The following is a 57,671-nucleotide window of genomic DNA, read 5'->3' as shown; positions in this document are numbered from 1 at the left end:
GTCGCCGTGTTCGTCGTACCAGACGCGCCAGTCGGGGGCCTCGAGATCCGCGAGCGTCGAGAGGTTGATGTGTCCGAGGTTACAGGCCTCGTACTCTTCCAGTGGCTGTTCGCCACAGGGGTTGGTCGCGAGGATCCGGTGGTCGGGATGTTTCTCGACGTCGAAGGAGTGTTGCTTGTTCACTCGCTCGAGGTAGATCACGCCGGGTTCGCCGTTCTCGTGGGCGCCCTCGACGATGTCGTCCCAGAGTTCCTCGGCCGGGATCGACAGCTCTTCGCCGACCTCGACGTGCTCGCCGAGGCCGAACATCTCGTACAGTTCCTTGGTCTCCTCGGTGGCGATGTGGGGTTCGCCCGTGCGCGGGTTCGTGAAGGTAAACTCCTCGCCGGTTTGCAGGGCTTCCATGAAGTCGTCGGTGATGCCGACGGAGATGTTGAAATTCGAGAGGTGGCCCTCGACGGCGTTGCGGAGGTGTTTGGGGACGCGTCCCTCGTCGTCGATGAGCTCGCGAGCCTCTTCGAGGGCTTCCTGGAAGGAGTTGTGCGTGAAGTCGTCGGGGTCGTTCAGGCGCAGCGTCTCGGCCAGCGAGACGTCCTTGTTCTTGGCGTGGATGAACTGGATGACGTCCGGGTGCGAGACGCGCATGACGCCCATCTGCGCGCCTCGTCGAGCGCCGCCCTGGGCGATCGTCTCGCACATCTGGTCGTACGTGCGCATGAACGTGATCGGTCCCGACGCGATGCCGCCGGTCGAGCCGACCGCGTCGCCGTAGGGACGGAGCCGCCAGAAGGCATAGCCCATGCCGCCGCCGCTCTGGAAGACCTGCGCGGCCTCTTTAGCGGTCTGGTGGATGTCGTCGATATCGTCCTCGGGGGAGTCGACGAAACACGCCGAGAGCTGCTGGAGCTCGTCGCCCGCGTTCATCAGGGTCGGCGAGTTCGGCATGAAGTCGAGGTTCGCCATCATGCTCTGGAACTCGTCGGCGACGTCCTCGACGTGTGTGCGGATCTCGTCGGGGAGTTCGGGGACGACGGTGTCGTAGGCAAACTTGTTGACGTTGTAGATAGAGAGCGTCGTCTCGGCGTTCTGCGGCTCCGCCGCAGAGCCAGCGGAACTTCGTTCCTCGCTGTCGTCGTCCGCGGTGGTGCCGGCTCCGAACACTTCTTCGGCGAGTTCGTCGCGCCGTGGATGGTCCGGCTTGAGCTGATCGGGCGTGACCGTGATTTCGACGTCCTGCTTTCGCGCCTCGAAGACGGCCTCCGCGAGCGCGATGTTCTTGCCGACGCGCTCGAAGAGATCCTCCTGATCCTCGATCAGCTCTCCGTCCGCGTCTTTGCGGAGATAGCGGGCGGGGAGGATGTTGTGGTATGCGTTCCCTGTCAGGCGCTCCTCGAGCGTGTCGCCTTCGGTGCGCTTGATCGGGAGGGTCAACTCTTCGGCAGTGAGCTCGCTCATGCGCGGCTCACCTCGTCAGTATCCCGTCGCGGGGTGGCGATTCTGGCGTGGTTCTGGATCCTGAATTTCATGGTTCGTGACGAAGGTTCGGTATTCATCCATTCCTCTTAAAACCGGGTGTTGTTGTTCTACTTTTCTTGTATTAGGACAACTGTAGTTGTATAGATATCTCTGTACTCTCTCGGGTTCGAGACAATCACGGTCCTCGAGATGGCCGCGATTGGTGGTATCCGGACCTACAGCGCCGACGGCCTTAACGATTTTCAGACCGGACTGAAAGTGGCCAGAGACGACGAAATTCCCGTCGCCGTCCGGCGATTTTCGTTCCGATACGGCCGACTGTTCGTCTTCGTAACTAGTTCCGACTCGAGTCTGTCAGGACTTCCAGAAAGATTACGTCCTTGCAGTGCTGGGGTTCGTGTATGTTCGAACCATTGACTTCGGGATCGGTGATCCTTCTCGCTCTGGCAGCGCTTGCTGCCTTTGCGGTCGTTATCATCGCAGTCCGCATTGCGATCAAACTCGCTGTTCGCGTCGGGATCGTCGCTGCGGTCGTTCTGGCGGCGCTTTATGCGACCGGCATGCTCGAGTTGCTCCCGGGAGTCTAAAGAACCTGTGAGGGCGAGTTCCCCGACCCACCGGGGTCGAGGGTGAAGCCCGACACCCGGCCTAGTGTTCTGTCTTCTCGATATACGGTTCAGCAACTTCCTCAGACACTGCACCCGTCGTTCCAACGTAGTACCCACTCTTCCAAAATCCGCCACCCCAGAAAGACGATTCTCGAATCTCTGGATACCGTTCCAGTAAGTGCTTGCCCGAGTACGACTTGAACTGTCGAGCAATATCCGACGGACTGTGTCTCGGGTCGCACTGGGCGAACAAGTGTACGTGGTCGTCCGCGATTTCCAACGCCAGAATTTCGTGTCCGAAGTGGTCGGCAGTCTCCGCAAACAACTCTCGAACGTCGTCCTCCACCACACCGAGAACCGGGTGTCGATACTTCGGACACCATACGAAATGATACTTGCAGGAACCAACCGAATGTGCATGACTGCGGTGTTCTTCCATCTCTAATCCTAGAATTTATGACTGTTTGGAACGATTGTTAAAGCATGGGTGAAGAAGCCACGAAGACGATCCAGACGCGCCTCCACATAGCGTCTGGTGAACGATCGTGGCTTCACGACGCCCGCCTCGCATCACGCGAGATATTCACCCGAACCATCCGCCTCAAACAACAAGGGTACACTCGCACTGAGATACAGCAGGAGGTCGACCGCGACGACTTCTTGCGGAACAACAAGTGCGCGGTCGTCGGCAAAGCCCTCCAAACGTGGAACTCCTATCAGTCACTCCTCGACTGGTGGCGCGACCAAGATGACCCTGATGGCGGCAAGCCGACGCCGCCGAGTACGGACAAATCTGGTGCGTACCCGCTCGTGATGGCACACACGGAAGGTTACCGCCTTACCGTGGACGACGACACGAACCGCGTCCAGTTCCGCATCAGCCCGAAACCCTACAAGAAGGTGAAAGGTCACCTGCGCGGCGAACCGGACGCGATGGACGAACTCCGAGCCGCCATCACGTCGGATGAGGTGGATGTTGGGCAGGCCGAACTCCTGTACCGCGATGGCGTGTACTACCTACACGTCACGGTCACACGCGAGTTCGACGTGCCCGAACCCGATACCGCTGATACTGTAGTTGGCGTGGACATCAACGAGCGCAACGTCGCTCTCACTGCTCTCGACCGCGAGACGATGCGGACGAAGGGCACGCTCGTCCTCGACTACGGACGAGTCAAACAGGAACGCCAACGCTACCACACGATCACCACTCGCTGTCAGGAACACGGCAAGACGAGCATCCACCAGAAACTCGGTGACAAGGAGCAGCGATTCACCGAGTGGGTGTTGCATCGTCTTTTCCGTGCTGTCGTGGAGTTTGCAGAGCAGTTTTCAAATCCGGTCATCGTGTTCGAGGATATGAGCGGTATTCGCGACGAAATCAAGTATGGGACGTATATGAACCGCCGGTTGCACAAACTCCCGTTCCACAAGTTCGAGACGTTCGTCTCGTACAAGGCGACGTGGCGAGAGATTCCCACGGACACGGTGGCCGCCTACCACAACTCGAAGACGTGTTCGTGCTGTGGTGAGCGTGGGGATCGGCAGGGACGGCGGTTCCGGTGTCCGAACGACGAGTGTGACGTGGTGCAAGACCACGCTGATCGGAATGCGTCAGTGAACATCGCGTGGCGCGAGACGGCGAAACTCGACGGCAACGAATCGAATTACCGGACTCACGAAACCCAACCACAGGTCAGGTTGGTGCGTCTGTCCGGGTCGGGGCGCGTAAGCCGCCCAACCTCATCCCGCTCGCTTGCCGAGCAGGGAGTGCTAGCACACGGCTGAGGGAACTAGAAAAGCCTCGGGTCACCGCGCCCGAGGCTGTTTACGGGTTTTGGAACCGCGGTTTTCGCCGGCTGTTTCTGTGGACTGTGCTTACGGGATCGCAAGGAAGTTCTCGATCACGTCGTGGCCGACCGCCGTGAGCACGCTCTCGGGGTGGAACTGAACGGCTTCGATGGGGTACTCGCGGTGACGAACGCCCATCACGAGCGGTTCTCCGTCGTGGTCGGCCGTCGCCGACACCACAAGCGAGTCGGGAACCGTCGTCGCGATCAGCGAGTGATATCGCCCGGCGCGGAACCCCTGCTCGAGTCCCTCGAAGACGCCCTCGCCGTCGTGTTCGACCGTACAGGCTTTGCCGTGTACGGGCTCCGGCGCTCGGCCCACGGTGCCGCCGAACTCGTAGACGGCTGTCTCGAGTCCGAGACAGACGCCGAGGGTCGGCACGTCGGGGCTGATCTCCCGGAGGACTGCGGGCGTGACGCCGACGTCGCGGTCGTTTTTCGGATGTCCGGGGCCGGGGCTGATAACGATCGCGTCGGGGTCGACGGCCCGCACGTCCGCGAGCGAGGCGGTGTTTTTCAGGACCGCGGTTTCCGTCCCCGCCTGCTGGCTGACGTACTCTACGAGGTTGTAGGTGAACGAATCGTAGTTGTCGACGAACAGCACCGTCAGCGGGTCCGCGTGCTGGTTCTCGTCAGTCGTTGCCCTCATCGGCTCACCTCCGGTCCGGGCTCGAGATCGCCCGCGTGTCGTTCGCCATCGGCGTCCGTGGTCGACTCCGTGATCTCCTCGAGCGCCGCGAGCACGCCGCCCATCTTCTTCTCGGTCTCTTCGTACTCGTTTTCGGGATCGCTGTCGGCGACCAGCCCCGCGCCGGCGCGGATCGTAATCCGGTCGCGGTCGTCTTCGGCCTCGACCGTCGCCGTCCGGATCACGATCGCGAAGTCGGCGTCGCCACACCAGGAGAAGTAGCCGACGCCACCGCCGTAAAGTCCGCGCGGTTCCGACTCGAGGGCGTCGATGATCTCCATCGCGCGGATCTTCGGGGCTCCCGAGAGCGTCCCGGCCGGGAACGCGGCCCGCGTCGCGTCGAACGCGTCCGAATCGGCGGCCAGTTCGCCCGTGACCGTCGACTCGATGTGCTGGACGTGGCTGTACTTCAGGACGTTCATGAACTCCTCGACGCGGACGGACCCCGCCTCGGAGACGCGGCGAACGTCGTTTCGGGCGAGGTCGACCAGCATCGTATGTTCGGCGCGTTCTTTCTCGTCAGCCAGCATTTCGCCGGCCAGCCGGCGATCCTCGACGGGACTCGAACCGCGGTCGCAGGTCCCTGCGATCGGATTCGACAGTACTTCGCGCCCGCGCACGGAGACCAGCGTCTCCGGACTCGCACCGACGACCGTCAGATCGTCGTGATCGAGCAGATACATGTACGGCGACGGGTTGACCTCACGCATCGCCGCGTAGAACCCGAGCGGATCGATCTCGCCGTACAGTTCCCGCGTCCGGGAGATGACGCCCTGATAGATATCGCCGTCGAGGACGCGCTCTTTGGCCCGGCGGACGCTCTCCTCGTAGTCGACTTTCGCGCCAGCCACCTCGTCCTCGCGGACGAAACCGCCGGTCGTTGGAGTCCCGGACTCGGCTACCGTCTCCGCGACCGTAGCGGCCTCCGAACTGAGTTCGTCGTAGACGACGTCGGGGTCGTCGTCGGGGCCGAGGATCGGCGTGAAGACGATCGACACCGTCCCTTCGCGTTCGTCGAACGCGAGCGTCTTCGTCGTCAGGACGAACTGTGCGTCCGGAAACCGGGACGCCGGCCGCTCGAGGCCGACCTCCTCGAGCCAGAGATCGTAGACGGCGTCGTAGGCGAGAAAGCCGACGAACCCGCCTTCGAGGTGTTGCCGGTCGTGATCGGGGAAGTTCGCGAGTCGAACGTCCGGCAGAGCCGCCCTGAGGGCGTCGATGGTGTCCCCGTCGTTTTCGGGATCGGCGTCGATGAACTCGAGCGGGGCGTCCGGGGAGAGGGCGTCGACGGCCGCGTCGCCGGACTCGACGGTGATTACGGCCTCGGGATCGTAGCCGACGTACGAGTACCGGGCATGGCGTTCCGCGTCGGCCGAGCTGGGCCGGAACGCGCCGTCCGGATCGCTCGAGGCCGTCTTCTCGGCGCTCTCGAGCAGGAACGCGTACGTCGAACGGTCCCGATCGCTCGCGGCTGTGCGACCGGTGAGGGCGGCGTAGGCTGCCAGCGGCGTCGTCTCGACGTCCAGCGTCGTGCCCGCACGGACGACGACCGGCCGGTCGTCGCGGCCGCCAGCGTGCTCGCGGAACGTTTCCCGATCGATGTCGAGCGCCGCCGGGTCGGCAGCCGACCGATCGGGTTCGGAGTCGGACATGGTTACGGCTCCGCTTTCCGCATGGCGTTCTTGGCGCGCTCGACGAACGACCGCACGGCGGCCGCATCCTTGACGCCGCCGTCCGACTCCACGCCGCTTGCGACGTCGACGGCGAAGGGGTCGACCGTCCGGACCGCATCCGCGACGTTGGCGGGCGTGAGTCCGCCCGCGAGGATCAACGGCGACTCGAGGCCGGCAACGGCCAGCCGGGTCCGCTCCCAGTCGTGCGTTCGTCCGGTTCCGCCACCGCCGTCCTCGTCCGGCGTGTCGACGACGAGCCCGTCGACGACATCGTCGTAGGCTTCGGCGGCCGACACGTCGTCGGCCGCGACCGCGAGCAACAGCGTGGCGTCGACGTTCGAACGCAGGTACGCGAGGTCACCCGGCTGGATACCGCCGTGGAACTGGACCGCATCCGGTTCGATCGCTTCGACCAGTTCGATCGCGCGCTCGAGGTCCGACGGCATCGTCACGAGAACGGTCGTCACGAACGGCGGGGCCGCGTCCACGAGGGAAGCGGCCCGCTCGAGCGCTACCTCGCGAGGCGTGTCGACTGAGACGTCACAGATGATCCCCACCGCATCGGCCCCGGCGTCGGCCGCCGTCTCGAGGTCGGCCGCGTTCGTTACGCCGCAGATCTTTACCCGCGTCATCGTCCCCGTTCCGGCTTCGGCTCCGCCGCCGACCGGAGCCGGTCGAGCTTCGTCGCCGCGTCGCCGGCGTCGATTGCTTCGCGTGCGACCGCGACACCGTCCGCGAGCGAGTCGGCCTCGCCCGCGACGTAGATCGCAGCGCCCGCGTTCGCGAGGATCACGTCGCGTTTCGCCCCCGTCACGTCGCCGGTGACGATCCCGCGGAGATCGCGCGCGTTCTCCGCGGGGCTGCCGCCCGCGATGTCGTCGATTGCGTGCTTCTCGAGGCCCAGATCGGACGGCTCGAGCGTGTACTCCTCGACCGACGTGCCGTCGACTTCGGCGGCGATCGTTTCGCCGTGGATCGCGATCTCGTCGGTCCCGGAACCGTGGACGACCAGCGCGCGTTCGACGTCCATGCGTGCAAGCGAGTCGCCGAGCACGGGAACGAGATCGGGGTCGTAGACGCCGACGACCTGTGCGTCCGCGCCCGCGGGGTTCGTGAGGGGGCCGAGCACGTTGAAGATCGTTCGCATCCCGAGTTCCTTTCGGGGGCCGATGACGGCTTTCATCGCTGGGTGAAACACCGGCGCGAGCATGAACCCGATACCGTCGTCCTCGATCGCCGCTTCGACGGCCGGCGGCTCGGCCTCGACGTCGACGCCGACCTCCTCGAGGACGTCCGCGCTTCCCGACGACGATGAGACGGAGTAGTTTCCGTGTTTGGCGATCGGCACGCCCGCCCCGGCGGCGACGATCGCGCTCGTCGTCGAGACGTTGATCGTGTCGTAGTCGTCGCCACCCGTTCCGCAGGTGTCGACCAGTGGCTCCCGGTCCGGCGTGATCGTTCGCGCCGCCTCGCGCATCCCCTCGGCAAAGCCCGCGATCTCCGCCTCCGTTTCACCTTTCGCGCGCAGCCCCGCCAGCAGCGCGCCGATCTGTGCATCGGTCGCATCCTCGAAAACCGCCGCCGAAGCGGCTCGAGCATCCGACTGCGTGAGGTCTTGACCCTCGGTCACCCGTTCGACGTACTCCTTCATACTGATCACCAATGTACGTAGTTGTCTTACAATGATCAAATAAGTACATCGACTTAAGCGTGTCGGAGGTGCCCGTGTGGGTCAACCGCGTACGGCGGCCGATTCGAAACCTTCAATTATGGTGGCCGGCAACGAACGAGTGCAGAGGAAAACGAAGCCAGGCGGGTTGGTGGTCTAGTCTGGTTATGACACCTCCTTGACATGGAGGAGGCCGGCAGTTCAAATCTGCCCCAACCCATTTCTGACGGAATAACCGACGAGCGAAGCGGGGCGATCGTTACGACAGTTCGAACCGGACGAGTCACAGTCCGAGACGGATCGCTTCAGCGTCCAACTCGTCCGTAGATAGCGTTTCCGTGACTGTTCAGTTTACTATGGCCACAAGTGTAACTGGCTAAAATCCCGAAAAAACATACGACTACCACCTCCGGGAGAGAGTTTGGGAGAGAGTATGCAGACAGTGGCTAAGATTTTTGGTAACTGTGAAGAACATCAATGTATGAGTGATAAAAGCGACTCAGAATCGTCCGAAAACCGGTCTGATTCGTCTTCTAGCGAATATTCAAAGAGTAAACGGAAAACTCACGAAGTACAGGGGTCCAAGAAAAAGACGACCGACGATTCATCGGAAGTCACCACCAGTGGCTGGTCGCCGGACGACGGCGCTGGATACATTCCCAGCGAAGAAGGAGGAAAAAACCGGTCATCGGGGAACTCCGATCAGAAATCGTCGGACGAATAGTGACGAATGCCGTTTAATTCCCTTAGCATCGGTGCATTAGCTGCATTCGTCGCACCGGGGTTCGTTTCCGTGATGCTTGCCATCAGCATCGGTGTCGTCGAGCGGAACCCCTCGCGTTTCAAAATACTGATCGCTAGTTTGATCTCCAGTCTGGTAACCAACGCGATATTCATCTGGCTATATCAGGTCCTCTATGGGCCGATAACGGAGCTTTCCCAACTCGAGAACGTGTTTTTCGATCCGGAGTTCCAGCCACAGCTGGTTTTGATTTATGCGGTGATTACGCTTTTACTCGGCGCTGTTTATTCGTTAGAACTGATTTATGAGACACGAGGATGGCTCCGTGATCGTTTCTGGAGCCGTCAAGACGTGCAGCGACATAGACGCCAACCATGGGAAGGGGCGATGGATAACGCGAAACGGGTTCGGGTCAAAACACCGAGCAACGCCCGTATCATTGGCCGGGTAGTCGAGTACAGTCGGATCGAAAAGCCTCGTCAGTTGTGGCTCGACGACGTGTATTGGGTGGACGAAGAAACGGAACAGCCGTTTCAAGACGGTGTTACCGACTCGATCGTTCTCTTTGAGGACGATATCGAACGGATCGCTGTAATTGAAACGGAGTAGATGGATAACCGAGCGGTCCAATCAGGAAGATCGACGTCCGGTACGTCCTCAGCTAACAACTCCATGTGAGAAGCGACGAGCACGCCACTCAACGGCAAAAGAACCGAGTGTCCTCGAGCAGCGCTCGCTCGAATACGGGTCGTCCGTGTCGGTCGGCGCTATTCGCGCGATCGGTTGCGAACGCCACTCGAGTTTTCGAGCACGGTCAGGACGTTCCGGTATCGTTGACCGTAACCGAACCGTAAAAGCGGACGAATCGACTGGCCCGTCACCGCGAGAAGAACCGTTTGATCCGCCCCAGCAGTCCCGTTTCGTCCTCGTCGTCCGCATTCGAGTCGTCCGGCTCCGAATCCGTCTCGACCGATCCGGCAAGCGGTCCCGCGTCGTCGGGAACGCCGTCGGGATCGGCCGCGGATTCCGTGGTCTCGAGGTCGTCCATCGAGAGGTCGATCTCGTCGACTTCGGGCGTCGGATCGCGCCCGTCGCCGGCTTCGGCCGCTCGGACGTCCGCCCCGGTGACGTCGCCGCGTTCGACGCGGGCCGCGAGCGCGTCCGGGTCCGGGTCGGAGGCGGTGCCGTCGTCCGCGGACTCGGTCTCGACCGGCGCTCCGGCGTTTTCCGTGCCCTCGGTCTCGTCCTCGTCGGCCGCAGTTGTGACGGCCGTTCCGGCACCTGCCGCCGTCCCGCCGGCTGTGTCGGAAGACGGCGTCGCCCCGTCTGCGCCCCCGGATTTGGTTTCGGCCAGCGAGTCGAGGATGTCGTCGACGCTCTCCTCGGAGACGACGCGCTGGGGACCGCCGCCCGGCTCGATATCCGTGGAGCCGTCGGCCGACCCGTTCCCATCGACGGGCGGAGACTGTGATCGCTCGTCGCTCATCGTGAGAGGCTGTCGGTCCCGAGACCATAACCTTTCCCCACCGCGGCCGTCCGAGAAACGAACCGGCCGACCGGGGGGATGTCCGAAGATCCGATTCCTTCGGCTCGAGTCGGTCGATGACGCGGACTACGGGGACTCAGTCGGCCGCAAGCGCCGGTCTCGAGAGGACGACGTTGACCACTGCGCCGAGCAACACGAGGATGCCGGCGAAGTACAGCCAGGTGACGAACAGAAGTACCGCACCGACGGCTCCGTAGGCCCGGTAGCGACCGGCGTTTGCCGCGTATAGCTGAAACCCGATCTGGAGGACCGTCCAGCCGACGGCGGCGAAGACCGCACCCGGGAGGATCTCCCCGAGAGCGACCCGAACGGGCGGTAACACGTAGTAGATCGGCAGGAAGACGAGCACGAGTCCGACCAGTAGCGTCAGCCAACTCAACACGCCGGAGAACGGGACCATATCCGCGGCAACTCGGAGTACTGCTCCGATCACGAGCATCAGAGAGAGCGCTCCCGCCCCCGCGACGATCACGGTGAGTCCGTCCCGGATCTGGTCGAGCAGCGTCTCCTCCGTGACCTCGTCGTAAACCCTGTCGAACGCGAGGCTGAGGCCGCGAAACACCTTGAGTGCGCCCCATGCGGCGACGGCGAGCGCGACGACGGTCGCCTCCGCTCGCCCGGATTCGGTCGTCAGCGCGTCGGAGACCAGCGTTTTCCCCGCCTCCGGCAGGAAGTCCCCGGCGACCAGTATCAGCCGTTCGGCCGCGTCTTCGCCGCCGAGTAACGACCCGACGACCAGCGCCAGCAGGACCAGCGGAATCAACGAGACGAACGCGTAGTAGGCGAACCCGGCCGCGAGGAACGTGATGTCCCGGTCGCTTGCTGTCCGATAGATCGCGACGAGCGTCTCCGAGACGTCCATAGCGGGGCTACGGTGGGCAGTCCCAAGAATATGCAAGTCGTCGCGGCCGATCACCACTCGTGACAGAAGTTCTGTGACGCATAGACCTGCCCCTCATCGGTGATGTAGACGCCGACGCCGGCACGGTCCCACCCGGGTGTGTCGTGGTTCTCGAGGATCGCGTCGCGATGATCGGTCGAGTTCATCCACTGGTTGACGAGGCCGGTAGCGACGGCCTCGGCCGTCCGATACGTGACGATCCCGTTGCCGCCGGGTTCTTCGACGGACCTGTCGACCCACGTCAGGGCGATGTTTTCGCCGTAGCCCTGACAGTAATCGTCGACGGCGGTAAACCGGTCGTACGGCCCGTCGCCGTCGGGGTTCGTGTGGCCGAAGTACTCCCGGTCGGCCATGTCGTAGCTGTGGGCGCGGGCGACCGAGCCGACGGTTCCGTCCCACTCGAGGGGGCCGAGGCCGTGTTCGGCTCGTCGGTCGTTGACCTCGGCGTGGACGAAGTCCTCGACGGTTTCGGAGGAGACCGCCTCGATGTCGGTCTCGTAGCTCGATTCACCCGGATCGTTGGGGTCCGTAACTTCCGGATCGCGTTCGCCGGCCGGCGGGGGGTCGGAGCTGGGCGACGGCCGATCCCCGAAGCGGATGTCGTCGACGGTTCCGAGATCGTCGAGGCTCTCGAGCGCGTACGGGGAAAGAACCATAGTCCCGAAAACGAGGCCGCACAGGAGGGCGGCGGCGACGCACAACCGAACCAGCGAGCGAAGGACGCCCCGATTCCGTTGCTCGCGGGACTCCCGTCGGTGCTCCGGACGACGTCCTACCATTACGTCGAATGTCTATGGCATGAAATAAAATGCCCCCGATCGCTCTCACGAACTGATACCGTCCCGCGTCCCGGTCGAACCGGCGGCTATTCCCGTCCGCCGAAAATCGTCTCGTGGACTCCGACGACGAGTCCGGGGACGACGGCCATAAACAGGTGTTCCTCGAGCGGGATGCCGGCGACGTCGATGCCGGTCCGGAGTTTGATATCGAAGACGCCGACGGCGAGCGTGTAGCGGTCCCAGACGTAGGCGATCGGGTACAGCGCGAGGATCGTTACCGCTGCCTTCCGAAGCGCGTTCGCGCGACGAAGCAACAGGGCCGCGACGGCACCCCAGAACAGTTCGGTTGCGAGGTACGTGTATCGGCCGAGGACAGTGATATCGAGCGGCATGGGGGACCGTTCACCGGTGAGGCCCAAGAGCGTTCCCGTGGCCCAGACGAAGGCCGCGTGGATGTGGGAACAGGCAGTATCTTCAAAACCCCTGCGCCAGTATATCACGGTAGAAGGATGAATATCGCTGATATCGCCACCCAGGATTACATCGAGGTCGACGTCGGGACACGGATGGGGAAGATCCGTTCTACCTTCGAGGACGGCAACCCCAAGGGCATCATCGTCACCAACGATGGGGAGTACGAGGGCGTCATCAGCGAGCGGGAAGTCCTCCAGTCCCACGTTGAGGACGACGCGAAGGTGGCGGCACTCACCAAACCCAGCCGCAACTCGCCGGCCCCGAAGGTCGCCCGGAACGAAGACGTCCGGGAGACCGCACGCGTGCTCGTCGAGAGCAACGAGAAGGTCGCGCCGGTCTTCGAAAACGGCGAACTCTGGGGGGTCATCACCGACGACGCCATTCTCGAGGCGGTGCTTGACAACCTCGATACGCTCACCGTCGAGGACATCTACACGGCCGATCCGGTTACGATTCAGGAGGATGAGGGGATCGGCAAGGCGATCAACCACCTGCGCGAACACGGCATCTCCCGGCTGCCGGTGGTAAACGAAAACGGGTTCCTCGCGGGCGTCGTGACCACCCACGACATCGCCGACTTCGTCATCCGCAAGAGCAATTCGACGACGACCGGCGACCGGGTCGGGGATACCCAGCGGATGCTCGACGTGCCGGTCTACGACATCATGACCAGTCCCGTGGAGACGACGACGCTCGACGCGACCGCCAAGGACGCCGTCGAGACGATGCTCGAGAACGATTTCGCCGGCCTGATGGTCACGCCGGAGGACGACGACCGCGTCGTCATCGGCGTCATCACCAAGACCGACGTCCTGCGTGCGCTGACGTTCACCGAGGAGGAACGCATGGACGTCCAGATCACGAACATCTCGATGCTCGATACGATCACCCGGGAATCGATCGTCGAGAGCATCGAGGACGTCGCCGACAAGTACGCCGACATGCAGGTCGTTCACGCGCACGTCCGCTTCAAGGAGCACAAAGAGAAGCTCCGGGGGACGCCGCTGGTCCACTGTCAGGTCCGTCTCCGGACGAACAAGGGGCAGGTCGCCGGCACCGGCGAGGGCTACGGCGCGGAGAACGCCTTCCGGGTCGCGCTGGATAAACTCGAGCGCAACGTCCTCGAACTCAAGGGCGTCACGAGCGACGAGGAGTACCGCGGCCAGCTCCTGCGGAAACTGAACGAGCTGTAGGCCTTCGGAGTCCCGTTTTTTCGAGGGCCGTTCTAGAGTCGCTGTCGACCCTCTCCACCTTCGACGCCCTCGTCCGTGATGCGGAACTGGGCGGACTCGCCGGCCGGCTTCGATCGGTGTTTCTCGAGGGTCGCACGTCGGTTCCCGCCGCGAAAGCGCTCGAGTCGGAGGACGACGCCGGTCCAGTGCTCGAGCGTGTTTCCGCCGAGCGCGCGCGTGCGATCCGAGTCGGGGTCGGCGAACACCTGATTCGTGAGCACGACCGCCAGATCGTGTTTGCGAGCCAGCGAGAGGAGGTGTGTCACCTGTCGGGTGACGCGTCGCAACGCGTCGCCTTCGTCGCTGTCGCCGATGCGCTCGAGCCGGTAGAAGCCGGTCGCACTGTCGAGGACGATCAGATCAGCTCGTTCGGCGAATTCCCCGGCATCGCGGACGGCCTCGGCCTGTTCCTCGAAATCGAGGGCGTCCTCGATGACGATCCGCGAGGCGACGGCTTCGACGTCCGCGGCGTCGCCGACGCGGGCGGACAGCAGTTGCTCGAAGCGGTCGGCCGAGACGCCTTCGGTGTCGATGTAGACGACGGTGCCGTCGGCGACGGCCGCCTCGACCGCGGCCGACAGCGCGAGATTCGTCTTTCCCGCGGCCGGCGGCCCGTACAGCTGTGTTACGGTCCCGCGCTCGAACCCCCCTCCCAGTAGCTCGTCGACCGGCCCACAGCCGGTCGGGATCGCCTCGTCGTTCACGGTTCGAGTTCGGGACTGGCGCGCAAAAAGTCCCCGAAACCCGCTGGGATCGTGGCTCGAGGGAAGGCGGACACGTTTATTCGGACCGGGAACGAAACGCCGAGCGTGATCGTCGTCGCCACGGCGGACTTCGAGGTGTACCACGGCGTCGTCAACGAGTTGCGCGACCGCGGGACCGGATTCACGACTATCGAACCGGACGAGGAACTGCCGGATCGAACCGCCGTCGTCGTCACCGACGACGGCCACGCCGACGACTTCGAGGACGTCACCACGATCGTCGCCGAACCGGACGATCCTCGACGCGCAGTCGATCAGGCCCTGACCGCAGTCCGGGGCGACGGTGGCCGGACGATCGTCGGGGTCGATCCGGGTCGGAAACCCGGGATCGCCGTCCTCGCAGGGGAGATGGTCGTCGCCGCGTTTCAGGTGCCACTGGCCGACGCCGTCGACGTGATCCAACGCGAGGTCAGCGAGGCGACCGATCCGGTCGTCCGGATCGGCGACGGCTCCCGGCTCCAGAGCGCGAAACTCGTCAACGATCTCGAGGACGTACGGGTCGAACTCGTCGACGAAACCGGAACGACGCCGTATCTCGGAACCGGGACCCGTGGCATGGACGACGTCCTCGCCGCGGTGAACATCGCCCGCCTCGAGGGCGACGTCGTCGACGCCCGTGAGATCGAGCCGACCGACGGCGAACTCCAGGTTATCAAGGATCGGTCGCGCGAACGAAGCGAGACGAACCGGGCGATCGACGAAGTGCTGGCTCGACGCGTCGCGGCCGGCGAGTTGACGATCGACGAAGCGCTCGACGAGCACCGTGACGGCGACGAATAACGCCCGCTATCGGCCCGTCGAGCGCCAGCCGTCCCGGACGACCGACCGTGTGACGGCCCACCATCCGGCCCCACCGCCGAGACAGCCGCCGAACGCGAGCCAGCCGTCTGTCGTGCCGCCGGTCACGAGGACCGCCAGAACGCCGAGCAGCGTCGCCCCGGTAAACGCCTTCGACGGATCGCGGTCGGTTACCCGTTCCGCGAGGAGGAGATAGCTCACGCCGAACCCGACCGAAGCCACGACGTCGACGAGGTAGTGGACGCCGAGTGCAAGCCGTGAGAATCCGACGAGTCCGATCAGAGCCGACGCGGCGAGAAGCCGTCGGCGAAGCGACCATCGATCGCCCCACAGGGCCAGTGCCGTCCACAGGACCGTCGCCGCCATCGTGTGCCCGCTGGGAAAGCCGCCGCTCTCGCGGGGAATCGCCTGTATCGACGCCGGCGGCCGGGAAAGCCCGAACGTCGTTTTCAGGACGAGCGTGAGCGCGAGTCCACCGAGCACGACCGCACCGATAAACGCCGTCCTGTCCGAGACGAGTCGGTCGGAGCCGCGTTCGACCGAGCAGTACGCGTCCGCGCCGACGACCAGCAGTACGACGCCGCCGACGACGAACTCGTCACCGAGCATCGCGGTGAGTTCGAACAGTTCCACGGTCCACTCCGGGAGGGCGGCGCGTATCAGTTCGGTAATCCCGAGACTGCGATTCATAACGGGGGCCGACGACGGCGGCGACGGTTCGGCGTCGTCGTCTCGGGTTCCCGTATTCCAGCCTGAAAGTTAATTCTTTCACCGATCGTCGGGACACGGGTATCCGGACTCGACGGGCGCGGCTCCGGGTTTTGTTTCTCCGAGGACACCGGGTCACTGCGACGGCTCACTCGGAACAGACCGTTTCGGCGGTCACAGTCGCGGTCCCCGTCTGGATGCGCGTTGTCCTCGAACTCCGCTCTCCATCGTCCCGTTAGGTTGACCGTTTCGCGATAACAGGGAACTGAACGCCTCGCGGCGAGTGTGTAGGAGGCTGCAAACAATACCCGTTCGGCTGAAACGCCCGCTGAGAGTATATGGCCGACGAACCGGACCCCGCTGCGATCGCAGACGCGGCGGCCGCCTTCCGTGACGACTACGACGACGGCGACTTCGCACTCGAGTCGGTTCTCGCCGTCGATGCCGAACACGAAACCTGGACGTTCGACGATATCCCGCTCGATTCCGGCACGTTCGGCGAACTCGTTTCCCGCGGGATCGTCACGAAATCCGACGGCGAATACCGGATCGTGAGCCGCGAGGGCGTCCGGGCAGGACTCGAGGGCAGGGAACTGTCGCTCGAGGGGGGATCGAACCGAGAAGCGGAAACCGGACGGGCGGTTCCGATCTCGGTCGACGGCCGCACGGCCGTGGCGGTGGTCGGCGCACTCGTCGTTCTGTTTGGCATGCGAGCGCTGAACTACCGGGCCGTGTTTCGCGGTGACCGCGTCGTCTCTCCGGCGAACGACCCGTATTACTACCGATACTGGATGGAGCAGCTGCTCGCGGAGTCAAACGGACCGACGGACTGGAGCGTGGTCACGGCGATGCCCGACGGAGCGGCCGAGACGCGACCGCTGACTCACGCCGGCAACTGGTTCCTCGCCGAACTCCTCGGCGGCGATCAGTGGGCGGCGGACATGGTCGCGGCGTGGCTGCCGGTCGCCGCCACGGTCTGTCTCGGGGTCGTCATCTACTGGCTCGCTGTCGTCGTCACCGACGACGTTCGCGTCGGCGTGGCGTCGGTCCTTCTCTTTGCGTTGACGCCCGTCCACGCCGTCTACACGGGACTCGGGTTCCTCGAGCATCGGCTCTACCAGTATTTCTGGATCGGCGTGACGCTTTTGACCCTCGCCTGGTTGGCCGTCGACCTCCGGCGACGGGAACGCGAGTCGACGCCGCGGGAGACGGTCCGGGGACATCTCCGACGTCCGTGGACGTGGCTGGCGGCGATCGCGCTCGCCATTGCGATCGGGCTGTCGATGCACACGTGGGGCGGGTCGGTTTTGTTACTCGTTCCCGTCGCCGTCTACGCCGGATTGAAGGTCGCCGTCGACGTGCGCGAGGGACTGCCCGTCTTGGCAAACGTCCCGATTCTCGTCGGACTGGCCGGCGGCTGGCTCCTCGCGGCGTTCCTGCATGTTCGCTGGGGGTGGCACCAGCCGTTCGTCGCCGTCGTCCCTCTGCTCGTGGCGGTCGGCGCTGGCGTCGTGATCGCGCTCGGGAAACTGTGGCGACGCACCGAGTGGCCCGTCGGCGGACTGGTCGGACTCGAGGGTGGCCTCGCTGTCCTCGGGTTGCTCGCGGTTCGTCAGTTGCGCCCGGCGGAGTGGGCGAGACTCACCGAACGGGCCGGTGACCTGTTTCTCAGGACGGGGATCGCGGAGACGGTGTCGTTGTTCAGCATCGACGACGCGGTGGTTTTCGGGCCGATCATTCAGCTCGGAGTCGAGTTCTACGTCGCGCTTTTGGTGCTTGGCTGGGCGTGCTGGGTCGCGTCTCGACGCTACGAACCGGGATGGTTGTTGCTCGCCGTCTACGCGGTCTTCTGGCTCGCCCTGGCGACGATTCAGGGCCGCTTTGCCGCACAGTTGGCGGTCCCGCTGTCGATATTCGGCGGCGTGGGACTCGTCTACCTGTTGGCGTGGGCCGATCTCGCGCGCGTTCCGAAACCGTTTCGACGCCGGTCGTCCCGTGACCGGCAGGCCGGACACACGGCGGATCGAGGCACCGTCGCCGACGGCGGCGAACACGAGCCGAGTATCGTCGTTCCGCGCGACCCAAAAACACTCGTTGCGCTGCTCTGGATCGGGCTGTTGATCTGCGGGCTCAGCCTGATTTTCGTCCCGTCGTTGAGCGCCCAGACGACCCACGACGACGCGAAACTCGAGGCCGCGACGGCTATCGACGAACACGCCGAGGACGTCGGCCGCGAGTATCCCGAGAACTTCGTGTTGAGCAAGTGGGGTGACAACCGGTTCTACAACTATTTCGTCAGCGGCGAGGCCGAGCGATACACGTACGCGTTCAACACGTTCGAGGAGTTCCGGACGGACGAGGATCCGGACGACTGGTACGCGACGTTCGACGAAAGCGACGTCGGATACGTCGTCATGACCGACGCGAGTGGCGGCTACGCGGTGGAGAGTTCACGGGCACGACTTCACGACGAACTCGGCACCGGCGGGGACGGGAGGGAACCGCTCGCCCACTATCAGGCGGTCTATCTCCACGACAACGTGACGGCGTTCGCCGTCGTCCCCGGTGCGACGATCGTGGCGGATGCAGAGCCCGGTGAGACGGTAACGGTCGAAACCGACGTAACCGTCTCGGGGGAGACGATCCAGTACGAGCGAGAGGTCACGGCCGACGAGAACGGTCGAGTGACGGCGCGAGTCCCCTACCCCGGCGAATACACCGTCGACGGGCGGAGCGTCGACGTCTCGACGGCGGCCGTCGAAAGCGGCGAGAGCGTCCGACTCGAGTAACGTCTTCGTTCGGGGTTCCGAGTCGATTGTGCCGGACTCGGTTCCGTCGGCCGCCGTCCGGGAGAATCACACCCCTTACACGTTACCGAAATGAATCCGTGATCGGTCGGTGGGGATCCGCTATTAGTAACGTCACCTGATAGTTCGAGTGTTCCTTCACCGTTCGTTTTTGTTCTCTGGAAAACATACAGACGTGCTGGATGGTAATTGATGTCAAAAGGATTAATTTTCGGCAGCGAACGCACACGAGAAAATATCAAATAAGTTATACTATGTGCCGGTGTGTCATCGAATGAATGGTTACGGGATGGCAGTACCGCGTGGTGAGCGCTCTCGGCGTGATCTTGCTGACCGCCGGGTCGGTGCTGATCGCGAATCACCCGCTGTTCCAGTCGTTGCTTACGACGTACGTGCCACCGTTCGATCGACTCGACGGGACCGTGTTGACCGGCGCGTCGCTGTACTGGGCGCTCGTGTTGAGCGTCCTCGCCGTTGCGGGGAGCCTCATCCCGTTGTACAAACCACAGCCCCGCCGCATCCTCGATACGATATTTCTCGCCCAAAAACGCGTCCTCGCCGGTGGCCTCGTTCTCGCGGCGGTTGGCTACTTCAAGTGGTCCTACCGGCTGCCGCGAGCGACGCTTGCGATGACGATCGGTTCGTTGCTGGTGGCCGTCCCCGCGTGGTTCGTTTTGATCCGTCGGCCGACGAGCGAGCCCGAACGAATGCTGATCGTCGGCGATGACCCCGCACAGATCGAGCGGATCGCCCCGGCGATTCCGGTTCCAGTTCTCGGGTATCTCTGTCCGTCCGTCGTCGACATCGATGGCGAGTCAAGGGCCGTCGGTACCGCCACCGACGGCGGCACGATCGCCGAAATCGACGTTCCAGCGACCGCCACCGAACCGAACGGACGACTGGACTCGCTTTCCCGTCTCGGCGGCTTATCGAGGCTCGAAAACGTTCTTCTGGAGTACGACATCGATACCGTCGTACTGGCGTTTCGTCACGCCGATCGGGCGGAGTTCTTCGGCGCACTCGACACCTGTCACGAGCACGGCGTCAACGCGAAAGTCCACTGGGAGTACACCGACAGCGTGCTGGTCTCGGACGGGGACGTCGGGGAACTCGTCGACGTCGACCTCGAGCCGTGGGATCCGCTCGATCACCTGTTCAAGCGACTCTTCGACGTCGGGTTCGCGGCGGCCGGGTTGATCGTCGCCGCGCCGGTGATGATCGGAATCGCCGTCGCGATCAAACTCGACAGCCCCGGGCCGGTGTTGTACAGCCAGAACCGGACGACCGGGTTCGGCGAAACCTTCCCCGTGTACAAGTTCCGGACGATGGTCCCGGAGGGGGAATCCGCGACGCCGTCGGTGGACGAGGAGAACGATCGAATCACGCGGGTGGGTCGTGTGCTGCGGAAAACGCATTTCGACGAACTCCCGCAGCTCTGGTCGATCCTGACCGGCGATATGAGCGTCGTCGGGCCGCGAGCCGCCTGGACCGAAGAGGAAGTCTTGCTCGAAGAGGACACCCCGGCGTGGCGAAAACGCTGGTTCGTCAAACCCGGTCTGACCGGGCTGGCGCAAGTAAACGGAGCCAAGAGCACCGATCCGGGCGCGAAATTACGCTACGATCTCGAGTACATCCGCAAACAGTCGTTCTGGTTCGACGTGAAGATCGTGATCCGACAGCTCTGGGAAGTGTGTACGGACCTCCGAGAGACCGTCTAAGGACCTCCCCACCATCCGCACGGGACCATGAACGTCGCTACTGCACCGGTAACACGCGAATACCCATCGATCAACCCGGCCGTTTTCCGACGGCGTCGGCCCGTCGTTTCGGGACCGGAAATACGGCCGCTTCCGCCTCGCGTGCCGCCATACTGCTCGAACGTAAGCTTCCCCCACTGCCGTTTGAGACGGGGTGCAGCGACTGAAACGGTCCGATTACTAAGTGCGTTCTCGCCGACGCTCCGGCCAGAAGGCCAACGACGCGGTACCCGACTCGAGGGTTCGAGGTGGCTGATGAACGGTTAGAACTCGTTACGATGTCCGCTCCAACCGACGTTGACGCTGATCTCGACTGGCGCAAAAAGGCAACGGCACTCTATCGTGTCGCACGGTTTCGACCGCGGTTTGCGGTCGCAGTCATCGGACTGAGCGTCGTCGCCGCCGCGCTCGAGGGGTTCGGTCTCAGCTTTATTATGCCGATCGTCGAACTCGCGCAGGCCGATTCCCCGGCCGAGGGTGCGGACGGGTTGTTAGGGGTGTTTCTCGGGATCTATCAAACGCTGGGGATTCCGTTCACGCTGGGCTATCTCGTAACCGGTGTCGTGGCGGTGATGACGGTGCGGTTTACCACCTCGTTCGTGGTCGGCTGGTTCAAGGCGGCGATCGAGACGACCTACGTCAGACACCTCCAGCAAACGGCGTTCGACCGCGCACTCGACGCCGAAATCGCGTACTTCGACGAGGAGGGGTCGGACGACATCATGAACGCGATCGTCACGCAAGCCGAGTACGCCGGTCGAGTGATCAAGTATACCCTGAACTGCATCGAACAGGGACTGCTGGCGCTGATGTACGTCGCGCTCGCGCTTTTCATTTCGCCGCTGTTGACCCTCTTTACCGCCGTCTTCCTCGGCGGAACGACCCTTCTGTTCAGATACGTCCTCGACGCCGGCTACACGCTCGGGGACGAAGTCGCCGCGGCCAAGGAAGGGATTCAGTCGCGGGCACAGGCCGGCACTCAGGGCGTCAGGGAGGTGAAACTGTTCGGCATGGCCGATGAACTCCGCTCCGGGTTCGCCGACGCGGTGTCGCAGTTCGAGCAGTATCGCATCACCCTGCAGCGAAACAGCGAAGCGATCCGGAACTTCTACCAGCTGACGACGGCGGTGACGGTGTTCGTGCTCATCTATCTCGGACTCACGTTCTCCTCGATGACGCTCGCGGAGCTGGGTGTCTTCCTGTTTGCGATGTTTCGGCTCGGACCGAAGGTGAGCAATCTCAACAAGTCCGTCTATCAACTCGAGGGGGAACTCCCACATCTCGTTCGAACGCAGGCGTTCATCGACGAACTCGAGCGAAACCGCGAACCGAGCGCCGGATCGCGGTCGGTGCCGTCACCGATCGATCGAACCGAGTTCCACGACGTTCGGTTCGGCTACGACTCGAGCGAGGAGCCGGTGCTTCGTGACGTTTCGTTTTCCGTCGACCGCGGGGAGTTCGTGGCGTTCGTCGGTCCCTCCGGAGCCGGCAAATCGACGATCGCATCCCTGCTCGCCCGCATGTACGAACCCGATAGCGGCGAGATCCGAGCCGACGGAACGTCGATCTCGGCGTTCGATATCGACGCGTGGCGCTCGAAAGTATCGATCGTCAGACAGGATCCGCACGTCTTCAACGACACGCTCCGACGGAACCTGACGATCGGCAACCGCGAGGCGACGCAGGACGAGATCGATCGGGTCTGTGAAATCGCACAGGTGACCGAATTTATCGGGGAGTTGCCCGACGGGTACGAGACGGTGCTCGGGGATCAGGGGGTGAAACTGTCCGGCGGTCAGCGACAGCGGGTCGCGATCGCGCGAGCGCTCCTGAAAGACGCGGACATCCTGATCCTCGACGAGGCCACGAGCGATCTGGACACCTCCCTCGAGCGGCAGGTCCACGATGGCATCGAGTCGATGGATCGGGATTACGCCATGCTGGTGATCGCACACCGCCTGTCGACGGTCACGAACGCCGACCGGATCTACACGATGGAAAACGGCGAAATCGTCGAGTTCGGCCGCCACGACGAACTCGTCGACCGGGACGGCAAGTACTCGCGCCTGTACGCGTTGCAGTCGACGTGACTGGTGACATCCCATGAACGTATTCCACGGTCCCGTCGAGATTTCCGGCCAAGTGTACAATTATGCGAAAGCCATCCGGCAGTGTGGTCACGATGCGACGGCAGCGGTGTTCCACCCACATCAGTACGGGTACCCCTACGACGAACTGATTTACCCGAACGGACACCCCGGCCGCTGGCGCGGACGACTCCGCCGGATGAGGTATACGGCGACCGCCTTGCGTCGGTTCGACGTCTTCAACTACTGGTTCGGGCGAACGATCCTCGGTGGCCTCGACCTTCGAGCGGCAACTGCGCTCGGCAAGCCGGTCGTGATGACGTTTTGCGGGAGCGAAATCCGATCGGTGGGAAACGCAGCGGCACAAAGCCCGTATCTGGACGCGGATTCGTGGCCGAGAACGGGTCCCGACGAGGAGTATCTGGAACGGCTGAACGAGGCGATCGACGTAGCCATCGTTCGCTACTACGAACTCGAACCGTACGTCGAGCAGTACTTCGACCGTGTCGAATACGTTCCTCGAGCCGTCGACTGTGACCGGATTCAGCCGTCCGACTCCGAGGAGACGACCGATACGATTCGAATCGCGCATGCGCCGAGTAACCGTGAGATGAAAGGGACGGCGACGATCGAGGCTGCCGTCGAAGCGCTTCAGGCCGACGGGCTAAACGTCGAACTTGCCGTTATCGAGGGGACACACGACGACGTCATCGCGGAACTGCAACGCGCGGCTCTCGTCGTCGACCAACTCAAACTCGGCACTTTCGGCAATCTGGCACTCGAGGGAATGGCGACGGCGACGCCGGTCGTTTGTTTCCTCCGTGACGACATCGCGGAGCGATACCCCGATTCGCTCCCGATCGTTACCGCGACGCCGGAGACGGTCACTGACGTGCTTCGTGATCTCGCAGCCGATCCGGAGCGTCGCCACACTCTCGGTCTGGACGGCCGTGACTACGTTACTTCACACCACGATCTCCGTACCGTCGGCGAACGGCTGCTCGAGTTGTATCGGTCCCTCTGACGATGTCACAACTCCGTCCGTTACTCATCGGGTACAACTATCCGCCCGGCGGTGGGATCGGTTCGATCCGCATCTCGAAATTCGCCAAATACCTGCCGGAACCCTGGGATGTTCACGTACTCACCGCGGCCGGTAATGCCGGGCCACAGACCGATGCTGCGGTTGACGACGGGGGAAACGCAACGATACACCGCGTTTCCGAGGTCTGGCCGACGGCTCCCAAGGACTTCGACAAGATACGGTGGATGCCGCCGCTTTGCCGGGAGATCCGACGCCTCCATCGGGAGATCGATTTCGACGTGATCTGGCACACTGCCGGCCCGTTCCTTCCACTCACGGCCGCGCTGTTCGTGAGCCCGATGTTACGGATACCGTACGTTGCCGACTTTCGAGACGCGTGGACGCTCCAACCCTACACGCCCGAACGAACCGTTTTCGGGCACGTGAACGACGCGGTCTCGTCACTCGCCGAACCGCGGGTTCTGCGAACGGCCACGGCCGTGACGACTGCGACGGACGGCATCACCGACGCGTATCGAGACCAGTATCCGTCGCTGTCGTCGAAGTTCCGAACGATAGCGAACGGGTACGATCCGGCTGACTTCCCGGATCACGACGTCGAGAGCCCCAGCCGGTTTACGATCGTCTACGCTGGAAAGTTCGGTCACTACAGGGACGTCACGCCGTTCGTTCGTGCGCTGTCGAACGTCAAGCCGGAAGGCGACGTTCGGTTTCTCCACGTCGGAAAGCCGGAGCCGGCCGTCCGGTCGGCCGTCGATCGGTTCGGCCTCGCCGACCGGTTCGAGTGTACGGGTTTCGTCGACCGGTCGGAGGTTGCACGGCGGATTCAACGCGCTGACGTCGGTCTGGCCGTTTCCGGCGGCTCTCCTCAGGAGATGACGACCAAAATCTTCGATTACATCGCCTGTAAAACGCCGATCCTCGCGTGTGGGCCGCCGACCGGATCGATGGCGAACGTCGTTTCCCGATTCGAGCACGGCTACGTCGCCCGGAATCGAACCGACGAGATCACGAAGGCTCTCGGTCGGCTTCTCGAGACTCGGCCTCGAGCGCTCGGTCCCGGCCCGTACGACGAGTACACGCGAGAGCGATCGGCGGAACGACTCGCGGAACTCTTTCGTCGTACCATCTAGTCGTGTTCCTGACTCACACTCGAAATCAACAATGCGACGATGAGTAGGCTAAGCGTAAAGACGCGGCGAGACTGTGGGACTCCAGCGACCGTCCATGCTGCAACGGAACCGCTGAACCATCCGACGACCGCAACTGCTGCACCCCAGAATACGGGCTGGTACTCGAACAGTGTCCCGTCAATTGTTTTTTCGATCCCGATTTTGAGAGCGCCACCGAGTACCACGGCAAACGCGATAATACCAGTTACCCCGTAGTGATACCACCACGAGAGAAATCCGCTCTCGATGTGTACGATTCCTGCATCTAACTGCACGGCTTTCGATGGGCCGTGTCCGATAAGCGGTTGTTCCAGTATTATCGGAACGGCCGTATTCCAGATTTCGAACCGTGTTTGGAGCGAATTGTCCTGTAACGGATTCTGTAAATAGGCAAGCCGTCCGACTTCGAAGACGACTACGATGAGGAAGATTCCGACGATCCCACTGAGCGACGTAGCCAGTATCGTCGCTCGTCGTCGTTTCCGTTGACCGATCCTTCCGAGAGCGATAACAGCCCCGACGACGCAGAACCCGATTACGGTTGCGATCAACCCGCTCCGTGACCCAGTTACTACGATCGAAGCGCTGAAAAGAAGGGACAGTGCCATCCAACCGATCAACCTCTCTTTCTGCAGTGGAGCGTCCCTTGCGATATGTCGATAGCTCTGGGCGAACGCGAAGAACAACGGCGGGAGCAGGAGTTTAGCTAGCGTATTCGGGTTCGTAGTCGTTGCAGTCGGCTCCTGTACGATGATTCGTTGTTCGCGAGCAGTGTATATCGGCGCGATCCTCTCTACTGCGAACGTGACGTTCAGCGACTGTAATATCGCCACTACTGCGACTCCACCGGATAGCAAGACGATGAGCAAAAGCGCACGTTTCGCGGTTTCTGTCGGGAGATTTCCACCGACTGCTACGACGAGTCCGACGTATCCGATCCAGATGATGAGATCATACAACTCGCTGATCCCCGCGGGACCGCCGTAGATGACCGCGTTGACCGTAACGCTCACTGCGATCGTGATCGTAACTGCGAGAAGTCCCATCAGAAGATGATTGATCGGGATATTGACCCTATCGAAGTTGATATAAACGATGAGACCAACCACGAGCGGGAGCAGAACTTGATCCGCCCGTAAAATCCCGCCTTCGGGCCCGATCGTGGCCGGCGGTGTAAAGTACGGGCTCCAGAGTACGGCAACAACCAGCCCGTAGATCACGGCCCCGATGCCGTATCCGGACAGCCATTGATGGGTATCAAACTTTACAGCCATGCCGCCAATGTGGCATTCGTCCCACCAGGGAACACAACTATCTTTCTACCGTTTGCGATCTCGAATTCGAGTATCCGGTTCTTACTTTTGGCGAACGCGGCCCAGCGGTCAGTATGGATCTCGTCTTCGTCTCTCATCTCTTTCCGACCCCGAAACAGCCGACGAAGGGTATCTTCGTCCTGCGACAGGCGGAAGCGCTCTCGGACCGCGGACATCACGTCCGGGTTATCTCACCCGTCCCGTACGTTCCCCGACCGGTTTCCCGTCTACTGAACCGACCTTCGTCGGCGACTATTCCACAGAGGGACCGCTACGGTGACGTTACCGTGTACTATCCTCGATATTTCTCCCTCCCTCGGCCCGAAACCCTCCCGCTGGTCGCCTACTCGTTCCGGCGAACGCTCCGGAACCACCGACCCCTGTTCGAGTCCGCGGATCTCGTCAATGCACACGTCGCCGTTCCGGACGGGTTCGCGGCCGCCCCCCTCGCCCGATCGCTCGAGATTCCGCTGGTGACGACGATCCACGGGGCCGATCTCCAGCACTCGATCCACCGGCCGTTCATTGAGCCGCAGGTCGAAACCGCAGTCGCGTCGTCCGAGACGGTGATCCTCAACAGCCACAAGCTCCGTCGGATCTTCACGAGTCAGTTCGATAGGAAACACGACATCGAGGTCGTCCACAACGGTATCCCGGTGCAACTGATAGCCGAGACCTCTCCTCGAGAACCGGACGGAACGTCTTGCAGTGTCATCAGCGTCGGGTCCCTCACGGAGACCAAAGGCCACCGGTACGCGCTCGAGGCGATCGCGAAGCTCCCGGAGCGTCTCGAGTACCTGATCGTCGGTGACGGACCGCTCAGAGCGGAACTGGAAGAGTATGCGACCGACCTTGGAATCAGGGCGGACGTAACGTTTACCGGGTCGGTCCCACACCGGGACGTCTTCGGGTATCTGCAGTCGGCGGACGCGTTCGTCCTGCCGAGTTACGAGGAGGCGTTCGGGATCGCCTATCTCGAGGCGATGGCCTGTGGGCTGCCGGTTATCGCCTGCGAAGGGGAGGGACCCGCGGATTACATCACGGATCGCCAGACCGGCTTTCTCGTCCCGCCCCACGAGCCGGATGCGATAGCGGAAGTCCTGCAGGAACTCCGGGCCGACCCCGACCTCAGACGGCGCGTCAGTGATCGCGGCCAGCGAACGGCGATAAACGCCTTTAGCTGGGAGCGGAACGCGAAAGCCGTCGAACGAATATTCCGAGACGCGGCCGAAGAGCACGGCTCGCGTAAAAAACCGGCCCGTCGTCTTCGGTCGAAACCTTAATCGAGGTATCCCAGATCGCGGAGATGATCCTCGGTAGCGCCGTGATCGACCGTCGGAGCGGCGGTATCGTACTGGATGACGCCACCGCGTTCGCCGAGTCGCGAATAGAGCGGTTCGTACTCCGTGGGGATATCGTTCGCGGAAACAGCGTGGCTTTTAGCCCAGACGAGTTTTTCGGTGTGGTCCCGGACCGCCGTACAGATCACCTGGTCCGACCCCTCCCGCCGTGCTCCGAAGCACTTCCGTCCGGATTCCGAACGAATGCCGCGGTACGTCGTGATCGATCCGTCGTCGCGTTCTTCCCACTCGGAGACCATCAACACCCGTTCGCGGTGTAGCTCCGACGGTCGCATAGTCGGGGTGGATTCGAGTCCGGCGGCATCCACCAGCAGCGATTTCAGATCGACGAGGCTTACCTGGCCATCGTTCGACGACTCCGGCCAGTCCGGTCGTCCGATGACGAGCGGAACCCGCACGATGTCCTCCCAGAACGCGGGTGGGACGTGGCCGAGCATTCCGTATTCGTCGCGGGACAGGATCTCCCCGTGATCGGCCGTGATGACGACGACATCCGACTCCGGATCGTAGTGTCCTCGTTCCTCGAGCGTGGAGACGAAGTCGGTCACTTCCGTGTGGAGATACTCACAGCACGCCTCGTACGCAGTGGCGACGTCTTCCAGTTCCGGCTCGCTCAACCCTTCACCGTTCGATTTGATCGCGTTTCGCGTGAACTCCCCTAGCTCGCTTCGCGACCGATATCGATTGAACTGCCGCTCGTCGATGTACTCGCTCGGAGGTTGATACGGATGATGCGTATCCATGTAGTGGATCCAACAGAATACCGGGGCGTCCGACCGCCGGTCCCGAAGCCACTCGAGCGCTCGGGAGTGCAATTCGTTCGCATCCCTGTAGAACGACTCGTTCGCTCCGCCGACGTTCTGTATCGGCTGTACGACGTTGAAATAGAGCGTTTCGAAGAGCCCGAACGCCGGCTCGAGCGGACTCTCCTTGATGTGGTTTGCGAGACGTTTTTTCCGACTCGGTCGTCCGAGGTTGCCGGTGACGAATCCCCGGTCGTAGTTGTATTCCGCGCCGAAGAGGTAGTTGTCCGTCCACAGGGCGCAGTCGTACCCGCCACCCGTGAACGCCTCCGAAACCGGCGTCGGTCCCCCGGATTCGGGAATCCCCCACGCCGAGATCTCGTCCGTGTACGTTCCGGTAACCAGTGCGGGCACCGCCGAACTCGTAAACGATGCCGGTGCGATCGCGTCCGTAAAGTTCACCCCGTTCACGCGTGCTGCAAGCTGTTGACTCCGATTTTCGAACCACGAGTACGGGAGGGAATCGCTAGAGAGGACGAAAACGTTCGGCCGGTCTGCCATAGTCCATTGCTCGTCCAGCGATCGAGGAAAACTAGGGGTTCCGTTTCAGCGACTGACAACCGGACGATAGACTGATATCACGGCCCGTGGACACCAGAAGCGAGTCTCCAGTACACCGAACAGATGGACGGACTTCACCTGACGACGGCTCACGACCCGGTCGATACACGGATATTCGACAAGGAAGCGCTGAGTCTCGAGCGATCGGGGTTCGATGTCGGGATTATGGCCCACGAACCCCCCGGCCGGAGCCGAAACGGGGTCCGATTTTACGACCTCGGAGCCGCCGACACTCGGCTCGATCGATGGCGCAGCATCCGGCGGGTAGTTCGAAACGCAACGGCCATCGACGCGGCTCTCTATCACTTCCACGATCCGGAGTTGATTCCGGTCGGAATCTATCTCTCCGAGACGACCGACAGCGCCGTCATCTATGACGTTCACGAGGATTACGGCCACGTAGCTACGACCAGGGAGTGGATTCCGGAGCCGGTCGTGCCGTTGCTATCACACGGCATTCCGAAAGTCGAACGGCTCGCAGCGACTCGCTTCGACGCTATCGTAGCCGTCTCCGAGTGGATCGCGGAGCCGTTCGTTGGCGTAAGCGAGACGGTCTCTGTCGTCCACAACTATCCCCGAACGAACTCGTTGCCATCCCCGACAGGTTCGATAGAACGGACCGCTGACCACGTCCTCTGTTACGTTGGCGGTCTCGTCGAGGTTCGAGGCCTCCACCGGATGCTCGAACTCCTCGATGCACTGGTCAGTCGTGACGTCGACGTCGAACTGTGGGCGGTCGGATCATGGAAATCCGACGCGGATCGGGCCCGAGCCGGACGGTTCGTTCGCGAACGCAACCTCGAGTCACGCGTTCGATTCCCCGGATACCTGGGGTACGAGGAGATGTTCCAGTATCTTCGTTCGGCTGACGTGGGACTCGCACTGTTGGACACCGCCCACTACCGACACGGGGTTCCGACGAAGCTGTTCGAGTACCTGTACGCTGGACTGCCGGTCGTCACGACTCCAGTCGACGCCGTCTCCAGATTCGTTCCGGACCGGTACTGCCACGTCGTCCCGCAAGGGGATACCGCCGCCGCAGCGGATGCCGTCGAAACGGCGCTACACACCGACTACGACGCGACGGCGATGCGGTCGCTCGTCGAAGCCGAGTATAGCTGGGAGGCGGAGGCCGAATCGCTCGTCGCGCTCTACGAGGATCTCATCGACTGATTGATTCGGCGAGGAGCCGCCGGACGTCGGCTGCGGCAGTGCCGTCGCCGTAGGGCTCGGCGGTAGACGGTGCCGTGGGTGGGTCCTCGAGCGCGTCCCTGATCGCGTCGGCGTCCGCGCCGACGAGGACGTTGCCGCCGGCTGCGACGGTTTCGGGCCACTCGGTTTCCTCGCGAAGCGTGATACAGGGGACGTCGAGAAAGAACGCTTCCTTCTGGACGCCGCCGGAATCGGTGACGACGGCCGCCGCGTTCGTCTGCAGCGTCAGGAAATCGAGGTAGCCGACCGGTTCGATGACCGTCAGCTTCCGCTCGGCCGTTTGCAACAAGCCGTGTGCCTCGAGTCGATCGAGCGTCCGCGGATGGGCGGAGAAGACGACCCGCCGCGGGTCGTCGGCGAGACACGCGAGAATCGTCTCGAGACGATCGATCGAATCCGTGTTCCGGGGTCGGTGTACGGTCGCGAGGACGTACTCGTCCTCGATCTCGAGGTCGTCCAGAATCGTCGACCGGGTCGGCGCGTGCTCGCGGGCCCACAGCAGGGCGTCGTACATCACGTCGCCGACGAAATGAACGCCCTCGGTGAGGCCTTCGTCGGCGAGGTTTTCGATGGCTCGTTCGCTCGGCGCGAAGAGGAGATCCGAGACGTGGTCCGTGAGAACGCGGTTGACTTCTTCGGGCATCTCGCGGTTGTAACTCCGGAGGCCGGCTTCGACGTGTGCCAGTTCGACGTCTCGTTTCGACGCGACGAGGCTCGCCGCGAGGGTCGAATTCGTGTCCCCGTAACAGAGCACCACGTCGGGGTCGTACTCGTCTACCAGCGCCGCGAGATCCGTCATCATGGAAGCGGTCTGGCGGGCGTGGCTCCCCGATCCGACGCCCAGATTGTGCTCCGGCTCCGGAATCCCGAGTTCCGTGAAAAACACGTCGGACAGTTCCTCGTCGTAATGCTGCCCTGTGTGGACGAGGATCTCCTCGTGTGCCGATCGAAGCTCGCGCGAGACGGCGAAGGCTTTGACGAACTGCGGCCGGGCACCGACGACGGTCAGAATGCGCATACGGCAGGTGGCCACCTTCGGACAGTATACTATTCACCCGTTGTTCGGCGGTGAACGCGGGTAATCGCTGCCTATCATCCGTCGAACGGACCGTTGAACCGGAGACCGTCTCGTGTCTTTATTCCGGTTCCAGACGGCGACGGCAAGCGTACAGCGGGAACGGGGCGAATCCGCGACCGGAGCGGCGACTTTCGGTGCCGAACGCACCGTTCCGGCGACCGCCGAGACTCGTACCACACATGACTCGAAACCGCGAGCGGATCGACGTCGGCGTGATCGGCGTCGGTTCGATGGGGCACCACCACGCTCGAGTGTACAGCGAGTTGCCGGAGGCGACGCTGGTCGGCGTCGCCGATACCGATGCGGACCGGGCAACCGCCGTTGCGAGCGAGTACGGTACCGCGGCGATGGATCGCGAGTCGCTTTTGGACGCCGTCGACGCCGTCTCCGTCGTCGTCCCCACGCAGTACCACTACGAGGTGGCGACCGCCTGTCTGGACGCCGACGTCGCGACGTTCGTCGAGAAGCCGGTCCTTGGGTCACTGGAGCGAGCCGATGAGTTTCGGTCCCGAATCGAAGCCGCCGACGTTCCGTTTCAGGTCGGCCACATCGAGCGGTTCAATCCGGCCGTCGTCGAACTCGAGACGATCCTCGAGGAGTGTGCGATCGCAAGCGTTCGTGCCCGACGGCTGGGGCCTCCGGTAGACAGGGAGGTGGGAAACAGTGTCGTCCGCGACTTAATGATCCATGACATCGACATCGTGCTGTCGCTGCTCCGGGACGATCCGGTCTCGGTAGCCGCTGCCGGCGTCGACGGGAACGGACACGCCGCGGCGCTGCTCGAGTTCGACGGCGGGACGATGGCGTCGCTGACCGCGAGCCGAAAGACACAGCGCAAGGTTCGAACGCTCGAGATCACCGCCGAGGAGTGTTTCATCGAACTGGACTACCTCGGCCAGTCGATCGAAATCCATCGGAACTCGGTGCCGGAGTACATCGAAACGGACGGGGACGTCCGATTCAAACACGAACGGCTCATCGAGCGCCCGGCGGTCCCGGGCGGCGAACCACTCCGGATGGAACTCGAATCGTTCCTCGAGACGGTCGCGACCGAGAAGCCGCCGGCGGTGCCGGTCGACGAGGCGCTCGCGGCGCTCTCGGTCGCGATGGCGATCGAACGGGAAACGGAGCGAGCGACGATGCCGGACGGACTCGAGTTCGACCGGTAGTCCCGTCGCTGGGTGTCGCCGGCCCCATCGGTCACGCTTTCGCATGGCCCACGAGCGATTCGATGTCGCGTCGGTACTCGGTTGCGATCACGTCCCACGAGTAGTTCGCCCGGACGTACGGCCGGGCGTTTCGCCGACACCGCTCGTAGAGTTCGTCGTCGCCCCGCAACCGTCTGACCGCGGCGGCCAACGCTCCGTCGTCCTCGGGTTCGAACACGAGTCCGGTCTCGCTTTCCTCGACGATGCGTGCTGCCTCCCCGCGAACGCCGAGCGCGATCGGAGTCCCGCTCGCCAGCGCCTCGAACAGTTTGGAGGGGATCGCCGAGCGGAACAGGTCCCGATCCTTCAGGTGAACGAGCGAAACGTCGGTCAGATCGAGGAAGTCCGGGACCTCGGTCTTGGGCCGTCGGCCGACGAACAGGACGTTCTCGAGGCCCCTCTCGTTGGCCTCCCGCTCGAGTCGATCCGCGTGTGCTCCGAACCCGACGACGACGAACAGGACGTTCTCGGTTCCCCGAAAGCGTTCTGCCGCATCGAGAACGACCTCGAGTCCGTGTGCCCGCCCGACGGTGCCGACGTACGACACCACGAACCGATCGGCGAGTTTCCCGCGGAGGGGGTCCGCCACCTGCCATTCGTCGTCGGAGCGGTCGAAAAACGACGGATCGACCCCGTTCGGATGGACCCAGATGTCGTCCGTATCGACTCCCGTGGCGGCAACCGCCGGCACGAACCCGCGGGAAACGACGGCGATCCGGTCCGCGCGCGAATACAGGAACTCGACCAGCAGATCGAGTCCGGTGACGACGAGATCGTTATCGAAATCGCTTACCGCGGTGATGCTTTCCGGCCAGAGATCCCGGACTTCGAAGACGAAGCGGGCGCGGCGGATCCGGGCGATGAGCCAGCCGATAACGCCGGTAAACGGTTGTGGCGACGTCGCGACGACGACGTCCGGATCGAGGTATCGTAGGCCGACGACCGTCCCGACGAGCATGAACCAGACGAACTTCACCGACCGCCACAGGAACCCCTCGTTGGAGGCGGGGATCGTTTTCGTCGTGTAGACGGTGACGCCGTCCCGTTCTTCCCGGGTGAGCCAGTCGTTTTCGTACCCGTCGTACACCTCTCCTTCGGGGTAATCGGGGGCGGCGGTGAGGACCGTCACGGAGTGGCCGTCGCGTGCCCACCGTTTCGTCAACTCCCCGACGCGGGTCGATGCAGCCCCGGTTTCCGGCGGGTAATACTGGGTAACAAACAGGATCGCGTGTGAATCATCCGAGCACGTCATAGTCGTTCGAGCGCGTCGTCGGCTTTGCGGTCCGGTCGGTGGGGTCGATAGGGAGGCGTTCGCAGCGAACCCGACAGTACGAACCCGACCGGAATCGAGTCGGCGGACGGGATCGCGAGAACGGCCGTCAGGACGGTCCCGAGTATGGCGATGTAGACGAGTAACCGACGTCTCCACCCGGATCGCGTCCGAACGGCCGAAGCGAGACGGCCGACGAGATCGGCTACCTTCGACGCGGAACCGGCAGCTTCGAGCCGTCGAACCGTTCGCTCGAGCGTCAGGATCACCGGCCCGACGGTTCGCGTTTCGGTGAGGTCGACGACGATGACGTTCGTCGCCGGCTCCGTGGTGAGCCACTGGTAGCCCGCCGAAGCCGTCGCGTACCGCCTGAGCCGCGCTCCGCCGTCGGCGAGTCGCGCGTTCGCCGCTGTCCGCCGGAACCATCTGCCGGCAGCCACGGCGGCCGCGTACCCGGAACTCGCTTTCGAGTCGGCGAACGCCCGTTCGAGGTCGACTCGGTCCGGTACGAACGGGCGACTGCGTGCGAACGCGGACCCTTCGGCCGCGCTGTCCAGTTGTGCTCTGATCTCGCGCCCTCTCTTCAGGACGGTCGAGCCCTCTCGGAGGCGGTCGAGGCAACTCATCGGACTAGTCGATCGAGGTAACGTCGCCGTCGACGGTGACCGTCCCGAAATCGAGCGCGACGGACGTGCCGACTTCGAGGCGCTCCCCGCGGAACTCGAGGCCGGTATCGGTTTCGACCGTCCGCAACTCGACCGTCAACGTCACGTCCTCGTTTCGCGGGTGTTCGCGTTCGTAGATGTCGCCACCCTCGCTCTCGAGGACGACGCTCGCGGGGTCCCGTTCGATCCCGGTGATCGTCGCGATCGTCTCCCCGCGGGCAGTCTCGGACATGTTCTCCTCGAGCGCCGCCGCGACGGCGGGCGGGACGTTCTCGAGTTCGATCTCGGCGTCGGTGGTGGTTTCGTTGATCGACAGCGTCGGCTCTTCGGTGTCGATCGCCGTTATCGTTCCAGTCATGGCGTAGGTTCCCAGATCCAGCGCGAGTTCGTGACCCAGCAGGAGGGGATCGCCGGCGACCTGAAAGACGTCCCGGTCCGCCGTCTCGCGGGCTAGGCCGTCGACTTCCGCGCGGATCGTCGCCCGTGACACGGAGCCGTTCGCGTGGTCCGGTGCCGAAGGGCTGACGTAGACGTCGGTCACCGTAACGGTCTCGCCGGTCCCGCTGATCGCCGCGGTGTCGCCTTCTTCGAGTCGATCGAGCACGTAGTCGTATTGCGTGCCGAGGTCGAGCGTCACGAACCTCGTCTCCGCCTCGCCGGGAGCCGCCTGTGTTTCGCCGGTCTCCGGGTCGTCGCCGACGCTCGAGACGACCGCGATCCCCGCGACGAGCACGGCAAGACCCAGCACGACCACCAGCGCGTCGATGACGTTGACGAGGCCGAAGAGGTTCCCGTTTTCGTCGATCAGTGGCATGGCTCTCCGAGCGAGCGACCGAGTGGAGCCGACCCGTGGTGTCCGCCTCGAGCGGCTGTCACACGGACGGGAACCGGTACGTCCTCTCGTCTGACGGATCCGCGGTCTCGATGTAGCACACCGGGTCGCATGGCACACTCCACATCGTGATCCGGTAAATAATTTCGTCCATGTAGGGCGTTGATACCACCGAAATCGACCGGTAGAGTATGACTATCCCGATGCTGGCCTTCCGATTCGCTCGGTACGGGACCGCTACGTCCCGGGAACGGACTGCGTACCGTTTCCGGAACGTGTCCCCCGTCGAGCGGGCCGATCTACTCGACGGTGACGCTTTTCGCGAGGTTTCGTGGTTTGTCGATCGACCGATCGAGCTGGTTCGCCATCCAGTAGGACACCAGCTGGAGCTGGACGTTCGCGAGGATCGGGGTGAACCGACGGTGGGTTTCCGGGATCCGGAGCACGTGATCGACGTCGGCTGCGACCGCCTCGCTTGCGTCCGTGACGGCGATCACCGGTGCCCCTCGAGACGCGACTTCGTTTACGTTTCCGAGCATCGTCTCCGCGTTCGAGTCGCGGGAGATCACGGCGAAGACCGGCGTCCGTTCGGTCACGAGCGCCAGCGGTCCGTGTTTCAACTCGCCGGCGGGGAACCCCTCGGCGTGTTTGTAGGTGATCTCTTTCATCTTGAGCGCGCCCTCGAGCGCCACCGGTGCGCTGTACCCGCGACCGATGACGAAATACGCGTCGGCAGCTGCGTACTCGGATGCGATCGTTCGCGCGCGTGATTCGTCCAGCACCGACTGGATCCGGTCGGGCAAGTCCCTGAGTGCGGCGACGACTTCCCGGGACCGTTCACCCGTCAGCCCGCTCGAGAGCATCGCTAACGCGACCTGCTGTGTGACGAAGGTCTTGGTCGCTGCGACGCCGATCTCCGGTCCGGCCCGGATGTACATCGCGTGGTCGGTCTCCCGTGGCGCGGAACTCCCGACGACGTTCGTCACCGCAAGCGTCGTCGCGCCGGCCCTGTTCGCGTCCCGGAGGGCACGGAGGGTATCGGCAGTCTCGCCGCTCTGGGTCACCCCGACGACCAGCGTCCCGTCGTCGACGGGAACCGCGTCGGCGTCGTACTCGCTGGCAAGAAACGCCGTTGCCGGCACCGATCGCTCCCGGAACAACCGCGCGCCGTACAGTGACGCGTGATACGACGTTCCACAGGCCACGAACTGGATCCGGTCCGGCCGTTCGACGTCCTCGAGCGCGTCGATCGAGACGTCCCCGGTCAGTTCCTGCGGCCGACCGCGGAGACAGTTGCGGATCGCCCGGGGCTGTTCGTGGATCTCTTTGAGCGTGTAATGCTCGTAGCCGCTTTTGCCCGCGTCTTCCGGCTCCCACTCGACGGTTTCGACCGAGACGTCGACGCAGGCACCCCGTTCGTCCGTGATCTCGACGCCGGACGGCCGTATCGACGCGACGTGTCCGTCGTCGAGATACGTGACGGCGTCCGTGTACTCGAGAAACGCCGGCACGTCGCTGGCGAGGAAGTACCCGTCGTCGTCGATGCCGACGACGAGCGGCGAGCGGTTTCGCGCGGCGTAGACCGTCTCGTGGCCGGCGTAGGTCGCCGCAACCGCGTAACTCCCCTCGAGTCTGTCTATCGCCCATCGAAACGCCGTTTCGGCGTCGTCGCCCCGCTCGAGGGCCGATTCGATCAGGTGGGGGATGACCTCGGTGTCGGTTTCGCTGTCGAACTCGTGGCCGTCCGTCTCGAGTGATTCCCGCAGCGCCCGGTAGTTGTCGATGATGCCGTTGTGAGCGACCGCGACGCGGCCGGTGCAGTCGGTGTGTGGATGTGCGTTCGCGTCCGACGGGCTGCCGTGCGTGCTCCACCGGGTGTGGCCGATCCCCGCGACCCCGTCGAGTGGCTCGTCCGGTAGCGCGCCTTCGAGTGCGGAGAGGTCCCCTTCCCGCTTGTAGACGGCCAGCGACGAGTTCGAAACGGCCATGCCCGCTGAGTCGTAGCCACGGTACTCGAGGCTCGACAGCCCGTCCAGTAGCACCTCCTGGACGTTTCGGTCGGCCCGCCGTCCGACGTAGCCGATCAGTCCACACACGGGGACCCCACCTCCGTTCGATCCGGCTGCGTCGTCCGAACGACCGCCATCACGCCGGCGATCCGGTCACACCGAGACTCGTGAACCGGGATCGTCGCGGGTACTCTCGGGTGCGACCACGCTCGAGCCAACGGGCGGGGCTGGCCCGAACCAACGACGACGCCAGCAGTGTCGACATCCATACCCGCCCGTTCCGAGTGGGGTGTCGTTTGCTCCTGTGATCGTTCCGTCAACGAAATATCCAATATCGGCTGCCGTTCTCGGACGGTATCGATCGGTTCGGCTGGGAAGCCGTCTATTAGCGGATAAACGCGCTCTTCCATCGACCGATCCGGTCGCCGTGTTGATGGGATCGGGTCCGCTATTGGACCCCGAATTCACACCAAAAGCCTCACCCGGCGGAAGCGTCGTCCCGTCGATCCGGTCGCTCCGCTCGTCGAAATCATCGTTTTAGTGATCGTTTCGCCGTTCCTCGGCGGTCTTTCCGTGAACCGACGACGATACGGACGGTTTCGACCCGAAACCTCCGGAGTCGCGAAGAAACAGTGGAAACGAGGTATTCGAGTACGTCGATCGAACGGTAGCCGCAAAGCGTCCACTTACGCCGCGGCCCAGACGTTCGTCGCGGCGACGGAACCGAACTGGAGGTTCTGGTTCTCCTGCATCGTCACCTGTGCGGAGTCGGCGCTTCCGCCGTCCTCCGCGACCGCGACGGCAGCCTGCTGTTCGTTGACGTTCTCCTGTGTAACGAACTGGACCATCTCGATCTGTGCACTCGCTTGCTGTTCGACGTCGTTGGTCTGTGTCGTGTCGTAGTCGTACGCGATCCCGTTGAGTTCGTCCACGTCGCCACCTTCGAGGGTCACGCTCGTGGTTTCGGACTGGATAACGCTATCGTGCTTGTAGCCGGGCCCCGCGTAGACGTTCAACGCATCGGCGTGGCCGATCTGTGCGTTGATGTTTTGCTGGTGGGCCAGTTGCACTGCGGTCGCAGTGCTTTCGTTGGTTGCGATCGCCATCGCAGTGCTCTGCAGATTGACGTTCATCTGCTCGATCTCCTGGCTCTGGGTCACTTCCGAAGTCGCCGACTGGATGTCGCCGACGCCTTTCCGGTGGAAGTCGCCTTCCTTGCCCTCGAGTTTCTCGAGGGTCTTCTGGCTGTCGACGACCGTGTTGCCGCCGTCCGTTCCGGCGGTTGCGACGTTCATGCCGGGCATCGAGGTGAAGACGTTCGTGGCGCTGGCGTTGCCGAGCTGTTCGTTGAGGTTTGCCTGTTCGGTGAACTGGATGGCCGTCGCGGTACTTCCCTCGCCGACGGAGATAGCGACGGAGCCGTCCTGTTCGTTGACGTTCATCTGGTCGCTTTCCTGGCCCTGTGTCACCTCGGCGACGGTCGCCTGTCCCGCGCTGGGACCGCTGCCCGACTTCTGGTGGTCGCCGGTCTTGTCGGCAAATTTCCCGTCGCCAACGTAGACGTTCGTCGCGTTAGCGACCCCCTGTTGCAGGTTCTGGTTTGTCTGATAGGATTGCTGTACCGCGGTCGCCTCGCTTCCGTTCGCTGCAAGCGCGAACGCGACGTTCTGTTCGTTGTAGTTCAACTGCCCGACCGCCTGTGCCTGCGTGACGACGGCTTCGGCCGTCTGATCCGTGTCGACGTTCGTTTTGTCGCCTTTCTTGTCGGCGATCCCCCAGCCGTCGAACTGCTTTCCGTCGCTGTCGCCGAGAATGATGTAGACGTTTCCGACGTCCTCGAACTGGGTCGTCTGTCCCTGGATGTTCTCGGCCGCTGCGTCGGCGAACTGATCGTTACTGTTCAGTTGCGACGCCTCCTGGATCGCAGTCGCTTCACCGCCGTCGATCGAAATGGAGGTCGCGTTCGCCTGCTGGTTGATGTTGACCTGGTCGACGTCCTGGTACTGGGAGACCTCGGCGTCCGAAACCTGCTCGCCCGACGCGTGCGCTTCGATGTACTCCTCGAGCGACATCTCACCGAGATCAGCACCGAAAACGAGGTACAGTTCTTCACCGTCTTCGAGCGCGTGGACGGCCTCCGAGTTCGGTTCGTCGCTCCCTGCAGCCGCCGGCACTGCCGCGCCGGCAACGATCATCGATAGGGCGACTATACACGCCATCAGAACCGTCGTACACTGTGAACGTATCGTCGTCGTGGTAGTCATGATTCGTGTGACTCGAGCCGTGAGAGTCTTTTCTTTCTGCATCTCCACGGCGCAAACCTTCCTATCCCGATGACGGACTTTGTTATCTGTCAGTTGATCTGCCGATGCAAGCGCCTACTCGAGCGAAGCGAGTCGCTTTCCGCTAGAAACCGGCTCCTTCGGCTCGGCCCCGTGCGAGTAGGTGGCGCGTGTGACCTCGTGAGCGCCTCGGACGCGCTCGAGCCAGCGGCAGTACCGCGACGGGAGCCGATCGTATCGCCTCGAAAGATTGTTTCAGTGACCGAAGTCGACTGTTACGTGGCGGCTCGAACGGGGCGTGCCGATCACCGGACGCCGCACGGCGATCGAGGCCCCGGTCCGGCCATGCCGACGCCGACTGGAACGGTCAGTGGAACGTTTTCCTCACCGACCTGATTCTCGGTTTCAGGTCCGCTAACGCGAGTATGCGGCCCGAAACCGTTGTTCGGATTCAAGTAGCACACGGTGGGAGCATCGACCGGGCAACGCGTCACATCGGGGAGTTGGCGATCCCTACTGCAACGAGCGGTCACGCGGTCGAACGCACGCGGTTCGTTACGGAACGGGTAACGCCGCCCCGCTCGTGATGCGTGCCTTACGAACACAACAATGTCTACGAAACGCACCTTCGCAATCACACTGACGGTAGCGATGATCGGCACCCTCGCGTTTATGGGGCTTGCCGGAACGGCAGCGGCACACGATCAGCCAGAACAGGCCGAACCGGTCGAACCGGTGGTTATCGAAGAGGAGGAGGAAGTGGCTCCGACCGTCGAGCAGATCTCGACCGCAACGGTCCCACAGACACAGGAGGTCGATCAGACTAACGTCGGCGTGCAGGCCGCCAATCAGGAGGCACAGCAGAACGCGACCGGCATCGCCGGTGATGCGAACGTGAACGTCAACGTCGCCAACACCGACGGTACCTCCACCGTCGAGGTCGGCACGACCGGCGACCAGACGATCCAGCAAGACATCAACCAGGAGCAGACCCAGACGAACGATAACGAGCAGGCCGGCGCAGCTGCAGCCTTCAACCTCCTCGAGTAAGTCCTCCGTTTCCGCTCGTCCCGTATCTCGACGTTTACTTTTTGCCCGCGACGCCACCGCAACCGGGACGGTTCGGTCTTGAACGACGATACGGAGTACGGCCGTTCGCCGGTCGCTTCCGCTCGAGCGATTCGCCACCGGAGCCACACATATGTAACACGTACTACCGGTCACCCGGCCGGAGACTCAGGTGTACGCTGACGTGTCCGTCGGTAGGGTTGTCACTCGTCGAAGCTATCGCAAAAAAAGAACGTATCAGCGCTTCTCAGTCCGAAATTTGACGCGAAACCGTTGCCCGGATTGATATCGGTTTCTGTGCTGACTGTCACTCGGGCAACGGGTCACGATGCGGGGATCGGTAGTAGCTCTCCGTGACGAGCGCCAGTTTCGCGACACCCCGTGCGCCCGTGACGAACCACGAACCATGAACCGGACACTCGCAATCACGCTTACAGTAGCGATGATCGGCAGCCTCGCGTTTATGGGGCTTGCCGGAACGGCAGCGGCACACGAGGGACCGGAACCGGCCGAGCCGGTTACCGTCGAAGAAGACGTCACGAACCTCGTGCAGTCGTCGACTGCGGACGTGACGCAGGCACAGGAAGTCAACCAGCAGAACTTCGGTGAACAGTCCGCCCAACAGGACGCCGATCAGAACTCGACCGGCATCGGCGGTGACCCGATCATCAACGTCGGGATCACCGACGGGACTGACGGCAGTCTGACCATCGATATCGGTACGACTGGTGACCAGACGATCGAGCAGAACGTCAACCAGGAGATGTCCCAGTCGAACCAGAACAGTCAGGTCGGTGAAGCGACGGCCTTCAACGTCCTCGGATAACCCTTCCGAGTCGCACATCGCCTTTTTTGATCGGCTGGCGGTCCGTTCCTAGTCACTCGCGACCGCTCGTTTGTAGTCGTTACTCGTGGTCGAGTGTCTCGAGTGCGGCCGCCTCGGCCCGCCGAACGACCTCACGGATCGCCAGCCCCGTTTCTCGGGCGACCGTGCTGGCGTCGTCGTACTCGGCGCTGACGTCGTAGACCTCGCCGTCGGCGTCGCGTGCGATCTTCACGGCGATCGCGTGCGTTTCGTCGTCGATCTCGAGGTCGACCGTCTCGAACTCCCGGGTCGCGATCCAGCGGTGGGTTACTCCGGCGTCGCGGACGCCCAGCGTTCCGGTCTCTTCGGCGAGCCGCCGTGCGACACGCGTTCGATCCGCCGGCTTGCAGATCACCTTCACGAGGTGGCCCGGGCGGGACTTTTTCATCGTCGCCGGGAGGATCGACACGTCACGCGCTCCCGCGTCGGCGAGCGTCTCCTGGAGGCCGCCGAGTACCTCGGGGGTTGCGTCGTCGAGGTTCGTCTCGAGGACGGCGATGTCGTCGGCGACGAGTTCGCCCTCGCTCGTCCCGACGAGTGCCCGAAGCACGTTCGGATGAGGATCGAGGTCGTAGCCGCCGGCACCGTAGCCGGAACCGGCCAGCGAAAGCGACGGAAGCGTTTCGACGCCGTCGGCGACGTGACCGAGTATCGCCGCGCCCGTCGGCGTCAGCAACTCCGCGTCGACCGGCCCGCCACGGAGCGACCAGTCGGCCCGCTGGGCGATCTCGACGACCGCCGGCGTCGGGACGGGATACTCGCCGTGGCTCATCGAAACCGACCCCCCGCCCGTCGCGAGCGGGGTCGTAACGACTCGATCCGGATCGAGATCGTGGAGGAGGGCGACCGCGCCGACGATGTCCGCGATCGCGTCGTCGGCACCGACCTCGTGGAAGTGAATCTCCTCGAGGGACTCGCCGTGGACGCTCGCCTCGGCGGTCCCGAGCAGTTCGAAGATCGAAAGGGCGTCCCGTTCGACCTCTCGGTCGAGGTCCATTTCCTCGACGATCTCGCGGACCTCGAGATAGCTGCGGTGGGGGCCGTGTCCCTCCGCGTGGACGCCCTCGGAGCCGTGTGAGTGCTCGTGGGTGTGTGCGTCGCCGTGGTCGTGTGAGTGCTCGTGGGTGTGTGCGTCGCCGTGGTCGTGTGAGTGCTCGTGGGTGTGGTGATCGCTGTGCTGGGATTCATCACCCTCGCTTTCGGATCCGTGCTGGTGGGCGTGATCGCTCGTCGCGTCCGTCGCGTCGGTCAGTACCACGTCGACCGACGTCGCGCTAATGCCACACTTGACCGCGTCGTCGATTCGATACTCGAGGTCGAGCGCGTCAGCTACGGGCTCGAGCGCGTCGGGATCGGCCCCGGCGTCGAGCAGGGCGGCGAGGATCATGTCACCGCTTGCACCCATACGGCCGTCGAACGCGAGCAGTCTCATAGCGACGAGGGGGAGGGGAACGATGAAAAAACCACCCGCTCGGAGCCGCCGAAGTACCCCTCAAAACACACCGCTGCCGACACTTCTATGTACCTGCCATCCCCACATTGAAATGGTAGCATCTAGCACAACCGGGGCTAGCAAAAAACCTATCCGATCCCGAATCGGAGTGATTGACATCGCCGTCCATCCCGAATCATGAATGAAGTTCAACTGGAGGTTGCCAAGGCGTACCCGAACGACTCGGGTCGTGGTATCGCCCGACTCGACCCGGACACGCTGTTGCATTTGAAGCTGAGTCCGGGCGACATCATCGAGATCGAAGGTGCGGACACCACCGCCGCGAAGGTGTGGCGCGCTGACCGGCAGGACTGGAACACCGATACGGTCCGTATCGACGGCTTCACCCGACAAAACGCCGACGTCGGCATCGGCGAGCGGGTGACCATCCGGAAAGCGGAAGCGACGAAGGCCGACAAACTCGTGCTCGCGCCGCCGGAGGAAGCGTCGGTACAGTTCGGTTCCGACGCCGCCGGCATGGTGAAACGCCAGATTCTGAAGCGACCGGTCGTCGGCCGTGACATCGTGCCGGTGATGTCCTCGACGAACCATCCGTTCATGCGGTCGCCGGGACAGGCTATCCCGCTGATCGCCGTCGAGACCGAGCCCGAAGGCGTCGTTTTGATCACCGAAGACACCGACGTCGAACTCCGCGAAGAGCCGATCTCCGGGTTCGAGAAGACCGGCGGCGGCATCACCTACGAGGACATCGGCGGACTCCAAAACGAGATCCAGCGGGTCCGCGAGATGGTCGAACTGCCGATGAAACACCCTCAGATCTTCAAGAAACTGGGGATCGAGCCGCCACAGGGCGTGTTACTTCACGGGCCGCCCGGCACCGGGAAGACGCTGCTTGCCAAGGCCGTCGCCAACGAAACCTCCGCGAGCTTCTTCTCTATCGCCGGCCCGGAGATCATCTCGAAGTACTACGGCGAGTCCGAACAACAGTTACGCGAGATCTTCGAGGACGCAAGCGAGGAGTCGCCGGCGATCATCTTCATCGACGAACTCGACTCAATCGCGCCGAAACGGGAGGACGTCACCGGCGAGGTCGAACGGCGCGTCGTCGCCCAACTGCTGACCATGATGGACGGTCTCGAGGCCCGCGGGCAGGTCATCGTCATCGCGGCGACCAACCGCGTCGACAGCGTCGATCCTGCCTTGCGTCGGCCGGGCCGGTTCGATCGCGAGATAGAGATCGGCGTCCCCGACGAGACGGGCCGCGAGGAGATCCTCCAGATCCACACGCGCGGGATGCCCCTTTCGGACGACGTCAACCTCTCGCATCTGGCCGACGAGACCCACGGCTTCGTCGGTGCCGACATCGAGTCGCTGACGAAGGAAGCCGCGATGAAGGCCCTGCGCCGGTACCTGCCGGAGATCGACTTAGACGAGGAGGACATCCCCCCGAGCCTGATCGACCGGATGATCGTCAAACGCGAGGACTTCCGTGGCGCGTTAAACGAGGTCGAACCCTCGGCCATGCGGGAGGTCCTCGTCGAGTTACCCAAAATCTCCTGGGACGACGTCGGGGGACTCCACGAGGCCAAAGATCAGGTGCAGGAATCCGTCGAGTGGCCGCTGAACAACCCCGAGCGGTTCGACCGGCTGGGGATCGATCCGCCGGCCGGCGTGTTGCTGTACGGCCCGCCCGGCACCGGGAAGACGCTCATGGCCAAGGCCGTCGCCAACGAGACCAACGCGAACTTCATCTCGGTGCGTGGGCCACAACTGCTCTCGAAGTGGGTCGGCGAATCGGAGAAGGCCATCCGCCAGACCTTCCGCAAGGCCCGTCAGGTCTCGCCGACGGTGATTTTCTTCGACGAACTCGACGCCCTCGCGCCGGGCCGTGGCGGCGGCGAAACCGGCTCCAACGTCTCCGAGCGGGTCGTCAATCAGCTGTTGACCGAACTCGACGGGCTCGAGGAGATGGAGAACGTGATGGTCATCGGCGCGACCAACCGGCCCGACATGATCGATCCCGCCTTGTTGCGCTCGGGACGGTTCGATCGGCTTGTCATGATCGGCGAACCCGACGTCGACGGCCGCGAGCGGATCCTCGAGATCCACACCCAGGAGACGCCGCTTGCCGCGGACGTCACGCTGCGTGAGATCGCCGAGATCACGGACGGCTACGTCGGCAGCGACCTCGAGTCGATCGCCCGCGAGGCGGCCATCGAAGCCTTGCGCGAGGACGAGGAGGCCGACGTCGTCGAGATGCGCCACTTCCGGCAGGCCATGGAGAACGTCAGGCCGACGATCACCGACGACATCCTCGACTACTACGAGCGGATCGAAGAGGAGTTCCAAGGCGGCTCGAGCGGGCCGGACCCGACGGGTCGTCGCGGCAGCCGCATCGGATTCCAGTAACGGCGTCGACCGGCCGACGCCGCGTTCGTCAGCCATCCGATCCCTTTTCGCCGACCTCGAGTCGGGGTTCCACCGCTCCCGGTACGATCGACGTACAACGGCCTGTTGCCCGCGGTAGCCGGTCCTTACGAACGCGGTACGGTCGTCGCCGTCGCCCCTGTGGCCGGCCTCGCCCGGTCCACTGATAGCTCGGGGCCGACCGATTCAGCCCGGGCGTATTCGGATGAATCTTCTCCAACCGAGCGAAACGGTCGCGCCGATATATCCGTCCGCGAGGGAAACGATCCGTTCGCCAGCAGGTGTTTCGATGTCCGATCCGTCAACGGCGCGCGACCGACGGTCCTCGTCCGGAACCGAATCGGCCGGCAACACGAGCAGCGACCCCGCAACCGAGCAGGGAACGCTCGAGCGAACCGTGCCGGAACTGGCGAAGCCGATCCGCGTGACGGGGTTTTGGGCGGCGATCGTGCTGCCGTTCGTTCACGTTCCGTTGCTGTTTGTCGGTCTATCGACGCCCTTCCGAACGACGGTGTTTTTCACGCTGCTTGCGGTCAACCTCGTCGCACTCTACGTCGGCCACTCCCATCGGCGGTCGTGATCGGTCCGTCACTCGCCCAGGCCGAGGCGCTTGACGTGGTCGAACTCCTCCCGGATCGCCCGTCGTTTGACGAGGACGAACCCGACGGCGATGAGTCCGAACCCGACGATCGTCGCCGTGTCGACGACCTCGCCGAGGTAGAGCCAGCCGACGACGGCCGCGAAGACGGGGGCGACGTACGAGACCATGTTGATCTCGACGGCACCCAATCGATCGAGCAGATCGAAGTACAGCAGGAAACCGACGGCGCTCGCGATCAACGCCAGGTAGCCGAGCGCGCCGATCGCTTCGGGGTCGAGCCACGTCGCGGGCTCGATCGGTTCGCCGAGTGCGAGGCTCACGCCGTGCATCAAGAGCGCGCCGCCGAGCATCGACCACGCTTCCATCGTCTCGATCGGAAGCGAGGCGTCGATACGCCGGGTGAGAACGCTCCCGAGCGCGAACGAGCCGGCGGCACAGAAGACGAGGACCTTCGCGACGACGTCGGTTGCGAGCAGGTTCGAGGGATCGGGCTGGGCGATGACGCCGACGCCCGCGAGTCCGACGACCACGCCCACGACGCCGACGACCGACAGCGCGTCGGTCGGCATCAGGAGTCGGGCGAACCCGGTGGTCAAGACGGGCGAGAGGCTCACGAGGATCGCGGCCGCCGCGGCCGTCGTGTTCTGCTGGCCGACGAACAGGAACGCGTGGTAGGCCCCGATCAGTAACACGGCCCCGACGGCGACGGCCGCCCACTCGTCCCGACGCCGGGGACGCCACTGGTCGACGGCGGCCGCCGCGTACGCGAGCATCACGAGTCCCGCAACGTCGTACCGAAGGGCCGCAAACAGCACGGGCGGGAAGTATTTCAGTCCCGCACTGATCGCCACGAACGCCGTTCCCCAGCAGGCCGCAAGCGTCAGGAAAAGCCCGAAGTTTCGATATCGAGTCACAGCGGTGCTCTCGTCGCCGCCATGCTATGCGTTTCGGTCCGAAACCGGGTCGGCAACGCTTACCGGCGGCCGTTGCTAACCGCCTGAACAGCCATCAGGAAAACCGCCACCGAATCAGAGGACGGGCCGTTTCCGGATCTCCGGAACCTCCTCGGTCTGTTTGAACTGCTCGAGCAGCGGCTTGATGTCGTCGAACCCCTCCGCCAGCACGATATCGCCGCTCCGAAGGTCGTAGTCGATGATATCGTAATCCGCGAGCCGCGGCAGATGGTTGTGGACCAGGGTCACGTACACCCGCTGTCTGGCGTCTTTGTCGATCGCATCGACCGGCTCGTCCAGTTCCCAGGCGGCGACCTGAGTGATGAGATCCTCGAGGTTCGCCTGTCGGTCGGCCGCCAGTAGATAGAGCAGATAGCGGCGTTCGGACTCCGCCAGTAAGGAACAGGCAGCCTCCATTCGATCGGCACTCGTTCGGTTCATATCCCTTCCAAGCACCCAGTGGTATTACACCTGGTGCCAATACAGATTGGGTCCCGTTCGGGTTCGATGCCGGTTGACACGAGTAAACCGGACGCCACCGGCGGGTTCACGTGCCACCTCGATGCGAAGCGAACACACGTTTCGGGCGGACTGTCCGCCGTCGAAACGAACTCGGCCCGCGGAGAGAGGACAGCCCGCTGACCTACCACGAGTCCGGATCGACCGCGGCGTCCGGACGATCGCCGTAGAGGTGACAGGCCGCCGGATGCGGCCCCTCGTCGAGTTCCGGCCGATCACGCTCGCAGACGCTTTCGTACTCCGTGCGCAACCGCCGGGCGGCCGATTCCCAGTTCGAGGCTGCCAGTTCGGCGAGGGCGTCCTCGACGACCGCATCGTGACGCGGCGGGAGATCGCGCTCGAGCAGCCGGTCTTTCAGCGCCGCGACGAACCCCGGAACGTCGGTGTCCGGAACGCTCCCGTCCTCGAAATCGAACCGCCCGTCGCCGACCGTTTCGAGAGAGACGTCCCGGCGTTCGATCCGCTCGCGGAGGTCCATGATCGCACGGAAGTCGGCCTGATCGATTTCGACGTCGGCGGGCGGGACTACCATCGGACACCGCGTCCGGAACCGGCAGCCACTGGGTGGATCGCGCGGCGACGGAACGTCGCCGGCGAGCGTTTCCCTGTCGCGTGCTCGCTCGTCGGTCGAGGCCCGCGGGACGCTCTCGAGAAGCGCCTTCGTGTACGGGTGTTTCGGCTCGGTAAAGATCTCATCGACGGGACCGATCTCGACGATCTCGCCGAGGTACATGACGGCGACGCGATCGCAGACGTGTCGCACCACCGAGAGATCGTGGCTGATCAGCAGGTAGGTCAGATCGAACTCCGACTGGAGGTCGTCGAGCAGGTTCAGCACCTGCGCCTGGACCGAGACGTCGAGCGCCGAGGTCGGCTCGTCCAACACGAGGAATTCGGGTTCGAGCGCCAGCGCCCGCGCGATCCCGATCCGCTGGCGCTGGCCGCCCGAAAACTCGTGTGGGTACCGATCGAGTTGATCGGTCGAGAGGCCGACCCGCTCGAGGAGGTCCCGAACCCGGTCGCGCCGTTCCGATTCGGTGCCGACGTCGTGGACGTCGAGCGGTTGCTGGACGATCTCACCGCTCGTCATTCGGGGATCGAGACTCGAGAACGGGTCCTGAAAGACGACCTGTGCTTCCCGCCGGAAGTCGGTGAGGTCGCTCCCGTCGAGGTCGTAGATGTCGTGGCCGTCGAACTCGACCCGGCCGCCGGTCGGTTCCTGCAACCGCAGGAGCGTCTCGCCCGTCGTCGACTTTCCACAGCCGGACTCGCCGACGAGGCCGAGCGTCTCTCCGGGGTAGATATCGAAGCTCACTCCGTCGACCGCCCGGACCGCGACCGGCTCCGAGCCGAGCACCCGATCGAGAAGCGAGTCGTTCTCCCAGAAGTACTTCTGGAGGTCCTCGACGCGAACGAGCGGCTGTTCGGCGCTCACAGCCCATCACCTCCGGGCTCCTCGACGGTCGACTGTGTCCGTTCCGGTCGACCGTCGTCTTCGGTCCGGTCCGGGTCGGCGTGTTCGTCCGCGACAGCCCGTTCCGAATCGCCGAAGTACTCGTCCGGAAGCGCCCGCAACTCGTCGTAGTCCCGCTCCGCGAGCACGCACCGCACGGCGTGGTCGTCGCTGCCGTCGGCGTCGAACTCCGGCGGGTGCTCGAGACAGTCCTCCATCGCCTTCGGGCAGCGATCGGCGAAGTAACACCGGTCGCCCATCTCCGCGTCGAGCAGGCTCGGGACGTTTCCCGGAATCGGCTGGAGTCGACCGCCGGTCCCCTCGATGTCCGGAATCGATCCGAGCAGGCCCTCGGTGTAGGGATGGACGTGCTCGTCGAAGACGTCCTCGAGGGTGCCGCGCTCGACGATCTCGCCGGCGTACATCACGCCGACGCGGTCGCACATTCGCGCGATGACCCCGAGGTTGTGCGTGATCAGCAGGATCGTCATCCCGGTTTCCGCCTGCAGATCGTCGAGCAAGTCGAGCACCTGTGCCTGGATGGTCACGTCGAGTGCGGTCGTCGGCTCGTCGGCGATCAACACGTCGGGTTCGCCCGCAAGCGCCTGGGCGATCATCGCCCGCTGGAGCATCCCGCCGGAGTACTCGTGTGGGTACTCGTCGGCCCGCTCGACCGGGTCGGGGATGCCGACCAACTCGAGGAGTTCGATCGCCCGCTCGCGGCTCTCCTCGGAGACGTACCGTTTCGACGAGACGAACGGCGAGAGCGCAAACGAGCCCAGCGAGTACGCCGACGATTGCGTCCGCGCCCGCGTCGAGCGCGGATTCGCGCTGGCGCGACGCTGTACTTCGACGGCTTCGGCGAGCTGTTCGCCGACGGGGATCGTCGGGTTGAAACTGCTCTCGGGATCCTGAAAGATCATACTGAACGACGTCCCCCGGAGCGACGTCCGGATCCGTTCGGGAAGCTCGAGTAGGTTCACGAACGTTCCGTCGACGGCGTCGGGATAGTCATCCGCGACCGCCTCGGCCAGCTCGGCGTCGTTGTACCAGATTTCGCCGTCGGTGATCCGACCCGGCGATTCGATCAGATCGATGATCGATCGGGCGGTGACGCTTTTGCCCGACCCGCTCTCGCCGACGATCCCGAAGACGTCGCCGCGTTCGATCCGCAGGTCGAGATCCGAGACCGCGTTTACCTGTCCGTCCTGGGTGAAAAACCTGGTCGAGAGTCCGTTTATGCGTAGAATCTCCGCTGTCATCGTCCTTCCCCCTCGATGTTCGGATCGAGCGCGTCGCGGAGCCAGTCGCCAAGCAGGTTGACGCTGATCACCGAGAGCACGATCCCGATTCCCGGTACCATCGCGATCCACCAGCGGGTGCGCAGGTAGTCCTGGCCGCGCTGGATCTCGTAGCCCCACGAGAGCGTCGTCCCGGAGAAACCGAGAAACGACAGCGAACTCTCGAGGAGGATCACCGCGGCGACCTGGATCGTCGCGAGGACGATCACCGGCGTGAGGCTGTTGGGCAGAACGTGTTTGCGCAGGATCGTCCAGTTGCTCATCCCGATACTCCGTGCGGCTTTGACGTACTCTTCGTTGCGGACGGCCATCGCTTCCCCGCGGGCGACGCGGGCAAACCAGACCCACGTGACCAGCGCGACGACGAGCGTAACGGTGCCGGGGATGGCCGTACTCTCGGGCATTCCGTCGGCGAGTCCGGCCATCACGATCGGATCGGGGACCCCGATCCCCGCCGTTCCGAAGACGCCGATCAGGGCAAGCGCGAGCACGAGCGACGGGAACGCGAGCATCACGTCGGCGACCCGCATCATCACGTCGTCGACTCTGCCGCCGTAGTAGCCCGCGGTCAAGCCGAACGGCACGCCGATGAGGACGGCGAGTCCGGTGCCGAGCAGCCCGACGAGAAGCGACGTCCGGGCGCCGTACAGCAGCCGGGAAAAGACGTCCTGTCCGATGTTGTTCGTTCCGAGGATGTGTTCGCTGGTCGAGTCGACTTCGACTTCGACGAACTCGCCGTCTTCGCCGATTTCGGTGGTGTACTCCGTTCCGAGCGGCGGATACTCGTTTCCGTTCTCGTCGAGATACCCCGTCCGAGTCGGATCGTGGGTCGCCAACAGCGGGGCGAAGATCGCCATCAGGAGGATTCCGATCAGGAGCACGAGCCCGAGTTTCGCCAGCAGGCTCCGTCGAAGCTCCCGTTTCAGGTTCGACGTGATGCGGTCCGGTAGCGATATCATTCGTCGGTCACCCGTGGATCGAGCGACGCGTAGAGCGCGTCGACGGCGATGTTGATGAGGACGAAACTGATGCCGATGAAGACGATAATTCCCTGCATGAGCGGCCAATCTCGAGCGTTCAATGCCTGAATGAGGTAATCACCGAGCCCGGGCCAGTTGAAGACGGTCTCGGTGATGACTGCCCCGCCGATCAGCGTACCGAGTTGCAGTCCGAGCACGGTGATGATCGGGATCATCGTGTTCCGCAACACGTGCTTGTACCGGACCAGTACGGCGGGGAGACCCTTCGCCTGCGTCGCGGTGACGTACGGCTTGCCGATTTCGTCGATCATCCCGCTGCGGGTCAACCGCGTTATCAGCGCGGTGAAGTACGTTCCGAGCGTGATCGCCGGCAACGTGATGTGTCGCAGCCAGGTGAGCATGTCCGTCACGTAACCGGTCGTCACGAGGGTCATCGTTGCTTCGCCGAACCCGACCGGTCGCCGCCCGACCGGAAAGAGCCCGATCTGGACGGCAAACAGCAGGATCAGCATCAATCCCAGCCAGAAGTTCGGGGTCGAGATCCCGAGCAGGGAAAACAGCGTCGCCCCGTAATCGGACGGCTCGTTCCGGTGGGACGCGCTGATGACACCAAGCGGCACCGCGATGACGATCGCGATGATCGTCGCCGCAATCGCCAACTCGAGCGTCGCCGGTACCCGCTCTATGATCATCGCTTCGACCTCCCGTCCCGACTGGAAGGAGTAGCCGAGATCGCCGACGACCATTCCCTGCAGATAGTCGATGTACTGGACGTATATCGGCTCGTTCAGGCCGTACTGTTCCCTGACCTGTTCGCGGATGTTCGGGTCGGCCGCTTCACCCACGATCAGGTTCGCCGGATCACCGGGCGAGACCGCCCGGAGTCCGAACATGACCGTAATGACCCCCCAGACGACGAACACGCCCTGCAGGAGCCGTTTTATCAGAAATTTACCGAGCGCCATTTATGGTAGGTACCGACACACAGCTATCATCACTGTCATTACAGTATCACGGAGACGACGGGTTTACCGGCTCATCTCCCAGGCCCAGATGCTTTCGTCCTTCCGGGGTTCCCACTGGATCTCCTCCTGTACGCCGTAGATGCTCTCCTGAAGGTGCAGGAAGATCCACGGGGCCTTCTCCCGAGCCATCTCGTTGATGTCCTGGAGCGCTTGCTCGCGTTCCTCGGGGTCTTCGATGCCCTGACTCTCTTCGATCGCACTGTCGAGTTCCTCGTCCCGGAAGGTCTGGACGCCGCCTTCCTCCTGGAAGAAGCCGGCGAGGCCGTAGTCGGCGTCGCCCGTGATGACGCTCCAGCCGATCAGGAAAAACGGAATGTCGTAGTCGTCCATCCCCGCCGAGTTCGCGTCGGAGACGACGCCGAAGTCGACGATCCTCGAGCCACAGTCGACGTTCTCGAGTTGATCGATCTGGTCGGCGACCGTCTGTGCGACGTCGGCATCGTTGAGATAGCGTCCTTGCGGCGCGACGAGTTCGATCTCGACGCCCGCGTATCCGCTCTCGTCGACGAGTCGTTCGGCCTGTTCGGGGTCGTACGGATACGGGTCGAGGTCGGGGTTGTACCCGTTGACGCCGTCCGGGGTCGGCTGGCTCATCGGTGCCCCGAACGAACTGAGCGTGTCGTTGATGATTCCCTCGTTGTCGACCGCGTAGTTCATCGCCTGCCGGAACGCCTGGCTGTCGAAGGGTTCCGATTCGTTTTTCATCGGACAGAAGATGTTCCGGAAGCTGGTCACCCGTCGGATTTCGGTATCGGGATTCTCGCGGACGGTCCCGACGTCTTCCGGGAGTACGTTGAGGGTGAGATCTGTTTCACCGGTTTCGAGGGCGCTGACCCGTCCGCTCGATTCGTTGTCTGCGTTGAACACGAGCCGATCGAACGGAGGCTCCTCGCCCCAGTAGTCGTCGAACGCCTCGAGGACGATTTCGGTGTTGGGCGTAAACTCGACGACTTCGTAGGGGCCGGTCCCGTTGAAGACCTCCGCCGAGTCCCCGGTGATCTTCTCTGTCTCCGCGCCCTGCTCTCGAGCCCATTCGGCGTTCATCGTCCGGGCGTAGTTCCCGAACTCGTACTCCGCGAGCGTCGACGCGCCGCTGTACTCGAACCGGACGGTGTGATCGTCGATCACCTCCGCCCCGTCGATCGAGGCAAGCCCCGCTACCTGCGAGGAGGCGGTGCCGAACTCCGGATCGATCTGCCGTCGCAGCGTAAACGCGACGTCCTCCGCGGTGAGGTCCTGTCCGTCGTGAAACTGGACGTCCTCCCGCAGCAGCAGGTCGACGGCCCCGTCGCCGGTGTGCTCCCAGTCTTCGACGACTCGAGGCTCGGGCGTTTCGCCCGGTTCGATGTCGAAAAGCGGCTCGTAGATGTGATCGAAGACGTCGAAGTAGTCCCCCGTGATGTGATCGATCGGATCGACGGTGTCCGGAAACTCCGATAAGGTGATGACGACCTCGTCGGTGTCGTCGCCGCCCCCGAGGCAGCCGGCGATGCCCGTAACGAGACCGGCGGCCCCGGTGTATTTCAGGAGCGTCCGTCGATCGATACTCGGATTGTGAGCATCCATCATACCACACGATAAATCATAGGTGTCTTTGATAAATGTTGGTGGTACCGGAAGTTTGAGTTATCTCCTTTCGGCCGTGATGCAGCGAATTTTAATAACCAATGGTGTGGCCGGGTACGTTTTTCACAATATAACCCCTCCCACAGGCTTAAGTCTCTCACGTCTCCTACTGGATGTATGGCCGCTCACGGCCGGTCCGCACTGCGGGACCTGTTCGACGAGTCGCCCACCCCTCATATCGCCCATCCTCCCCGGACGCATCATCGTGATTTCTACGTCGCTACCGACGGGTCGTTCCGGGAGTCGGGCGGGGGGCTGGGTGCTGTCATCGAAACGCGCGACGGCACCCGCGTCGCACGCGTCGCGACGGCGGATACGCCGCCGGACAACAACGTCGCCGAATACCGGGCCTTACACCTCGGACTCGACGTTCTGGCCGCGCGTTCGCCGCGGGACGCCCGCGTCGGCGTGCTGGTCGACCACGACGCGCTCGCCAGCAACGTCAACAACGCCGTCCTCGCGACGGCCCATCCCGACGGCAAACCACCGCGTCAGATCTCCGTTCCCGCCGCGACGCGGTATCACTGGCGCGGGATTCTGGCCCGCCTCAACGGGTTCGACGAGGTTCGGGCGGCCCGCATCGACAGCGATCAAAACCCCGCCCATCCGCTGGCGAACACCCCGGACCGGTACCAGCACGTCAACCGGGAACCGGACCGCTGCGTGCTGCCGGAGCCGCCCGAGGAACCCACGGCCGCCGAGTTTCCGCCACCGTCCCGGGCCGACCGCAACGGCGGGAGCGAACGCGCATCGGACTAGACCGTCACCGTTATCTCGTCGCTACAGAGAGTCGTCCCCGATGAGCCTTCGCGTCGCGGTCGCCGCCCCGTTCATCCAGAACGGCACCGCTCGTCTCGAGGAAAGCGAGTTCGTCGTCGCGCTCTCGCTCGACCGCGACTGGTTCTCGCCGGATCAGTCCAAACGCCTGATCGACGTCGCCACCCGAGAGGGGTTGCTCGAGCACGAGGACGACGACCTCGTCGCGACGTTCGATCCGTCCGCGGTGACCGTTCCCGAGGAGTTCGTCCCCGACGAGGACCTCCTTCGCGAACGCTCCGCGTTCGAACGGGTTCTCGACTCGCTCGTCGCGGAAGGCATGGAGAAACACGAGGCCGTCGGCGCGATCAACTCCCTGCAGGACGACCTCGGCGTAACGATCGAAGCCGCGGCGGTCGTCTACGCCCGTCGTCAGGGACTCGACGTCTCGGATCTCGTGCCGATCGCCCGGTCGGCGGTAGGCGACGACGGGGACGGCTGACGCGTCGGCAAGCCGAAGCAGGTTAGTCGCCGCCTCCCCGACGACCGGCATGGTCGAAGACCGGATCACCGACGGCAAACGGATCGCACAGCTTCTCGCGTCGGAACTCGACGGCCGGGAGGACGGCGAACTCGACGCCGTCGCCGTCTCCAACGCCGATCGCGACGTCGAACCGACGGCCGACGGCGCTCGCGCCTACGACGTGGTCCTGACCCGACGGGACGAGAGTGACGGCCGCCATCGATTCGCACGGACGTTCGTCCACGACGACCGCGCCCGTCTCGAGTTCGAAGCCGGACAGGAACACGCCGCGGCGGCGGCCGACGAGGCCGGCCTTCGAGTGCGGCCGAAAGCAACCCAGCCGCCGCGGACGCTCGTGTTCGTCGAGAGCGGCGCGGCGGTCAAGCGGGCGACGGACGTGGTACAGACGGTGGTTCGACGGCTGCGCGACGAGGAGTAGTCACTCGAGCGTCCCGAGGATGTCCGGGAGCGCGGTCGCGATTTCGGTCTGGTCGACGTGGGCGACGGCCCGCGGATCGGGGTCGGGACCGTCCTCGAGCAGGACCTGAATCGCGTCCATGCCGGCGTTTGTCGCCCCGTACACGTCGGCCTCGGGTTCGTCACCGACGTAGACGGACGCCGTCGGCTCGACCTCGAGCGCGGCCGCGATCGCTTCGAAGGCCCGTGGATCCGGTTTGCCGGCCTCGAGTTCGCCGGTCACGAGCGCCGCGTCGAAGATCCGCTCCCAGCCGAGGGTGGCGAGTTTGTCCCGCTGGGCGCGGACGGGACCGTTGGTGAGCAGCCCGACCCGGTAGTCGGTCCCGAGTTCCTCGAGCATCCCTTCGACGCCGGGGAGCGGTTCGAGGGTCTCCGCGATGGTCTCGCGATAGGCCGCCGCGATCGCGGCCGGGTCCGCGTCGGTCTCGCGTCCCTCGAGTAAGTCGGCGAAGATGGGTTCGCGCGTCTCGCGGGTGAGGTTCCGACGGTGGGCCTCGAGGTACTCCGCTCGCGTCAGGGCGGGCCCACCGGCGACGTCCGCGGCTTCCCGAAGAATGGTCGCGCGGTCCCGGGTCGGCACGGCGAGGGTGTAATCGAGGTCGAAGACGACCGCCCGTGGCATAGGCGTCACGGGGGACTCGAGGCGGTTGAAACTATCCCTTCCGGGTCAATCGTCTCCCGACCGCGCCGCCGCGGGTCCGCTCTCGAGTCTCGGCACGACGACGGATTCGATCTCGTCCGCGTACTGCATGAGCGTCGTCCCGAGGATGCTCATGACCAGAACGTAGCCGACGGCGAACGCGTAGATGTCCGATGCGATCCCGGTTTCGAGGCCGGCACCCGCTCCGGTGAGCGCGACGCGGACGGAACGGCGTTCGCTGAGGTCGTAGATCCGCCCGCCGAGGTAGCCGCTGAGCAGCTTCGTGGGCGTCGCCAAAACGACGGCAGCGGCGATGAGCCAGACGACCTCGGGAAACAGCGTCGGATCGGTCACGAGTCCGATCCAGAAGAAAAACACCGCCGCGAACGTATCCCGAAGCGGTTCGAGCAGGTTTTCGAGGTCGTGGACGTGATCGGTCGCCGAAAAGGCCATCCCGACGAAGAAGGCGGCCACGGCTTCGCTGACCCCGAGCGTGAGCGCGGCCCCCGAGACGAGGACGGTGATCCCGAGCGCTCTGAGGACGATGAACTCGTGGGAATCGGTCTCGAGGCTGCGCTGGAACCACGCCGTCCCCGAGTAAACCAGCAAGAGCAAGGCGAGAATGAAGCCGATCGAGAGCCCGATCAGTCCCAGCGCGTCGCCGATATTGCCGCCGCCGAGCGCAAGCGCCGTAACGATCGCCAGATAGACGGCGATAAACAGGTCCTCGAAGACCAGCGTCCCGAGCATCGCGTCGGCCTCGTCGTTGGCGATCCAGCCGAGGTCGATCAACGATTTCGTGATGATCGCACTCGAGGAGATGTAGACGATCCCGGCGGTGAGAACGGCCGGCAAGAACGCCCCGAAGAGGGCCCATCCGAGGACCAGCCCGGTACCGAAGTTGATCGCGAGGTCGACGGTGCCGGCTTTCCAGATCCGGTCCTTCGAGGCGATGAGCCGGTCGAGGTTGAACTCGAGCCCGAGGAAAAACAGCAGGAGGACGATCCCGATTTCGGCACCGACGTGGACGAAGTCGGTCTCGGCGAGCGCGAGTTCGGAACCGTGAGGAACGATCTCCGTCCCGAGCAGCGACGGGAAGTCGATCTGGCCGAGGACGTGCTCGCCGAGCAGCATGCCGATGACGATGTAAAACGGGATCACGGACTGTCCGATCCGGTTCGCGCCGAGGCCGGCCAGCGCGACGGCCGCGAAGAGAGCGCCGACGTCGATCAGGGCAGTCGACTCAGCCGCCACTACGGATCACCTCCGACAGGACCGCCATCGATCGATCACGCCTCGGTTTCGTCGCCGAGCAGCGTTTCGAACTCGGCGCAGTCCTCGCGGTCGCCGATGACGACGAGCGTGTCGCCGACCGAGAGGACGGTCTCCGGATTCGGCGGCGAGATCAGGTCGTCGCCGCGCTGGATCGCGACGATCGAGACGCCCGTTCGCTCCCGAACCCGAGCCCCCTCGAGGCTCTGACCGGCGATGTCCGCCGTTTCGGTGACGTTGTACCATTCGAGAAAGGTATCGTCGGAGAGCATCGTCTCTACCGCCTCGGCTTGGACGGGCTGGAAGTACGCGCCCTCGAGAATCGTCCCGACCTTCCGGGCGAGCCGATCTGAAAGTTCGAA

General features: G+C 63.7%; 50 protein-coding genes, 1 tRNA gene and 1 pseudogene (2 of these 52 running past the window's edge). 21 read left to right on the top strand and 31 right to left on the bottom strand.

Annotated features, from left to right (window positions below):
- On the bottom strand, positions 1-1,455 hold the start of the coding sequence (locus TX80_RS18205; protein WP_049924753.1) for an adenosylcobalamin-dependent ribonucleoside-diphosphate reductase. Its footprint begins 1,698 nt before the window's first position; the window shows 1,455 of its 3,153 coding nt (coding positions 1-1,455); its start codon is at positions 1,453-1,455; the stop codon falls past the left edge of the window.
- Between the two features lie 422 nt (positions 1,456-1,877).
- Here TX80_RS18205 and TX80_RS18200 point away from each other — a divergent pair, with 422 nt between their 5' ends.
- Positions 1,878-2,063, top strand: coding sequence for a hypothetical protein (locus TX80_RS18200; protein ID WP_049924752.1), 186 nt, complete (start codon positions 1,878-1,880; stop codon positions 2,061-2,063).
- Positions 2,064-2,124: 61 nt separating this feature from the next.
- Here TX80_RS18200 and tnpA read toward each other — a convergent pair whose 3' ends face one another.
- Entirely contained in the window at positions 2,125-2,523 is a 399-nt protein-coding gene (gene tnpA, locus TX80_RS18195) for an IS200/IS605-like element ISHlsp1 family transposase (RefSeq protein ID WP_049924751.1), read from the bottom strand.
- Between the two features lie 44 nt (positions 2,524-2,567).
- Here tnpA and TX80_RS18190 point away from each other — a divergent pair, with 44 nt between their 5' ends.
- Positions 2,568-3,872: an RNA-guided endonuclease TnpB family protein gene (locus TX80_RS18190; protein WP_049924750.1), complete on the top strand. Its 1,305-nt coding sequence runs from the start codon at positions 2,568-2,570 to the stop codon at positions 3,870-3,872.
- 90 nt (positions 3,873-3,962) lie between these two features.
- Here the strand turns inward: TX80_RS18190 and trpG are convergent, their stop codons facing one another.
- From trpG to trpD, 4 genes are read right to left on the bottom strand one after another with little or no spacing between them, the layout of a single operon-like run.
- Positions 3,963-4,583, bottom strand: a complete 621-nt coding sequence (gene trpG / locus TX80_RS18185) for an anthranilate synthase component II (protein ID WP_049924749.1) — start codon at positions 4,581-4,583, stop codon at positions 3,963-3,965.
- Positions 4,580-6,274 (bottom strand): anthranilate synthase component I, encoded by a 1,695-nt coding sequence (gene trpE, locus TX80_RS18180; RefSeq protein WP_049924748.1) that lies wholly within the window; start codon positions 6,272-6,274, stop codon positions 4,580-4,582. Before trpE ends, trpG begins: the two co-directional genes overlap by 4 nt.
- A 2-nt stretch (positions 6,275-6,276) precedes the next feature.
- Complete coding sequence (locus tag TX80_RS18175) at positions 6,277-6,927, bottom strand: phosphoribosylanthranilate isomerase (protein WP_049924747.1); 651 nt, start codon at positions 6,925-6,927, stop codon at positions 6,277-6,279.
- Positions 6,924-7,946: an anthranilate phosphoribosyltransferase gene (gene trpD / locus TX80_RS18170; RefSeq protein WP_049924746.1), complete on the bottom strand. Its 1,023-nt coding sequence runs from the start codon at positions 7,944-7,946 to the stop codon at positions 6,924-6,926. Before trpD ends, TX80_RS18175 begins: the two co-directional genes overlap by 4 nt.
- A 163-nt stretch (positions 7,947-8,109) precedes the next feature.
- On the opposite strand from trpD, the gene TX80_RS18165 reads away from it, so the two are divergent.
- Positions 8,110-8,184 (top strand) — tRNA-Val (locus tag TX80_RS18165).
- Positions 8,185-8,694: 510 nt separating this feature from the next.
- Positions 8,695-9,315, top strand: coding sequence for a DUF6338 family protein (locus TX80_RS18160; protein WP_049924744.1), 621 nt, complete (start codon positions 8,695-8,697; stop codon positions 9,313-9,315).
- A gap of 268 nt (positions 9,316-9,583) precedes the next feature.
- On the opposite strand, the gene TX80_RS18155 is transcribed toward TX80_RS18160, so the two are convergent.
- The 4 genes from TX80_RS18155 to TX80_RS18140 all read right to left on the bottom strand — a co-directional run bounded on the left by TX80_RS18155 (position 9,584) and on the right by TX80_RS18140 (position 12,324).
- Positions 9,584-10,192 (bottom strand): hypothetical protein, encoded by a 609-nt coding sequence (locus TX80_RS18155; RefSeq protein ID WP_049924743.1) that lies wholly within the window; start codon positions 10,190-10,192, stop codon positions 9,584-9,586.
- Between the two features lie 136 nt (positions 10,193-10,328).
- Positions 10,329-11,114 (bottom strand): YihY/virulence factor BrkB family protein, encoded by a 786-nt coding sequence (locus TX80_RS18150; protein ID WP_049924742.1) that lies wholly within the window; start codon positions 11,112-11,114, stop codon positions 10,329-10,331.
- A gap of 50 nt (positions 11,115-11,164) precedes the next feature.
- The gene (locus TX80_RS18145) at positions 11,165-11,932 is read right to left on the bottom strand and encodes a CAP domain-containing protein (protein WP_049924740.1); all 768 of its coding nucleotides are present in this window, start codon (positions 11,930-11,932) and stop codon (positions 11,165-11,167) included.
- An 86-nt stretch (positions 11,933-12,018) separates the two neighbouring features.
- Positions 12,019-12,324, bottom strand: coding sequence for a lycopene cyclase domain-containing protein (locus TX80_RS18140; protein WP_049924739.1), 306 nt, complete (start codon positions 12,322-12,324; stop codon positions 12,019-12,021).
- A gap of 117 nt (positions 12,325-12,441) precedes the next feature.
- On the opposite strand from TX80_RS18140, the gene TX80_RS18135 reads away from it, so the two are divergent.
- Entirely contained in the window at positions 12,442-13,599 is a 1,158-nt protein-coding gene (locus TX80_RS18135) for a CBS domain-containing protein (RefSeq protein WP_049924738.1), read from the top strand.
- Positions 13,600-13,631: 32 nt separating this feature from the next.
- On the opposite strand, the pseudogene radB reads toward TX80_RS18135, so the two are convergent.
- Positions 13,632-14,381 (bottom strand): annotated as a pseudogene (gene radB, locus TX80_RS18130) (DNA repair and recombination protein RadB); the annotation flags it as partial.
- Positions 14,382-14,447: 66 nt separating this feature from the next.
- Here radB and TX80_RS18125 point away from each other — a divergent pair.
- Positions 14,448-15,182, top strand: coding sequence for a hypothetical protein (locus tag TX80_RS18125; RefSeq protein ID WP_049924779.1), 735 nt, complete (start codon positions 14,448-14,450; stop codon positions 15,180-15,182).
- Between the two features lie 6 nt (positions 15,183-15,188).
- Here the strand turns inward: TX80_RS18125 and TX80_RS18120 are convergent, their stop codons facing one another.
- Positions 15,189-15,890 carry a phosphatase PAP2 family protein gene (locus tag TX80_RS18120; protein ID WP_049924735.1) on the bottom strand — a complete coding sequence of 234 codons (702 nt, stop codon included), beginning with the start codon at positions 15,888-15,890 and terminating at the stop codon, positions 15,189-15,191.
- Positions 15,891-16,246: 356 nt separating this feature from the next.
- On the opposite strand from TX80_RS18120, the gene TX80_RS18115 reads away from it, so the two are divergent.
- The 5 genes from TX80_RS18115 to TX80_RS18095 all read left to right on the top strand — a co-directional run bounded on the left by TX80_RS18115 (position 16,247) and on the right by TX80_RS18095 (position 24,737).
- Positions 16,247-18,697 carry a hypothetical protein gene (locus TX80_RS18115; RefSeq protein ID WP_049924734.1) on the top strand — a complete coding sequence of 817 codons (2,451 nt, stop codon included), beginning with the start codon at positions 16,247-16,249 and terminating at the stop codon, positions 18,695-18,697.
- Between the two features lie 296 nt (positions 18,698-18,993).
- Positions 18,994-20,433, top strand: a complete 1,440-nt coding sequence (locus tag TX80_RS18110; RefSeq protein ID WP_049924733.1) for a sugar transferase — start codon at positions 18,994-18,996, stop codon at positions 20,431-20,433.
- 317 nt (positions 20,434-20,750) lie between these two features.
- Positions 20,751-22,562 carry an ABC transporter ATP-binding protein gene (locus TX80_RS18105; protein ID WP_049924732.1) on the top strand — a complete coding sequence of 604 codons (1,812 nt, stop codon included), beginning with the start codon at positions 20,751-20,753 and terminating at the stop codon, positions 22,560-22,562.
- Between the two features lie 13 nt (positions 22,563-22,575).
- Positions 22,576-23,583, top strand: a complete 1,008-nt coding sequence (locus TX80_RS18100) for a glycosyltransferase family 4 protein (protein WP_049924731.1) — start codon at positions 22,576-22,578, stop codon at positions 23,581-23,583.
- Between the two features lie 2 nt (positions 23,584-23,585).
- Entirely contained in the window at positions 23,586-24,737 is a 1,152-nt protein-coding gene (locus TX80_RS18095) for a glycosyltransferase (RefSeq protein WP_049924730.1), read from the top strand.
- Here TX80_RS18095 and TX80_RS18090 read toward each other — a convergent pair.
- Positions 24,734-26,050: an O-antigen ligase family protein gene (locus TX80_RS18090; protein WP_049924727.1), complete on the bottom strand. Its 1,317-nt coding sequence runs from the start codon at positions 26,048-26,050 to the stop codon at positions 24,734-24,736. The genes TX80_RS18095 and TX80_RS18090 overlap by 4 nt on opposite strands.
- 113 nt (positions 26,051-26,163) lie before the next feature.
- On the opposite strand from TX80_RS18090, the gene TX80_RS18085 reads away from it, so the two are divergent.
- Complete coding sequence (locus TX80_RS18085; RefSeq protein ID WP_049924726.1) at positions 26,164-27,372, top strand: glycosyltransferase; 1,209 nt, start codon at positions 26,164-26,166, stop codon at positions 27,370-27,372.
- Here the strand turns inward: TX80_RS18085 and TX80_RS18080 are convergent.
- Entirely contained in the window at positions 27,369-28,754 is a 1,386-nt protein-coding gene (locus TX80_RS18080) for a sulfatase-like hydrolase/transferase (protein ID WP_049924724.1), read from the bottom strand. The two genes, TX80_RS18085 and TX80_RS18080, sit on opposite strands and share 4 nt — an antisense overlap.
- A gap of 123 nt (positions 28,755-28,877) precedes the next feature.
- Here TX80_RS18080 and TX80_RS18075 point away from each other — a divergent pair, with 123 nt between their 5' ends.
- Complete coding sequence (locus tag TX80_RS18075) at positions 28,878-29,987, top strand: glycosyltransferase family 4 protein (protein WP_049924723.1); 1,110 nt, start codon at positions 28,878-28,880, stop codon at positions 29,985-29,987.
- Here the strand turns inward: TX80_RS18075 and wecB are convergent.
- Positions 29,977-31,044: a non-hydrolyzing UDP-N-acetylglucosamine 2-epimerase gene (wecB, locus tag TX80_RS18070; RefSeq protein ID WP_049924722.1), complete on the bottom strand. Its 1,068-nt coding sequence runs from the start codon at positions 31,042-31,044 to the stop codon at positions 29,977-29,979. The genes TX80_RS18075 and wecB overlap by 11 nt on opposite strands.
- A 239-nt stretch (positions 31,045-31,283) precedes the next feature.
- Between wecB and TX80_RS18065 the strand changes: the two genes are divergently transcribed.
- Positions 31,284-32,273, top strand: a complete 990-nt coding sequence (locus TX80_RS18065) for a Gfo/Idh/MocA family protein (protein ID WP_049924721.1) — start codon at positions 31,284-31,286, stop codon at positions 32,271-32,273.
- Positions 32,274-32,304: 31 nt separating this feature from the next.
- On the opposite strand, the gene TX80_RS18060 is transcribed toward TX80_RS18065, so the two are convergent.
- The 5 genes from TX80_RS18060 to TX80_RS18040 all read right to left on the bottom strand — a co-directional run bounded on the left by TX80_RS18060 (position 32,305) and on the right by TX80_RS18040 (position 39,307).
- Positions 32,305-33,564, bottom strand: a complete 1,260-nt coding sequence (locus TX80_RS18060) for a glycosyltransferase family 4 protein (RefSeq protein ID WP_049924720.1) — start codon at positions 33,562-33,564, stop codon at positions 32,305-32,307.
- A complete protein-coding gene (locus TX80_RS18055) occupies positions 33,561-34,208 on the bottom strand; it encodes a hypothetical protein (RefSeq protein ID WP_049924719.1) in 648 nt (215 codons plus the stop codon). Before TX80_RS18055 ends, TX80_RS18060 begins: the two co-directional genes overlap by 4 nt.
- Before the next feature lie 4 nt (positions 34,209-34,212).
- Positions 34,213-35,061, bottom strand: coding sequence for a DUF4330 family protein (locus tag TX80_RS18050; protein WP_049924718.1), 849 nt, complete (start codon positions 35,059-35,061; stop codon positions 34,213-34,215).
- Between the two features lie 317 nt (positions 35,062-35,378).
- Positions 35,379-37,175 carry a glutamine--fructose-6-phosphate transaminase (isomerizing) gene (glmS, locus tag TX80_RS18045; RefSeq protein ID WP_049924717.1) on the bottom strand — a complete coding sequence of 599 codons (1,797 nt, stop codon included), beginning with the start codon at positions 37,173-37,175 and terminating at the stop codon, positions 35,379-35,381.
- Between the two features lie 599 nt (positions 37,176-37,774).
- A complete protein-coding gene (locus TX80_RS18040; RefSeq protein WP_049924778.1) occupies positions 37,775-39,307 on the bottom strand; it encodes a hypothetical protein in 1,533 nt (510 codons plus the stop codon).
- A gap of 672 nt (positions 39,308-39,979) precedes the next feature.
- Between TX80_RS18040 and TX80_RS19580 the strand changes: the two genes are divergently transcribed.
- Positions 39,980-40,420 (top strand): hypothetical protein, encoded by a 441-nt coding sequence (locus TX80_RS19580; RefSeq protein ID WP_195893113.1) that lies wholly within the window; start codon positions 39,980-39,982, stop codon positions 40,418-40,420.
- 424 nt (positions 40,421-40,844) lie between these two features.
- Positions 40,845-41,264: a hypothetical protein gene (locus tag TX80_RS19885; RefSeq protein WP_049924715.1), complete on the top strand. Its 420-nt coding sequence runs from the start codon at positions 40,845-40,847 to the stop codon at positions 41,262-41,264.
- Between the two features lie 79 nt (positions 41,265-41,343).
- Here TX80_RS19885 and larC read toward each other — a convergent pair whose 3' ends face one another.
- On the bottom strand, positions 41,344-42,735 hold the full coding sequence (larC, locus tag TX80_RS18025) for a nickel pincer cofactor biosynthesis protein LarC (RefSeq protein WP_049924714.1): 1,392 nt from the start codon (positions 42,733-42,735) through the stop codon (positions 41,344-41,346).
- Positions 42,736-42,933: 198 nt separating this feature from the next.
- On the opposite strand from larC, the gene TX80_RS18020 reads away from it, so the two are divergent.
- Positions 42,934-45,165 (top strand): CDC48 family AAA ATPase, encoded by a 2,232-nt coding sequence (locus tag TX80_RS18020; protein ID WP_049924713.1) that lies wholly within the window; start codon positions 42,934-42,936, stop codon positions 45,163-45,165.
- 307 nt (positions 45,166-45,472) lie between these two features.
- Complete coding sequence (locus tag TX80_RS18015; protein WP_049924712.1) at positions 45,473-45,763, top strand: hypothetical protein; 291 nt, start codon at positions 45,473-45,475, stop codon at positions 45,761-45,763.
- A gap of 8 nt (positions 45,764-45,771) precedes the next feature.
- Here TX80_RS18015 and TX80_RS18010 read toward each other — a convergent pair whose 3' ends face one another.
- The 7 genes from TX80_RS18010 to TX80_RS17980 all read right to left on the bottom strand — a co-directional run bounded on the left by TX80_RS18010 (position 45,772) and on the right by TX80_RS17980 (position 53,584).
- The gene (locus TX80_RS18010) at positions 45,772-46,698 is read right to left on the bottom strand and encodes a DMT family transporter (RefSeq protein WP_049924711.1); all 927 of its coding nucleotides are present in this window, start codon (positions 46,696-46,698) and stop codon (positions 45,772-45,774) included.
- Between the two features lie 114 nt (positions 46,699-46,812).
- Positions 46,813-47,178, bottom strand: coding sequence for a DUF7344 domain-containing protein (locus TX80_RS18005; protein WP_049924710.1), 366 nt, complete (start codon positions 47,176-47,178; stop codon positions 46,813-46,815).
- Positions 47,179-47,380: 202 nt separating this feature from the next.
- Positions 47,381-48,691, bottom strand: coding sequence for an ABC transporter ATP-binding protein (locus tag TX80_RS18000; RefSeq protein WP_049924709.1), 1,311 nt, complete (start codon positions 48,689-48,691; stop codon positions 47,381-47,383).
- The gene (locus TX80_RS17995; RefSeq protein ID WP_049924708.1) at positions 48,688-49,971 is read right to left on the bottom strand and encodes an ABC transporter ATP-binding protein; all 1,284 of its coding nucleotides are present in this window, start codon (positions 49,969-49,971) and stop codon (positions 48,688-48,690) included. Before TX80_RS17995 ends, TX80_RS18000 begins: the two co-directional genes overlap by 4 nt.
- Positions 49,968-50,969 carry an ABC transporter permease gene (locus TX80_RS17990; RefSeq protein ID WP_049924707.1) on the bottom strand — a complete coding sequence of 334 codons (1,002 nt, stop codon included), beginning with the start codon at positions 50,967-50,969 and terminating at the stop codon, positions 49,968-49,970. The genes TX80_RS17995 and TX80_RS17990 overlap by 4 nt, the downstream gene beginning before the upstream one ends.
- Positions 50,966-51,955 carry an ABC transporter permease gene (locus tag TX80_RS17985; RefSeq protein ID WP_049924706.1) on the bottom strand — a complete coding sequence of 330 codons (990 nt, stop codon included), beginning with the start codon at positions 51,953-51,955 and terminating at the stop codon, positions 50,966-50,968. The genes TX80_RS17990 and TX80_RS17985 overlap by 4 nt, the downstream gene beginning before the upstream one ends.
- 63 nt (positions 51,956-52,018) lie before the next feature.
- Positions 52,019-53,584, bottom strand: coding sequence for an ABC transporter substrate-binding protein (locus TX80_RS17980; RefSeq protein WP_049924705.1), 1,566 nt, complete (start codon positions 53,582-53,584; stop codon positions 52,019-52,021).
- Between the two features lie 174 nt (positions 53,585-53,758).
- Here TX80_RS17980 and TX80_RS17975 point away from each other — a divergent pair, with 174 nt between their 5' ends.
- Genes TX80_RS17975 through TX80_RS17965 form a run of 3 tightly spaced genes read left to right on the top strand, consistent with a single transcriptional unit; the run spans position 53,759 to position 55,359 of the window.
- On the top strand, positions 53,759-54,400 hold the full coding sequence (locus TX80_RS17975) for a reverse transcriptase-like protein (protein WP_049924704.1): 642 nt from the start codon (positions 53,759-53,761) through the stop codon (positions 54,398-54,400).
- A 40-nt stretch (positions 54,401-54,440) separates the two neighbouring features.
- Entirely contained in the window at positions 54,441-54,899 is a 459-nt protein-coding gene (locus TX80_RS17970) for a DUF2240 family protein (RefSeq protein ID WP_049924703.1), read from the top strand.
- Between the two features lie 49 nt (positions 54,900-54,948).
- Positions 54,949-55,359 (top strand): hypothetical protein, encoded by a 411-nt coding sequence (locus TX80_RS17965; RefSeq protein ID WP_049924702.1) that lies wholly within the window; start codon positions 54,949-54,951, stop codon positions 55,357-55,359.
- Here TX80_RS17965 and TX80_RS17960 read toward each other — a convergent pair whose 3' ends face one another.
- The 3 genes in view from TX80_RS17960 to TX80_RS17950 are tightly spaced (at most 45 nt apart) and all read right to left on the bottom strand, a layout consistent with a single transcriptional unit that may run on beyond the window.
- Positions 55,360-56,019 carry an HAD family hydrolase gene (locus TX80_RS17960; protein ID WP_049924701.1) on the bottom strand — a complete coding sequence of 220 codons (660 nt, stop codon included), beginning with the start codon at positions 56,017-56,019 and terminating at the stop codon, positions 55,360-55,362.
- A 45-nt stretch (positions 56,020-56,064) separates the two neighbouring features.
- Entirely contained in the window at positions 56,065-57,291 is a 1,227-nt protein-coding gene (locus TX80_RS17955) for a cation:proton antiporter (RefSeq protein WP_049924700.1), read from the bottom strand.
- Positions 57,292-57,326: 35 nt separating this feature from the next.
- Positions 57,327-57,671: the 3' portion of a cation:proton antiporter regulatory subunit gene (locus TX80_RS17950; protein ID WP_049924699.1), read on the bottom strand. Its footprint extends 150 nt past the window's final position; only the last 345 of its 495 coding nucleotides appear in the window; its start codon lies off the right edge, out of view; the stop codon is at positions 57,327-57,329.

Origin of the sequence: Halopiger djelfimassiliensis, assembly GCF_000455365.1 — an archaeon.
GTDB lineage: Archaea > Halobacteriota > Halobacteria > Halobacteriales > Natrialbaceae > Halopiger_B > Halopiger_B djelfimassiliensis.
Note: the sequence above shows the minus strand (reverse complement) of the source record. Positions and strands in the feature narration are given on the sequence as shown.

Bases quoted from the DNA above. Each gene is read 5' to 3' on its own strand.
- TX80_RS18200 (WP_049924752.1), top strand. From the start codon at position 1,878: ATGTTCGAACCATTGACTTCGGGATCGGTGATCCTTCTCGCTCTGGCA.
- tnpA (WP_049924751.1), bottom strand. From the start codon at position 2,523: ATGGAAGAACACCGCAGTCATGCACATTCGGTTGGTTCCTGCAAGTAT.
- TX80_RS18190 (WP_049924750.1), top strand. From the start codon at position 2,568: ATGGGTGAAGAAGCCACGAAGACGATCCAGACGCGCCTCCACATAGCG.
- trpG (WP_049924749.1), bottom strand. From the start codon at position 4,583: ATGAGGGCAACGACTGACGAGAACCAGCACGCGGACCCGCTGACGGTG.
- trpE (WP_049924748.1), bottom strand. From the start codon at position 6,274: ATGTCCGACTCCGAACCCGATCGGTCGGCTGCCGACCCGGCGGCGCTC.
- TX80_RS18175 (WP_049924747.1), bottom strand. From the start codon at position 6,927: ATGACGCGGGTAAAGATCTGCGGCGTAACGAACGCGGCCGACCTCGAG.
- trpD (WP_049924746.1), bottom strand. From the start codon at position 7,946: ATGAAGGAGTACGTCGAACGGGTGACCGAGGGTCAAGACCTCACGCAG.
- TX80_RS18160 (WP_049924744.1), top strand. From the start codon at position 8,695: ATGCCGTTTAATTCCCTTAGCATCGGTGCATTAGCTGCATTCGTCGCA.
- TX80_RS18155 (WP_049924743.1), bottom strand. From the start codon at position 10,192: ATGAGCGACGAGCGATCACAGTCTCCGCCCGTCGATGGGAACGGGTCG.
- TX80_RS18150 (WP_049924742.1), bottom strand. From the start codon at position 11,114: ATGGACGTCTCGGAGACGCTCGTCGCGATCTATCGGACAGCAAGCGAC.
- TX80_RS18145 (WP_049924740.1), bottom strand. From the start codon at position 11,932: ATGGTAGGACGTCGTCCGGAGCACCGACGGGAGTCCCGCGAGCAACGG.
- TX80_RS18140 (WP_049924739.1), bottom strand. From the start codon at position 12,324: ATGCCGCTCGATATCACTGTCCTCGGCCGATACACGTACCTCGCAACC.
- TX80_RS18135 (WP_049924738.1), top strand. From the start codon at position 12,442: ATGAATATCGCTGATATCGCCACCCAGGATTACATCGAGGTCGACGTC.
- TX80_RS18120 (WP_049924735.1), bottom strand. From the start codon at position 15,890: ATGAATCGCAGTCTCGGGATTACCGAACTGATACGCGCCGCCCTCCCG.
- TX80_RS18115 (WP_049924734.1), top strand. From the start codon at position 16,247: ATGGCCGACGAACCGGACCCCGCTGCGATCGCAGACGCGGCGGCCGCC.
- TX80_RS18110 (WP_049924733.1), top strand. From the start codon at position 18,994: ATGGTTACGGGATGGCAGTACCGCGTGGTGAGCGCTCTCGGCGTGATC.
- TX80_RS18105 (WP_049924732.1), top strand. From the start codon at position 20,751: ATGTCCGCTCCAACCGACGTTGACGCTGATCTCGACTGGCGCAAAAAG.
- TX80_RS18100 (WP_049924731.1), top strand. From the start codon at position 22,576: ATGAACGTATTCCACGGTCCCGTCGAGATTTCCGGCCAAGTGTACAAT.
- TX80_RS18095 (WP_049924730.1), top strand. From the start codon at position 23,586: ATGTCACAACTCCGTCCGTTACTCATCGGGTACAACTATCCGCCCGGC.
- TX80_RS18090 (WP_049924727.1), bottom strand. From the start codon at position 26,050: ATGGCTGTAAAGTTTGATACCCATCAATGGCTGTCCGGATACGGCATC.
- TX80_RS18085 (WP_049924726.1), top strand. From the start codon at position 26,164: ATGGATCTCGTCTTCGTCTCTCATCTCTTTCCGACCCCGAAACAGCCG.
- TX80_RS18080 (WP_049924724.1), bottom strand. From the start codon at position 28,754: ATGGCAGACCGGCCGAACGTTTTCGTCCTCTCTAGCGATTCCCTCCCG.
- TX80_RS18075 (WP_049924723.1), top strand. From the start codon at position 28,878: ATGGACGGACTTCACCTGACGACGGCTCACGACCCGGTCGATACACGG.
- wecB (WP_049924722.1), bottom strand. From the start codon at position 31,044: ATGCGCATTCTGACCGTCGTCGGTGCCCGGCCGCAGTTCGTCAAAGCC.
- TX80_RS18065 (WP_049924721.1), top strand. From the start codon at position 31,284: ATGACTCGAAACCGCGAGCGGATCGACGTCGGCGTGATCGGCGTCGGT.
- TX80_RS18060 (WP_049924720.1), bottom strand. From the start codon at position 33,564: ATGACGTGCTCGGATGATTCACACGCGATCCTGTTTGTTACCCAGTAT.
- TX80_RS18055 (WP_049924719.1), bottom strand. From the start codon at position 34,208: ATGAGTTGCCTCGACCGCCTCCGAGAGGGCTCGACCGTCCTGAAGAGA.
- TX80_RS18050 (WP_049924718.1), bottom strand. From the start codon at position 35,061: ATGCCACTGATCGACGAAAACGGGAACCTCTTCGGCCTCGTCAACGTC.
- TX80_RS18040 (WP_049924778.1), bottom strand. From the start codon at position 39,307: ATGGCGTGTATAGTCGCCCTATCGATGATCGTTGCCGGCGCGGCAGTG.
- TX80_RS19580 (WP_195893113.1), top strand. From the start codon at position 39,980: ATGTCTACGAAACGCACCTTCGCAATCACACTGACGGTAGCGATGATC.
- TX80_RS19885 (WP_049924715.1), top strand. From the start codon at position 40,845: ATGAACCGGACACTCGCAATCACGCTTACAGTAGCGATGATCGGCAGC.
- larC (WP_049924714.1), bottom strand. From the start codon at position 42,735: ATGAGACTGCTCGCGTTCGACGGCCGTATGGGTGCAAGCGGTGACATG.
- TX80_RS18020 (WP_049924713.1), top strand. From the start codon at position 42,934: ATGAATGAAGTTCAACTGGAGGTTGCCAAGGCGTACCCGAACGACTCG.
- TX80_RS18015 (WP_049924712.1), top strand. From the start codon at position 45,473: ATGTCCGATCCGTCAACGGCGCGCGACCGACGGTCCTCGTCCGGAACC.
- TX80_RS18005 (WP_049924710.1), bottom strand. From the start codon at position 47,178: ATGAACCGAACGAGTGCCGATCGAATGGAGGCTGCCTGTTCCTTACTG.
- TX80_RS17995 (WP_049924708.1), bottom strand. From the start codon at position 49,971: ATGACAGCGGAGATTCTACGCATAAACGGACTCTCGACCAGGTTTTTC.
- TX80_RS17990 (WP_049924707.1), bottom strand. From the start codon at position 50,969: ATGATATCGCTACCGGACCGCATCACGTCGAACCTGAAACGGGAGCTT.
- TX80_RS17985 (WP_049924706.1), bottom strand. From the start codon at position 51,955: ATGGCGCTCGGTAAATTTCTGATAAAACGGCTCCTGCAGGGCGTGTTC.
- TX80_RS17980 (WP_049924705.1), bottom strand. From the start codon at position 53,584: ATGATGGATGCTCACAATCCGAGTATCGATCGACGGACGCTCCTGAAA.
- TX80_RS17975 (WP_049924704.1), top strand. From the start codon at position 53,759: ATGGCCGCTCACGGCCGGTCCGCACTGCGGGACCTGTTCGACGAGTCG.
- TX80_RS17970 (WP_049924703.1), top strand. From the start codon at position 54,441: ATGAGCCTTCGCGTCGCGGTCGCCGCCCCGTTCATCCAGAACGGCACC.
- TX80_RS17965 (WP_049924702.1), top strand. From the start codon at position 54,949: ATGGTCGAAGACCGGATCACCGACGGCAAACGGATCGCACAGCTTCTC.
- TX80_RS17960 (WP_049924701.1), bottom strand. From the start codon at position 56,019: ATGCCACGGGCGGTCGTCTTCGACCTCGATTACACCCTCGCCGTGCCG.